The 56,083-nt window shown below is 69.8% G+C and carries 52 protein-coding genes and 2 pseudogenes; 30 read left to right on the top strand and 24 right to left on the bottom strand.

Going from position 1 to position 56,083, the window contains the following annotated elements; all coding sequences use genetic code 11:
• The first annotated feature begins 96 nt into the window (after positions 1 to 96).
• From ACLJT4_RS36415 to ACLJT4_RS36400, 4 genes are all read left to right on the top strand, one after another.
• Complete coding sequence (locus tag ACLJT4_RS36415) at positions 97 to 384, top strand: hypothetical protein (protein WP_411129137.1); 288 nt, start codon at positions 97 to 99, stop codon at positions 382 to 384.
• 495 nt (positions 385 to 879) lie between these two features.
• Entirely contained in the window at positions 880 to 1,491 is a 612-nt protein-coding gene (locus tag ACLJT4_RS36410; protein WP_411129135.1) for a hypothetical protein, read from the top strand.
• Positions 1,492 to 2,207: 716 nt separating this feature from the next.
• Positions 2,208 to 3,326 (top strand): lipid II:glycine glycyltransferase FemX, encoded by a 1,119-nt coding sequence (locus ACLJT4_RS36405; RefSeq protein WP_411129133.1) that lies wholly within the window; start codon positions 2,208 to 2,210, stop codon positions 3,324 to 3,326.
• Positions 3,327 to 3,419: 93 nt separating this feature from the next.
• Positions 3,420 to 3,761, top strand: a complete 342-nt coding sequence (locus ACLJT4_RS36400) for a hypothetical protein (RefSeq protein WP_411129131.1) — start codon at positions 3,420 to 3,422, stop codon at positions 3,759 to 3,761.
• On the opposite strand, the gene ACLJT4_RS36395 is transcribed toward ACLJT4_RS36400, so the two are convergent.
• Positions 3,756 to 5,054, bottom strand: a complete 1,299-nt coding sequence (locus ACLJT4_RS36395; RefSeq protein WP_411129129.1) for a hypothetical protein — start codon at positions 5,052 to 5,054, stop codon at positions 3,756 to 3,758. The genes ACLJT4_RS36400 and ACLJT4_RS36395 overlap by 6 nt on opposite strands.
• Positions 5,055 to 5,413: 359 nt before the next feature.
• On the opposite strand from ACLJT4_RS36395, the gene ACLJT4_RS36390 reads away from it, so the two are divergent.
• The 7 genes from ACLJT4_RS36390 to ACLJT4_RS36360 all read left to right on the top strand — a co-directional run bounded on the left by ACLJT4_RS36390 (position 5,414) and on the right by ACLJT4_RS36360 (position 11,289).
• The gene (locus tag ACLJT4_RS36390; protein WP_411129127.1) at positions 5,414 to 5,653 is read left to right on the top strand and encodes a hypothetical protein; all 240 of its coding nucleotides are present in this window, start codon (positions 5,414 to 5,416) and stop codon (positions 5,651 to 5,653) included.
• Complete coding sequence (locus tag ACLJT4_RS36385) at positions 5,626 to 5,775, top strand: hypothetical protein (RefSeq protein ID WP_411129125.1); 150 nt, start codon at positions 5,626 to 5,628, stop codon at positions 5,773 to 5,775. Before ACLJT4_RS36390 ends, ACLJT4_RS36385 begins: the two co-directional genes overlap by 28 nt.
• A 222-nt stretch (positions 5,776 to 5,997) precedes the next feature.
• Positions 5,998 to 6,693, top strand: a complete 696-nt coding sequence (locus ACLJT4_RS36380; RefSeq protein ID WP_411129123.1) for a TetR/AcrR family transcriptional regulator — start codon at positions 5,998 to 6,000, stop codon at positions 6,691 to 6,693.
• Between the two features lie 244 nt (positions 6,694 to 6,937).
• Positions 6,938 to 8,080, top strand: a complete 1,143-nt coding sequence (locus ACLJT4_RS36375) for an FAD-dependent oxidoreductase (protein WP_411129121.1) — start codon at positions 6,938 to 6,940, stop codon at positions 8,078 to 8,080.
• 64 nt (positions 8,081 to 8,144) lie between these two features.
• Complete coding sequence (locus ACLJT4_RS36370) at positions 8,145 to 8,897, top strand: alpha/beta fold hydrolase (protein WP_411129119.1); 753 nt, start codon at positions 8,145 to 8,147, stop codon at positions 8,895 to 8,897.
• A gap of 459 nt (positions 8,898 to 9,356) precedes the next feature.
• Positions 9,357 to 9,659, top strand: a complete 303-nt coding sequence (locus tag ACLJT4_RS36365; protein ID WP_411129117.1) for a SpoIIE family protein phosphatase — start codon at positions 9,357 to 9,359, stop codon at positions 9,657 to 9,659.
• A 1,393-nt stretch (positions 9,660 to 11,052) separates the two neighbouring features.
• Positions 11,053 to 11,289 carry a hypothetical protein gene (locus ACLJT4_RS36360; protein ID WP_411129115.1) on the top strand — a complete coding sequence of 79 codons (237 nt, stop codon included), beginning with the start codon at positions 11,053 to 11,055 and terminating at the stop codon, positions 11,287 to 11,289.
• 1,210 nt (positions 11,290 to 12,499) lie between these two features.
• Here the strand turns inward: ACLJT4_RS36360 and ACLJT4_RS36355 are convergent.
• Complete coding sequence (locus ACLJT4_RS36355; protein ID WP_411129113.1) at positions 12,500 to 12,850, bottom strand: hypothetical protein; 351 nt, start codon at positions 12,848 to 12,850, stop codon at positions 12,500 to 12,502.
• A gap of 625 nt (positions 12,851 to 13,475) precedes the next feature.
• Between ACLJT4_RS36355 and ACLJT4_RS36350 the strand changes: the two genes are divergently transcribed.
• On the top strand, positions 13,476 to 13,871 hold the full coding sequence (locus tag ACLJT4_RS36350) for a hypothetical protein (RefSeq protein WP_411129111.1): 396 nt from the start codon (positions 13,476 to 13,478) through the stop codon (positions 13,869 to 13,871).
• A gap of 1,024 nt (positions 13,872 to 14,895) precedes the next feature.
• Here ACLJT4_RS36350 and ACLJT4_RS36345 read toward each other — a convergent pair.
• Positions 14,896 to 15,276 carry a DUF6355 family natural product biosynthesis protein gene (locus ACLJT4_RS36345; RefSeq protein WP_411129109.1) on the bottom strand — a complete coding sequence of 127 codons (381 nt, stop codon included), beginning with the start codon at positions 15,274 to 15,276 and terminating at the stop codon, positions 14,896 to 14,898.
• 1,148 nt (positions 15,277 to 16,424) lie between these two features.
• Complete coding sequence (locus ACLJT4_RS36340) at positions 16,425 to 17,114, bottom strand: rhodanese-like domain-containing protein (protein ID WP_411129107.1); 690 nt, start codon at positions 17,112 to 17,114, stop codon at positions 16,425 to 16,427.
• Positions 17,115 to 17,374: 260 nt separating this feature from the next.
• On the opposite strand from ACLJT4_RS36340, the gene ACLJT4_RS36335 reads away from it, so the two are divergent.
• Genes ACLJT4_RS36335 through ACLJT4_RS36325 form a run of 3 tightly spaced genes read left to right on the top strand, consistent with a single transcriptional unit; the run spans position 17,375 to position 18,357 of the window.
• A complete protein-coding gene (locus tag ACLJT4_RS36335) occupies positions 17,375 to 17,575 on the top strand; it encodes a hypothetical protein (RefSeq protein WP_411129105.1) in 201 nt (66 codons plus the stop codon).
• Complete coding sequence (locus ACLJT4_RS36330; RefSeq protein WP_411129103.1) at positions 17,575 to 17,961, top strand: hypothetical protein; 387 nt, start codon at positions 17,575 to 17,577, stop codon at positions 17,959 to 17,961. Before ACLJT4_RS36335 ends, ACLJT4_RS36330 begins: the two co-directional genes overlap by 1 nt.
• Before the next feature lie 54 nt (positions 17,962 to 18,015).
• Positions 18,016 to 18,357, top strand: coding sequence for a hypothetical protein (locus ACLJT4_RS36325; protein WP_411129101.1), 342 nt, complete (start codon positions 18,016 to 18,018; stop codon positions 18,355 to 18,357).
• A gap of 562 nt (positions 18,358 to 18,919) precedes the next feature.
• On the opposite strand, the gene ACLJT4_RS36320 is transcribed toward ACLJT4_RS36325, so the two are convergent.
• Both ACLJT4_RS36320 and ACLJT4_RS36315 read right to left on the bottom strand, forming a co-directional pair.
• On the bottom strand, positions 18,920 to 19,102 hold the full coding sequence (locus tag ACLJT4_RS36320) for a hypothetical protein (protein WP_411129099.1): 183 nt from the start codon (positions 19,100 to 19,102) through the stop codon (positions 18,920 to 18,922).
• Positions 19,103 to 19,244: 142 nt separating this feature from the next.
• The gene (locus ACLJT4_RS36315; RefSeq protein WP_411129097.1) at positions 19,245 to 19,580 is read right to left on the bottom strand and encodes an ArsR/SmtB family transcription factor; all 336 of its coding nucleotides are present in this window, start codon (positions 19,578 to 19,580) and stop codon (positions 19,245 to 19,247) included.
• Positions 19,581 to 19,751: 171 nt separating this feature from the next.
• Here ACLJT4_RS36315 and ACLJT4_RS36310 point away from each other — a divergent pair, with 171 nt between their 5' ends.
• The 3 genes from ACLJT4_RS36310 to ACLJT4_RS36300 all read left to right on the top strand — a co-directional run bounded on the left by ACLJT4_RS36310 (position 19,752) and on the right by ACLJT4_RS36300 (position 22,843).
• Entirely contained in the window at positions 19,752 to 20,894 is a 1,143-nt protein-coding gene (locus ACLJT4_RS36310) for an FAD-dependent monooxygenase (protein ID WP_411129095.1), read from the top strand.
• Positions 20,895 to 21,653: 759 nt separating this feature from the next.
• Positions 21,654 to 21,917, top strand: coding sequence for a hypothetical protein (locus ACLJT4_RS36305; RefSeq protein WP_411129093.1), 264 nt, complete (start codon positions 21,654 to 21,656; stop codon positions 21,915 to 21,917).
• A gap of 164 nt (positions 21,918 to 22,081) precedes the next feature.
• Positions 22,082 to 22,843: an SDR family oxidoreductase gene (locus tag ACLJT4_RS36300; RefSeq protein ID WP_411129091.1), complete on the top strand. Its 762-nt coding sequence runs from the start codon at positions 22,082 to 22,084 to the stop codon at positions 22,841 to 22,843.
• Positions 22,844 to 23,894: 1,051 nt separating this feature from the next.
• Here ACLJT4_RS36300 and ACLJT4_RS36295 read toward each other — a convergent pair.
• A complete protein-coding gene (locus ACLJT4_RS36295; RefSeq protein ID WP_411129089.1) occupies positions 23,895 to 24,047 on the bottom strand; it encodes a hypothetical protein in 153 nt (50 codons plus the stop codon).
• A 1,211-nt stretch (positions 24,048 to 25,258) separates the two neighbouring features.
• Here ACLJT4_RS36295 and ACLJT4_RS36290 point away from each other — a divergent pair.
• On the top strand, positions 25,259 to 26,014 hold the full coding sequence (locus tag ACLJT4_RS36290) for a GNAT family N-acetyltransferase (protein ID WP_411129087.1): 756 nt from the start codon (positions 25,259 to 25,261) through the stop codon (positions 26,012 to 26,014).
• Positions 26,015 to 26,581: 567 nt separating this feature from the next.
• Here ACLJT4_RS36290 and ACLJT4_RS36285 read toward each other — a convergent pair.
• From ACLJT4_RS36285 to ACLJT4_RS36275, 3 genes are all read right to left on the bottom strand, one after another.
• On the bottom strand, positions 26,582 to 27,835 hold the full coding sequence (locus tag ACLJT4_RS36285) for a cytochrome P450 (RefSeq protein WP_411129085.1): 1,254 nt from the start codon (positions 27,833 to 27,835) through the stop codon (positions 26,582 to 26,584).
• Positions 27,836 to 27,892: 57 nt separating this feature from the next.
• Positions 27,893 to 29,185 (bottom strand): NAD(P)/FAD-dependent oxidoreductase, encoded by a 1,293-nt coding sequence (locus tag ACLJT4_RS36280; RefSeq protein WP_411129083.1) that lies wholly within the window; start codon positions 29,183 to 29,185, stop codon positions 27,893 to 27,895.
• A gap of 77 nt (positions 29,186 to 29,262) precedes the next feature.
• The gene (locus ACLJT4_RS36275; protein ID WP_411129081.1) at positions 29,263 to 29,502 is read right to left on the bottom strand and encodes a ferredoxin; all 240 of its coding nucleotides are present in this window, start codon (positions 29,500 to 29,502) and stop codon (positions 29,263 to 29,265) included.
• A 170-nt stretch (positions 29,503 to 29,672) separates the two neighbouring features.
• Between ACLJT4_RS36275 and ACLJT4_RS36270 the strand changes: the two genes are divergently transcribed.
• Positions 29,673 to 30,170: a winged helix-turn-helix transcriptional regulator gene (locus tag ACLJT4_RS36270; RefSeq protein ID WP_411129079.1), complete on the top strand. Its 498-nt coding sequence runs from the start codon at positions 29,673 to 29,675 to the stop codon at positions 30,168 to 30,170.
• Positions 30,171 to 30,282: 112 nt separating this feature from the next.
• On the opposite strand, the gene ACLJT4_RS36265 is transcribed toward ACLJT4_RS36270, so the two are convergent.
• Both ACLJT4_RS36265 and ACLJT4_RS36260 read right to left on the bottom strand, forming a co-directional pair.
• Positions 30,283 to 30,699 carry a hypothetical protein gene (locus ACLJT4_RS36265; RefSeq protein ID WP_411129077.1) on the bottom strand — a complete coding sequence of 139 codons (417 nt, stop codon included), beginning with the start codon at positions 30,697 to 30,699 and terminating at the stop codon, positions 30,283 to 30,285.
• The gene (locus ACLJT4_RS36260; RefSeq protein WP_411129075.1) at positions 30,696 to 30,827 is read right to left on the bottom strand and encodes a hypothetical protein; all 132 of its coding nucleotides are present in this window, start codon (positions 30,825 to 30,827) and stop codon (positions 30,696 to 30,698) included. The genes ACLJT4_RS36265 and ACLJT4_RS36260 overlap by 4 nt, the downstream gene beginning before the upstream one ends.
• A 207-nt stretch (positions 30,828 to 31,034) precedes the next feature.
• Between ACLJT4_RS36260 and ACLJT4_RS36255 the strand changes: the two genes are divergently transcribed.
• Both ACLJT4_RS36255 and ACLJT4_RS36250 read left to right on the top strand, forming a co-directional pair.
• Entirely contained in the window at positions 31,035 to 31,349 is a 315-nt protein-coding gene (locus ACLJT4_RS36255) for a hypothetical protein (protein WP_411129073.1), read from the top strand.
• 8 nt (positions 31,350 to 31,357) lie between these two features.
• Complete coding sequence (locus ACLJT4_RS36250) at positions 31,358 to 32,203, top strand: hypothetical protein (protein ID WP_411129071.1); 846 nt, start codon at positions 31,358 to 31,360, stop codon at positions 32,201 to 32,203.
• Positions 32,204 to 32,490: 287 nt separating this feature from the next.
• On the opposite strand, the gene ACLJT4_RS36245 is transcribed toward ACLJT4_RS36250, so the two are convergent.
• From ACLJT4_RS36245 to ACLJT4_RS36230, 4 genes are all read right to left on the bottom strand, one after another.
• Positions 32,491 to 33,369, bottom strand: a complete 879-nt coding sequence (locus tag ACLJT4_RS36245) for a formyltransferase family protein (protein WP_411129069.1) — start codon at positions 33,367 to 33,369, stop codon at positions 32,491 to 32,493.
• Positions 33,370 to 33,530: 161 nt separating this feature from the next.
• Positions 33,531 to 35,531 (bottom strand): alkyl/aryl-sulfatase, encoded by a 2,001-nt coding sequence (locus tag ACLJT4_RS36240; RefSeq protein WP_411129067.1) that lies wholly within the window; start codon positions 35,529 to 35,531, stop codon positions 33,531 to 33,533.
• 1,093 nt (positions 35,532 to 36,624) lie between these two features.
• Positions 36,625 to 37,950, bottom strand: a complete 1,326-nt coding sequence (locus tag ACLJT4_RS36235; protein ID WP_411129065.1) for a hypothetical protein — start codon at positions 37,948 to 37,950, stop codon at positions 36,625 to 36,627.
• Between the two features lie 70 nt (positions 37,951 to 38,020).
• Positions 38,021 to 39,649, bottom strand: coding sequence for an AMP-binding protein (locus ACLJT4_RS36230; protein ID WP_411129063.1), 1,629 nt, complete (start codon positions 39,647 to 39,649; stop codon positions 38,021 to 38,023).
• 705 nt (positions 39,650 to 40,354) lie between these two features.
• Between ACLJT4_RS36230 and ACLJT4_RS36225 the strand changes: the two genes are divergently transcribed.
• From ACLJT4_RS36225 to ACLJT4_RS36215, 3 genes and pseudogenes are all read left to right on the top strand, one after another.
• Positions 40,355 to 40,789 carry an ankyrin repeat domain-containing protein gene (locus ACLJT4_RS36225; RefSeq protein WP_411129061.1) on the top strand — a complete coding sequence of 145 codons (435 nt, stop codon included), beginning with the start codon at positions 40,355 to 40,357 and terminating at the stop codon, positions 40,787 to 40,789.
• A 19-nt stretch (positions 40,790 to 40,808) separates the two neighbouring features.
• A pseudogene (locus ACLJT4_RS36220) lies at positions 40,809 to 40,996 on the top strand (hypothetical protein); the annotation flags it as partial.
• 307 nt (positions 40,997 to 41,303) lie between these two features.
• Positions 41,304 to 41,819 (top strand): hypothetical protein, encoded by a 516-nt coding sequence (locus ACLJT4_RS36215; RefSeq protein WP_411129195.1) that lies wholly within the window; start codon positions 41,304 to 41,306, stop codon positions 41,817 to 41,819.
• Between the two features lie 236 nt (positions 41,820 to 42,055).
• Here ACLJT4_RS36215 and ACLJT4_RS36210 read toward each other — a convergent pair whose 3' ends face one another.
• Complete coding sequence (locus tag ACLJT4_RS36210; RefSeq protein ID WP_411129059.1) at positions 42,056 to 42,301, bottom strand: hypothetical protein; 246 nt, start codon at positions 42,299 to 42,301, stop codon at positions 42,056 to 42,058.
• Positions 42,302 to 43,318: 1,017 nt separating this feature from the next.
• Here ACLJT4_RS36210 and ACLJT4_RS36205 point away from each other — a divergent pair.
• Together ACLJT4_RS36205 and ACLJT4_RS36200 are read left to right on the top strand one after the other, a co-directional pair.
• Positions 43,319 to 43,672 (top strand): hypothetical protein, encoded by a 354-nt coding sequence (locus tag ACLJT4_RS36205; protein WP_411129057.1) that lies wholly within the window; start codon positions 43,319 to 43,321, stop codon positions 43,670 to 43,672.
• Between the two features lie 119 nt (positions 43,673 to 43,791).
• Positions 43,792 to 44,619, top strand: a pseudogene (locus tag ACLJT4_RS36200) (IS5 family transposase); the annotation flags it as partial.
• A 508-nt stretch (positions 44,620 to 45,127) separates the two neighbouring features.
• On the opposite strand, the gene ACLJT4_RS36195 reads toward ACLJT4_RS36200, so the two are convergent.
• The gene (locus ACLJT4_RS36195) at positions 45,128 to 45,550 is read right to left on the bottom strand and encodes a DoxX family protein (protein WP_411129055.1); all 423 of its coding nucleotides are present in this window, start codon (positions 45,548 to 45,550) and stop codon (positions 45,128 to 45,130) included.
• A 109-nt stretch (positions 45,551 to 45,659) separates the two neighbouring features.
• Here ACLJT4_RS36195 and ACLJT4_RS36190 point away from each other — a divergent pair, with 109 nt between their 5' ends.
• Entirely contained in the window at positions 45,660 to 46,265 is a 606-nt protein-coding gene (locus ACLJT4_RS36190) for a TetR/AcrR family transcriptional regulator (protein WP_411129053.1), read from the top strand.
• A gap of 319 nt (positions 46,266 to 46,584) precedes the next feature.
• Here ACLJT4_RS36190 and ACLJT4_RS36185 read toward each other — a convergent pair whose 3' ends face one another.
• Both ACLJT4_RS36185 and ACLJT4_RS36180 read right to left on the bottom strand, forming a co-directional pair.
• Positions 46,585 to 48,840 (bottom strand): NACHT domain-containing protein, encoded by a 2,256-nt coding sequence (locus ACLJT4_RS36185; RefSeq protein WP_411129051.1) that lies wholly within the window; start codon positions 48,838 to 48,840, stop codon positions 46,585 to 46,587.
• Positions 48,841 to 49,344: 504 nt separating this feature from the next.
• A complete protein-coding gene (locus tag ACLJT4_RS36180; protein ID WP_411129049.1) occupies positions 49,345 to 50,181 on the bottom strand; it encodes a hypothetical protein in 837 nt (278 codons plus the stop codon).
• Positions 50,182 to 50,438: 257 nt separating this feature from the next.
• Here ACLJT4_RS36180 and ACLJT4_RS36175 point away from each other — a divergent pair, with 257 nt between their 5' ends.
• Entirely contained in the window at positions 50,439 to 52,034 is a 1,596-nt protein-coding gene (locus tag ACLJT4_RS36175; RefSeq protein WP_411129047.1) for a helix-turn-helix transcriptional regulator, read from the top strand.
• The gene (locus ACLJT4_RS36170; RefSeq protein WP_411129045.1) at positions 52,034 to 52,621 is read left to right on the top strand and encodes a transcriptional regulator; all 588 of its coding nucleotides are present in this window, start codon (positions 52,034 to 52,036) and stop codon (positions 52,619 to 52,621) included. Before ACLJT4_RS36175 ends, ACLJT4_RS36170 begins: the two co-directional genes overlap by 1 nt.
• 292 nt (positions 52,622 to 52,913) lie before the next feature.
• On the opposite strand, the gene ACLJT4_RS36165 is transcribed toward ACLJT4_RS36170, so the two are convergent.
• The 4 genes from ACLJT4_RS36165 to ACLJT4_RS36150 all read right to left on the bottom strand — a co-directional run.
• Complete coding sequence (locus ACLJT4_RS36165) at positions 52,914 to 53,516, bottom strand: hypothetical protein (RefSeq protein WP_411129043.1); 603 nt, start codon at positions 53,514 to 53,516, stop codon at positions 52,914 to 52,916.
• Between the two features lie 227 nt (positions 53,517 to 53,743).
• Positions 53,744 to 54,942, bottom strand: a protein-coding gene (locus tag ACLJT4_RS36160; protein WP_411129041.1) for an IS3 family transposase whose coding sequence is annotated in 2 segments (ribosomal slippage) — positions 53,744 to 54,666 and positions 54,666 to 54,942 — 1,200 coding nt in all. Because the reading frame shifts where the segments join, the coding sequence is not laid out codon by codon here.
• A gap of 37 nt (positions 54,943 to 54,979) precedes the next feature.
• Positions 54,980 to 55,396, bottom strand: coding sequence for a hypothetical protein (locus ACLJT4_RS36155; RefSeq protein WP_411129039.1), 417 nt, complete (start codon positions 55,394 to 55,396; stop codon positions 54,980 to 54,982).
• 210 nt (positions 55,397 to 55,606) lie between these two features.
• Positions 55,607 to 56,083, bottom strand: a 477-nt coding sequence (locus tag ACLJT4_RS36150) for an IS5 family transposase (protein WP_411129037.1), incomplete at its 5' end; no start/stop codon positions are given.

Here is a 56,083-nt window from a genome sequence, read left to right as displayed (position 1 = left end):
GCCAAGATGACAAGGACCAGCACCAGAACCCCGGCCGTCCTCTACGTCTGCGTAACCCGTAGCGGTCAGCCCCGTGGCTTAGCTGAGCAGCGGGCCGTGGAGGAAGGCCACAGCTTCGCCGAGAAGCACGGCTTGCAGATCAAGGCGGAGATCTCCGACCCGTACGGGGAGCCGAACCCCTGCCTGCGCTCGGGGTGGCGGCTGGTGAGGGAGATGGCGGAGCGCGGTGAGGTCGACGTCGTCCTGACGCGCTGGCCGACCGCGCTGTCGTCAGAGTCGGAGCTGCGGTACCCGGAGCTGGATCACCTGGGACGCCACGGTGCGCAGCTGTTCTTCACCTGGGCGCCGTTGAGCGCGATGGCTGGCAGCGGAGCGGCGCGGTGAGCGGCCGGCATGCGAAGGAGAAGCCGTCCCGTCCTGGGCTCGCCGTGGCTTTGTTGGGGCCCTGGGCCTGACGCCACCCGCCCTCCTGATCGGCGGGGCAGCGTGGGTTGACAGTGCTCCGGCGCCGGTCTCCCGGGCCGATGTCGGCTTCCACACGGCGTCGGCCGTGCAGGAGGGCTCCGCGGTCGTCCGTTCGGTATCCGGGTGGGCCCATGAGTAGGCGCCCGAAGCGCGGCGTGCCGTCCGAGCTTCTGCCCCTCGGGGACGGGCCCACGGACGCTGACGAAGAGGCGGTGAGGAGGTTGGTGGCTCGCTCGGCGCAGGGCCGTGACGACTGCCGGACCCTTCTCGACGTTCTGGGGCTGTTGCGGTCGGCGCCGGTGGACCGGGGGCTGCTTGAGCGCGAGCCCTCCGTACGAGATCGGATCGAGGGGCATCGGGCCTCTGATGTTGAGGAGTTCAAGAGTGCCTGAGTGCGCGGCCCGGAAGCCGTCGGTGGTGCCCTACGTCCTGTCCTGGTCGGACGAACGCGTGGTTCCTGAGAGGGCGTTGACCATCAAGTGGGACGCGGCCGGCCCGAAGCTTGGCTACAAGGACGAACGCCCGTCAGACCGTGTGGGGCGCGACCAGGTGCTCTGGGCGCGGATGACGAACCAGCCCGGCGCGGGACGGCCCGCCTACGACTCCATGCATCCGGGGCGCCAGTGCTACGCGATGCGGTGGATGAAGTGTCAGGTCTGCGGCGAACCGGCTTCCCGGGACAAGGATGGTTGGCTGTTCCTGGATTGGCGCAAGGAGCACGATCCGCCGACCTGGCCTGAGGGCTCCGTGCCGGCCATGCCGCCGCTGTGCGACGTGCACGCCCGAACGTCGATGGCCGAATGCCCGCACCTGAGGAGTACGGAGTTCCTGGTCCTTCGGGTCCGCGCGCCTCGCATCTGGGGCTATTCCGGGGCGCCTTACAGGCTGACTTCCGTCGGCTGGTCGGTGGGCGAGCATGACGCTCTTTGCCCCGCCGGCGATCCAAGCCTGAGTGCGGTGCTCGGATCACGGCTTTACCGCGAACTGTGCAATGTCACGGTTGTCGGGAGGGTGTGCGCCACCTGACCACACGGCCGGATTGCCGGCCTTGGACGAGAAATGAGACAGGACCGCCCTGAGCCTGGCAGCACGGGGGCAGTCCGGACCGGCGGGCGCCCGAGGGACCATCCCTCGGTGAAGGCCCTGAGTTGTCTCCACTGCCGTTCTTCTTCCGCGTTGCGGTTGCGGAGTACGGCCTCGTCGAGGTACGGGTGACGGCGGCGAGGACCAGGCGCTGGAGCTCGACCGGGGCGAGCGCCTCGTCCTCCCACTGCACTGGCTGGCCAGGGTCGAGCCCGTACCGGTGGGCAAACCCTGCCCAACACGCGTCGCCTGCCTTGCCCACGGCCGCGGGCAGCTTGTACTCGCGCAACTGGTCGTGAGTGCGCAGGACGCGCTCCACGCGCCTCCAGCAGGTGGTGCGCACAACCCAGTCCCGTTCAACGTCGGCGCCCGAGGCGTCGAAGCCGCCGACGTTTCTCCGGGGCGCCGCGAGTGTGCGGAAGAAGTCTTCGCAGCTCAGAAGAGCCGGGACGGCCACAGCGCGTGCAACACGTGTGGTGCACAGAGCCCCGCGCAAGGTTCACTCGTCGGGAAGCCGTCCGGGGGCAGTGTCGGACGGCCCGTTGCGTGTTGATGAAGCGATGCGTTCGAGACGTCCGCGATGAACACGTGTGTGTACGAAGCCCTGGAGGTGCCGTATGCCTCAGTAGGCTGGTGCGTCGAGGAAAGGAGCGCTGCGCATGAGCTTTCGCTTGAAGGCGATCAGCCGCGAGGACCATCTGGCCTTCGTCCGGGCCCGGCCCTCGGTGAGTCACATGCAGGTGCCCTCGTGGGGTGATGCGAAGCCGGACTGGCGAGCGGAGAGCCTGGGCTGGTTCGACGAGAGCGACCGCCTCGTCGGAGTGGGGCTGGTGCTGATGCGGCCGTTGCCGAAGCTGAAGCACCTCGCTTATCTGCCGGAGGGGCCGATCATCGACTGGGGCGCGCCGGGTCTGGAGCGGTGGCTTGAGCCGATGCTCGCGTACTTGAAGGGGTGGGGTGCGTTCTCGGTGAAGATGGGGCCGCCCGTGGTGGCCCGACGTTGGAGTGCCGAGGCCGTCAAGGCCGCCATCGCCGATCCGCAGGCCCGCCGGCTGCGCGACGTGGAGGCCACCGTGCACGAGCCGCTGGCCTTCGACCTCGTCGACCGGCTGCGTCGGCTGGGCTGGCAGCAGACAGAGCCCGGCGGCGAGGACGGCTTCGCTGCCGGCCAGCCGCGCTACGTCTTCCAAGTACCCTTCGCAGGGCGATCGTTGGAGGAGATCCAGCGGGGCCTCAATCAGCAGTGGCGGCGCAACGTCAAGAAGGCGGAGAAGGCTGGCGTCAAGGTCGTCCAGGGCGGCTACGAGGACCTGCGCGTTTTCTACGACCTCTACGTGGAGACCGCCGAGCGGGACCGCTTCATGCCGCGCCCGCTGCCCTATTTCCAGCGCATGTGGACCGCGCTGAGGGCCGAGGACCCGGACCGCATGCGCCTTTACCTCGCCCATCACGAGGGCGAGGTGCTCGCGGCGGCCACGATGCTGACCGTCGGGGCGCACGTTTGGTACTCCTACGGTGCCTCCACCAGTCGCAAGCGGGAGGCCCAGCCGAACAACGCGATCCAGTGGCGGATGATGTCCGACGCCCACGCGCTCGGTGCAGGCGTCTACGACTTCCGCGGCATCACCGACACCCTGGAAGAGAGCAACCACCTGCTGGGGCTCCTGCGGTTCAAGGTCGGCACCGGCGGCGAGGCCGTTGAATACCTCGGCGAGTGGGACTTCCCGCTCAACAAGGTGCTGCACAAGGCCCTCGACCTCTACATGTCCCGGCGCTGACACTGCGGCCGCGTCGCTCGACAGGTCAGGGCGCCGGCTCGGGCTCTCGCGGATCGCGCGCCGTTCTGCTTCTTCGTGTGCGAGGGCCCGCTGGTGGACCTCGGGATCGCGGTGGTCCTCGGTGGCCTCGCGCACGACCACGGCCAGGATATCGGGCGGCAGGGCCTCGGCCTGGGTGGTGCCGGCGCCGGAGAACGAGCGCCGGTCGGTCGCCTGTGGTGGAGCGGTCGGCAGGTGGCGCGCGTTCCACGGAACGTACCGCGCGTTCATGTGAAGGACGTTGGCACCAACCCGGAGGTGATCGTCACGGTGATGCGCCGCGCCGTCGAGCTGATGGCACAGTTCCCCGCCGCGAACATCATCATCGGCGAGGGGCGGGAGGTCACCCAGTCGGTCTCTCGGCTTTTCTTGGGGCAGTTCAGATCCGTTTCATGACACGTCGTTCGCGCGATCGGGCCCTGCGGGTTCGCGGTGCGCCTGGAATCCAGGGGCGTTTTGCGAGGTGACCAGTGCGCCGAGGATTAGGGAGGCGTCGCGCCGACGGGAGGCGATGAGGACTGTGCGGTCACGGTCCTGGCATTCGATAACGGCACCATCGATTCCGAAGGTGGATTGCCAGGAAGCGGTCTCGTCGGGCCCGAACGATCGGACACACCGTACGGTCAGCGTCTCGGGAAACGTCCTGCGGGCAAAGCGCCCATCGGGGTCCGGTGTGGCTGCGGGGCGCCCGTCTCCCACCACCAGGTGGTCGAAGCCGGACACGCTGTAGGGCACGTCTCCGTGGACGGTCGCGCGTACGCACTGCTTTTGGTCGGGCGGTACTGGGACGATGTCACTGGTGTCCGCGGCACGGCGCATACGACATGCCGTCCACCATGTGAACAGGGCGGACAGGATCGCGGTAGGCAGAGCGCCGACCGCCACTGTCGTGAACGCGTCCCGGACATCGTTCACGAGGAAGCTCACGGTGAAGCCGAGACAGCCGAGGATGAGAACCGTGACGAGGCCGCTGCTGAGCTGCCAAGAAGCGGTTGGTGTGGCGGAGGCGGAGCGGTAGCGATGCAACCAACTGATCGACAGCATGCAAAGCCCGATGGACAATGCCAGGAAGCCGAAGGCCGCCGGAAGCCGCCCGTCGTCGGCCGGTGACCTCCAGGCGTCCTGGGCGGCGGATCCGAACTTCACCGTGCGGACCTCACCATGCCAGTAGGTCAGGGTCACCTCGTCACCCGCGTGTACAGCGCCGAACACAGATGACAGCCCGTCCATGCGCACACGCCGCACGGTGTCCGAACCGCGTTCGGTGAGTAGGAGCCAGTGACGGACGTTCTTGCCGCTGGGCTCGTCCTCCGTTCCCTTGACGATTGCTGGCACCGTCGTCGTGCACGAGTCGGACCATACGCCGGTCGGGCAGGCAGACGCTGCGGCGAACGCACGATTGCTCGCCTCCGCGCTTGGCACAGTAGCGAACAGCCCTACCGAGGCCAGCACAAGCAGCAAACCGAAGCCGACGAACAGCCTCAACTTCCGTGGGCGGGGCGTTCTCGCAATGCCGTCTTTCATCCCGCTATCCCCTCTTGCAGCGCCCGGCCACTGCCGATTGTCATCCTGCACATTCTCCCCGGAACCTTGCACCCTGATGTCCCGGGGTGCCCCGTACCAGCGCATACGCCCCATTGAGAACGTCTCGCTGCCGCACAACACACCGACGAAATCGTCCTCGCGCACGATGTTGTGCTCCTCGGGGGCGATTCGCTTTCCGGCCGTAGGGTGCGCCGTGAGGTAGACGTTCAGAGAGAGGAATGACCGTGGGAGACGTGCAGTTGGCGTGGCAGCGATTGGTGAACGAATGCACCGGCGACTGTGTCGTCGGTCCTCGCTCCCGCTGCGCCGGTAGCGATCACCGCGGCTGAGGAGCGCATGGGCGTCGGATGGCCGTCGCCGGCCTCGCGGCCGGCGACGCCGATCTGAATCACCCACCGTGATTTGAACCTTCGCCGCGCCGTTCGAGATCCACTTCCGAGACCCGCCCTTAAGGACGGGGGCCTGCCAGGGCCCCGTCTCACACCCGTGAAGGAGCTGGGCTGATGGCCAAGAAGGTCGAGCAGGAGGCGCAGGTCGAAGCGGTTGTGGCGGGGGTGGCGTGCCGTCGTCCGGGCACGGAGTCTCCGTGTGCGGATGGTCAGCATGTTCAGCGGCGCGGGGGCCGGGTGTGCGCCGCGGTGGTCGACGGGGCCGGCCATCACGCCGCGGTCGTCGCCTGCGCTGCCATCGCGCCGGCGGTGATCACGCACACCGCATGGTCATGGGCGGCCTGGCCGGGTTGACCACGGCCGGGCAGATGGCGCACGCCTACGATGTCCCGCCGCACGCCAGCGCCGTCTACGCCTGCATGGAGCCGGGCTGGCCGACCAGCGTGCACTGGATCGGGGACTTCCCTGATGGTTGAGCGAGTTCAAGCGTCAGGGGAGGCGTTGGTTGAACGAGTGGCATGTGGTGTGTGTGCCGGATCCGGAACGCTGGGGGACGCTGCCGCCTGAGGAGGTTCTGGGGGTACCGGACCTGCCGGCGGCGGTCTCCCGGATCGGCCTGCGGCCCGGGGATCCGGTGTTCGTGGCGCCGGACGGCTGGGTCGACCGGGATCTGCGAACACGCTCGTTACGATCGGGTTATGACTGTGGGAAGAGAGCCGATCAGCCGCCGGGAGCGTCCGGCGAAGCCAGCCCTGTCCCGGCGCTGGATTGTGGACACCGCCGTGCGGATCATGCGGGCGGAGGGGCTGGGGAAGGTCACGATGCGTCGCCTGGCGAAGGAGCTGGATACCGGCCCGGCGTCGCTGTACGTCTACGTCGCCAGCACCGCCGAGCTGCACGCAGCGGTGCTGGATTCCCTGCTCGGCGAGGTCGACTTGACCGGGTGGGACGGCGGTGAGGACTGGCGCGAGCAGCTCCGTGCTGTCGTGACGTCGTACACCCAGGTGCTGTTCGAGCATCCGCAGCTCGCGCGGGCCGCGCTCGTCGCCCGCCCGAGCGGCGAGAACTACCTGCGTCTGGTGGAGCGCCTCCTCGACCTCCTTGCGCAGAGCGGGGCCGGCCATGAGCAGGTCGCCTGGGGGGTGGACAAACTCCTCCAGGACGCGACAGCCACCGCTGCCGAGCACGCGACGCGTGAGCACGACCCCGCCTCCGAGGACGACTGGAACGCCACCGTGCGTGCACTGCATGCCGTGGACGCCACCACGTACCCGGCGATCACCGCGCACATGCCCGCCCTGATCGGCGGCTCGGTGCCGGACAGGATCCGCTGGAGCTTCGACGTCCTCGTCAACGGCATCACCCGCACACCCGTCCCGGGCGCAGCGGACTGATCCTGGGGCGGGATGCCCGCCCCGGCGGCGGACGCAGCCCGGGAGTACGGAGGGTTCTCCGCGCCGCCTGCCGCTCCTCGCGACGAACTTGTTCGCAACGAACGTGTTCGGTACGGTGAGGGGCGAGTGGCCGAGGCAACCTCTTGCCGCCCGCTGCGCACGCCGCCCCTGCGAGGAGCCTTGCGGCGTCGGCGGCGATGACTCGGCGCACCGAGGCGTTTCCCCTACTGCTTTCGGAGGCCCCATGAGCACCAGTCATTTCCCGATAGCGATCATCGGCGCAGGGTTGGGCGGCCTGACCGCCGCCCGTGTCCTGCACGTCAACGGCATCGAGTCGGCGATCTTCGAACTGGAGGCGTCCGCGGCGGCCCGCACCCAGGGCGGGATGCTCGACATCCACGAGAACAACGGGCAGAAGGCCCTGCACGCCGCCGGCCTCCACGACGACTTCCTCAAGATCGTCCACGAGGGCGGTCAGGCCATGCGCCTGCTCGGCCCCGACGGCACGGTGCACGTGGCCGAGGAGGACGACGGCACCGGCGGCCGGCCGGAGGTGGACCGCGGCGACCTGCGGGACCTGCTGCTGGGCTCCCTGCCCGACGGCACGATCCACTGGGGCCGCAAGGTCACCGGTGCCCGGGCGCTGGGCGAGGGGCGCCACGAGGTGACGTTCGCCGACGGCTCGGCCATCACCACCGATCTCCTGATCGGCGCGGACGGCGCCTGGTCGCGGATCAGGCCGCTGGTCTCGAGCGCCTCGCCCGCCTACACCGGTATCTCCTTCGTCGAGACCGACCTCTTCGACGCCGACACCCGCCACCCGCGCAGCGCCGCGGTCATCGGCGGCGGGTTCTTCATCGCCCTGGGGCACGAGCGCGGTGTCCTCGCGCACCGGGAGAGCGACGGCAGTCTCCACGTCTATACCGCGCTCAAGGTCGACGAGGGCTGGCTGGACACGGTCGACTTCACCGATCAAGCCGCTGCCAAGGCCGCGGTCCTCGCCCGCTTTGAGGGCTGGGACGAGGGCCTGCGCGGCCTGGTCGCCGACGCGGACACGATCACCCCGCGCCGTATCCACGCCCTGCCCGTCGGCCACCGCTGGGACCGTGTCCCGGGCGTGACGCTGCTCGGTGACGCCGCCCACATGATGTCCCCCTTCGCCGGTGAGGGCGCCAACCTCGCCATGCTCGACGGCGCCGAACTCGCCCTGGCCCTCGCCGCCCACCCCGGCGACATCGAAGCCGCCCTGGCCGCGTACGAGGAGGCCCTCTTCCCGTGCAGCGAGGCGGCCGCCGCCGAGTCCGCCGCCAACCTGGACACGATGTTCGGCGAGCGCGGCCTGGAGCAGACGGTCGAACTCTTCACCTCTGGCCCGGCAGCCCGGTGAGGCCCGCGCTCACGGACGCCGCGCCCTCAGCCACCGAGCCCCCCGCATCCAGGAGGAGGAACTCATGACCGCATCCCCGCAGCGCACCATTCCGGTACGGCCCGGCCTCGACCTCGACGTGCGCGAGGCCGGCACCCGAGGCGGCCAGGTCCTCGTCCTGCACGGCGGCCCCGGCCCCTCCAGCATCTCGCCCCTGATCGGCCACCTCGCACCGGATCACAGGGTGGTCGCGCCCACTCATCCGGGCTGGGAGGGCACCGTACGGCCCGACGACCTGGACTCCGTACCCGCGCTCGCCGCTGCCTACCTGGACCTGCTCGGCCACCTCGGGCTGAACGACGTGACGGTGATCGGCGCGTCCTTCGGTGGCTGGGTGGCCACCCAGACCGTCCTAGACGATCGCGAGGGTCGGATTTCCCGGCTTGTCCTCATGGACGCCATCGGCCCCGTCATACCCGGCCAGCAGGTCACCGTGCCCGCCGGGCCACCGGCTCCGGCGGCCGCAGGATCGGCGCCGCAGGGCGGACCGTTCGCGCAGTCGATGGCTGCCATGCGCGCCTATGCGGGGCCGGGCATGGGAGACGCCGGCATGCTGCCCCGCCTTTCCACTGTCACCTGCCCGGTGCTGGTGATCTGGGGCGCCGACGACGCAGTCGTCACCCCGGACTTCGGCCGCGCCTACGCCGCGGCGTTCCCTCACGCGCGGTTCGAACTCATCCCCGGTGCAGGACACCTGCCCATCCGCGAGAAGCCCGAGACCGTCTTCCCCCATCTCGACTCCTTCCTCACCCCCCGCCCCTCGGCCACCGGCCACTGAACCGCTGCCCTCTGACTCCCCGTCCGCGGGCCGACACCGGCGTTGTCCTCGACACGCGGGTCATCACGCGCTGTCGCCGAACGACCCGCCCCCGGGGCGGGCAGCCAACTGCTCAGCTGCACGAGGGCATTGTGCACAGAGGAGCAGATCAATCGCGTCCGGTGACGCGAGAGGACCAGCGCCGGTGCCGGTCATGCGGTGTGCCGGGGCCCCGCGGCGCGGTGCCATCGGTTGGCGATCCGCCATCTTGATCAAACTCAGGACCGACCACGGTTGCACCCCACCTCTGGCTGTCATTCCCACGCGGGAGTCTGGGGCTTCAGCAATCGAACATAACGACTTGCCAGGGAAGGGGACTGCCGCGCCTACTGCTGGAAGGGGGGCGCGCTCACCCAGTGGACCACCGACCAGACGAGGGGCCAGTGGCTGCGGTGGAACGGTGGCAAGACCGTCGAGCTCGTGCCCGCCGCGGTTGCGGAGCCCCAGGACAATTGGGCACGCCTGGGGCTGGCACAGGCCGGCGCGGCCACGTGCCGCCAGGTGAAGATCCCCGAGGAGATCCGCTTGGTGCTACTCGTCTCGGATGGGGTCTCGGATCAGGTGGACCAGGAGACGGCGGAGGAACTGTGCCGCGCGCACCACGACGATCCGCAAGCGCTGACGGACGCACTGGTTGCCGCTGCCGCTGCCGCTGCCGACGACGACGCGGACGGTTACCGCGACGACGCAACCGTCCTCGCGCTCCTACGCTGCACCAGCTGACGCTCCAACACCGTGTTCATGGCGGCCTCGGCCCCTGACGGGTGACCAACCCAGCCGGCCGCCGAGCGGTACCGCGCCGCGTTCTTCCCGGGCACGACGAGTGCGGTGGGACGCGGTTCCGCTGCGCTCCCTCCGATGGGCCATGAGGAGGACACTCAGTAGTACGGGGTCCATGCCGGTTGCATGCCTCAGCGCTGCGCGGTGGCGTGCGGGTGTGGTGGCGGCTCACTGGCCGGAGACGTCGAGTTCGCGGAGCAGGTGGTAGTCCGCAGAGGTGCCCGGTCGACCGAGTCTGAAGAGCGGAGTTGAGCAGCCGCGCAGTCCGCTGCGCCTGTTGCTGGATCGGGAGTTGTCCGCCGGCCCTTACGCGGTCCGTGCTCCGGTTCCATCGGCGTCGAGCAGCAGCGCCCCCTCGGCGCACATCCACAACAGCGGGATCGTCTCGCGGCTGGCGGCCGTCCGCTTGGCCACCGGCTTCGCCGTCGTTGCGCTGTCCCGTCGGTCCGCGCGGCCGCGTCTCCTGCCCGCCTGCCGCGTCCTGTCGCGGCTCGCTCGCCCGCCAGTCGCGGCCGGCGCGCGGCCCGGGCTGTCGCCAGCCTGCCGTCGCACCGTAGCCCGGGCGCTGCGGTGGGCGAGCCTCGCTGTTTCGGTGCTGCGGCTGGCCCGCCGGCCTCTTGGTCGCACCCACCACTGTTGGAGGCGTACGTGAGCACCACAGACGTGAACACCTCGCCCGACATCGCGGCTCCCACCGCAGCGGAGGCCTTCGCCTTCGCTGACCTGGAGATCGGCGCGACTGCCGTCGAGCAGTGGCCGCACGCTGACCCCGACGTCGGCCCAGCAGGCGTACGTGCAGCGCACGGACGCGCTGATCGAACGGGAAGCGGCCCAACTGCGGTTCCTGGCAGAGGCCAGCCGCCCCGCGTCTGCCCGGAGGCCGGCGTGCGACGAGGCGTGCTGTTCACCGACGCCGTCACCGGCCCGTGCCCAGCTCCTGCTGGAACAGCCGCACAACAGCACCGATCTGCTCACCGGGACCGTTCAGCCGGACCGTGCTCACTCTGGCCGCGTCCCGCGCGGACCCGGAGACCGGCCGTGCTGTTCGTTCGTGGCTCGTGTTGCCGCAGCGGGCTAAGGGGTGTCTTCATATGCCACGCCCACGTCAGGAGCGATGCGGGGATGATCCCTCCAGCAGTGACATCTGTGCAGGTCAGCGGCGGGTGCGACCTTAAAGTGGGTGGCACTTGCCCAGCGCATTAGTCATCCGTTAGTGGAACGTCACCTTGGTCTTCGAAGCTGACTGCCGTCCGGGAACGAGACGGAATCCCGGAGCGTGGATCCACACGCCGTTGAGCGTGCACGCAATGCACCTGCACAAGAGGAGAGAAGATATATGCGCAAGTTCCAGCGCACCGCAGTCGTCGCCGCCGGCCTCCTGGCCCTCTCCGGCATCTTCGCCGGAGCCGCGCAGGCTGCCGATCTCCAGACCATGGAAACGCAGGGCGACTACCAGACGGACTGCCACACTGACCAGACCCAGCAGGAACTGGACAGGGCGGTGGGGCACCACGTCACCATCGACCACTGCGAGGCTGACGGCCCCGGCGGCATGGTCATCTACTACTCCTGAGCCCGGGAGGCCGGTGACGTCGAGCGTCCTTTGCTGACGCCGCCGCCCTATCCGGCTTCCTCTTCTCGGTGCGCTCGGCGAAGAGCTGGACCGTGGAGACGAACTGCGAACGGCGGCCCCTACGCCCGGGGCGGAGGAGCCGCCTTCGTGCTGCGAGGAAGCTTCCCCGTTCGTTGACGTCCCACCCCGCCGCGTGGAACTGCTCCTGTCTGGCGACCGCCAGAAACACCGGATTCGCCGTGGTACATCCCGAAGTCAGCTCTTCGCCGTATCCCCCGGCAGCGCGAACAGGTCGGTAAGTCAGCGTTCTCGGACCAGCGGTGGCTTCTCCTCACTGGCCGACAGCCCTGACGACACGTCCTAGCTAGGCGGTGCCGCCTCGCCGCTCGGCCGCCGGCCGCCCCGCCGCCGGCTGCCCCGCCGTCCACCCGTCCGGCTGGCCGGTGTCGCCCGTCCGCCGCCCGTCCGCCGTCCGGCGGTAGTTGGGCCGCCGCTGCCTGGCCGCTGGCCGACATCGCTGTCCGTCCGCCCGCCCGTCCGTCTGCTCCGCCTGGCCGTCGTCCGGCCGCCCGGCGCCCGGATTCGGCGAGCGGCCGCCGGCGGCCCGCGCCGTCGTTACGCTGTCCCGCCGTTCCACGGTCGCGTCGCCTGCCCGGCCCCGCCGCCTCCCGCTTCCCGGCGCCCGCCCGGCCGCCCGGCCGCCCAACTACCGTCGCCTGGCCTCCCCGCCGTTCGTCGCTCGGCCGCCGCCGTCCGGTCGGCCTGGGGCGGGCGGGCGGCCGTCGGCGGTGTCCGCTGTCGTGGGCCGGCTGCTCGCGCCCAGCTCCGCCCGCCGGTGCGGGCCGCTTTCTCGCGGCGGGCGTCGGTCCGCGCGGCCGAGCTCGCCCCGGCGGCCCGGCCGCCTGCCGTCGTTTCGCTGCTGTGGTGTCGTGGCTTGCCTGCGGCGCCGGACATGACGTATCAGGCCCGCGCCTTCGCTGGGATCCGAGCGCCATGCACATCGTTCGCCGCGGCGAGCCGCCTCGCCATCTCTGACCGGGCCGCCCGTGCCCGCCGCGCCTCGCGCTCGACGAGCTGGCCGGCGACGTTCGAGTCAGCGACCCCCGCAGCGGGAGCTGCTCGGCGAGGCGCCCGGCAGGCCGGGCGCTGGCAGGGCCTGAGGAATCCGCCGCGGGTCGGAGCGCCTCGTGCTCGTCGAGCCGGTGACGGTCTATCTCCGGCCCTCCCGTCGCCGGTCGAGAGAGCCGATGGTGAGCGCTACGCCCACCAAGCTGACAAGCCCGCCGGCGGCGGTGAAGACCTGGCTGCCAACCTGCCAGATCAAAGCCGTCCGAGGGTGGGCCAGGGCCAGCGCCGCGCAGACGATGGCGACCAACGCGAGCAGCAAGCAGACCACTGCCACGCGACGCAGTCGGGAACGCGGCGGGGCCTCCGTCACGGCGTTCGCGGGGGTGGTCGTCGGCGGCGCGGTGGCAGCGAAGACGTTGTGGTCACCGCCGTAGGCGGGGCCATGGTTGGTGAAAAAGTTGACAGTGGTGGGACAGCAGGAGACTCCCGCCACGTGCGGCGGGCCACCTGCGGGCGCCTGGAGGGCCTCCAGGGGATGCGGCGCGGCGGTCGTGAGCGGGCGGGGACGGCGAGGGATACGGCGGCGTACCAGGGGCCGACACGTGAGGCAGGGCCGGGTGGACAGGCGCCTGACGGGTCATCGGGGTGGTCCTCTCTCTGCTCTCTTCGTTGACTGTGTCGAGCCCGGGCGGGCGCGGCGGGGCCACCGTCGCCGTGATCCTCCGGCAAATCCACTCTTCGCGAATGTCGCGCAACTCCTACTTCCCTCAAGGGAGCTGACGGGATTCGCGAGAAGCGGACACAGGCGCCATGAGGTGCTCGCGGTCGGTGACGAAAGCACCATGCGGGAGCGGTGGGTTAGCCGCGCAAGGAGCTCAGGCGGCGCTGATCCCAGCGTCACCATTGGTCCGTGGCATTCGATAGCTGACGGCAGGACTTCGCCGCACCTCATCCAAGCGACCACCCAAGACGTGTAGCACCCCTCACGACCCACCAAAGTCATATGTGGTGCATCACGGTGATTCCGTGGTGGGCCATGTGTGATCGCCACCGCCCCGAGGTGTCGGGGTGTCAGCCGGCCCGCACCACGGCCGGGCCGCGGTCCTGCGGCGGGAGAGTTGCTCGTCGAGCCGGCCGGGCGCCGGCGCGCTGATCGCGCCGGCGTCCTGGTGGATCTCGCGGCTGGCGTCCGGCGGGCGCTGGCCGCCGGCTTGTCGGTGGTGCTGCGGGGAGCCCAGCCCGGGCGCCGGGCCGGCAGCGCTCTGCTGACCAGCGGGGTGGCAGAGCAGCCACGCGACGACGAACAGGTGGGGCTGGCGGCGAAGAGCACGGCGGGCGAACGGCAATGGTGGTGGGCACGGGAGCGGAGCCGCGAGGCGGCGCTGGCGCAGCAGCCAGATCGGCAGGCGGCGCCGATGGTGGCCCGGCCGGCTGCTCTGGCTGCGGCCGGCCGGGCTTTGGAGGCGAAGCCGCACTACTGCGGCTTCCGGGTGGGTAGCGTCGTTCAGCCGTAGATCGATCACAGGGGAGGAACCGGTCCTGAAGTGGAGCCCGACGGGGTGGGGAGCGAAGATCGTGGAAGGGGAGCGGGAGTATTCGCTGCCGGTGGAGAAGTGGGGGCCGAAGGACGAAGCGATGGTCGCGATGCGGGGCAACCCCCGGCTGGTCCCCGTCACGAAGGTGCCGGGGTTCAAGGAACTGGTGCCGTACCACCGGGTGTCTCGGTCCTGCCGGCCGCTCCCGGATGGACGGTGCAGGCCGACCAGTTCGGGCCCTTCGCGCCGTACACCGCGCCCATCACCGCCTGGGTGATGGACGGGGAGGGCATCTTCTGGGCCGTCATCGGCGTCAGCGAGCCCGAGGACGGGGGCCCGCATCGGCCCTCACCGGACGGCGAGTACACGGTCCGTCCGCACCTGAGCAGCGGCAACAAGATCATCGGGCCGGACGCCGCAGCCACCGGCGGTGCCGCAGGAGCGGGGGAGTGGGTCGGGTGGTTGAGGCCGAGTCCCGCTGTTCCGCCGGCCGCCCGGCGGCCGTCCGTCTGCGGAGGGCGTCCGGCTGGTCGCCCTGGTGTTTGCCGCCTGCCCGCCGGAGCGGGCCGCCGGTCTTCAGCAGCGGGCGGGACGGAAGAAGCTGCCACTGCGGCCGTCGCACTGCTGGACGGATCGCTACCGACCAGCACGCACTGGCGACCGCCGGAAGCCGACAACGGCGTCGCCCTGCCCACCGAGCTGGGGCGATGGACAGGCTGCCGCACCCTGTACGACCTGGACCCAACGAGCTACGCCCGCCCAGTCCGGGCAGGAGATGCCGCCTCTACTGCTCCGGCGGCATCTCCTGAGCACGCTCCCCGAGATGGATGACGGATCCGGCCAGCCGATCCGCATGCTGAGTGTGGGTGGACAGCGAGATTCCCCCGTTGGCGGACAGCGGAAGACGTGGTGGCCATGACTGCTCTGCGTGACCGACCTGGCTGCTTGTCCCCTCAGCAGAGGACAAACGGCCAGGCGTCGAAGGTGACGGTCGGCGCCCCGGTCAGGGGCCGGTGTCGCCCGGGTGGGAGCAGAGTCCGCCTCGGTAAGTGCTGTCGTACCAGGCGCCGGTGGCGTCGAGGTCCAGGTTGGTGCGCCCAGGTCCCACGCAGCGGTGGTAGTCGGACCGGGGAAACCGCTTGACCTGGATCCACACATCGGTGTTGGTGGCGCAGTGCTCGTAGTAGGCCCGCTCCCCGTTCCTGCTCTCGTTCCAGCCGCAACCCAAGATGTAGGTCCTCTTGCTGGCCTCGGGAAGCGTCTGGACGACCGGGGCTACCGCGGTTCTCGTGCTGGCCGAGGCCGGCGTCGATGCCAGACCGCCGATGGCCAGCGCCGCTGTGATGGCAGTTGCTGCGCAGTGTCTTGCCCGCAGGAAAGTCATACCGCTATCACTATTGGACACCGTTTGTCCCGGAAAGCGTTGGAGAGCTAAACCCCTCGAACGAAGGATTTCCCTTCGCGGACCGGCACTTCGAAGCCGGTTCGTCGTCAACGACACTCGTGATCTCGGAACCGGTGATCAGCGGCGGCCGAGGGCCGCCCGCCAGGTGAGTGCCTGGGGATTGCGCCGACACGGGTGCGGACGAACCGACACCGATAGCTCCGCTCGATCTCCGGATGCAGAGGTCCCAGGGGCATGTCCCATGGGAGCCGCCCGGGAGCTGCTCGAAGACACCGCGGTTCTGGCGCGGTTGGCGCGCCGGCGGTGCGTTTCTGACCGTCCGTTCGGCGGCCGTTGGGCAGCCGTTGCCGACCGGCCTGGGGCCGGCGGTCCCGGCGCTGTCCGCCGTCCGCCTGCCCGCCGCCGCCCGGCCGTTCCTCCGCCGGCGCCGTCCGCCGGCGGCCGTTCGTCCTCGAGGGCCGGCTGCTCGCAGCGGGCGGTGGCCCGCGCCCAGCTCCGCCCGGCGGCGGACGCCGCCCGGCGCGGTGCCCGTCCGCCCGCCGGCCGGCCAGGGGCGCTGTGGCCTGTCCGGCGGCCGCGGGTTGGGCGGTTCGCGGGGAACCCGCCGGTGCTTCGCCGCGCGGCGGCGGGCGCGCGCCGCCCTCCCTGCAGTGCGCCCGGCTGACGGTAGTTGGGTAGTTGCTGCCTGATCGGCTTGGGCCCGGCGAGCGGCCGTCGGCGGCCCGCGCCGTCCGTCCGCCGCGGCCCGCCCGTTCCGCCCGCGGCCCGGCCGCCGCCGTCCGCCTGCCCGCCGCCCGGCCGTCCGCCGCCCGGCCGTCCGCCGTCCGTCGCCCGGCTGGCCGCCGTCGTCCGCCCGGCGCCCGGTGCCCGCCCGGCCGTCCGCCGGGTGGCCGTGCTGGTGGCCCGTCCGGTGTCTGGTGGGTTGTTGGGTGCTGCTCGGGTGTCGCTCGGAGGCGCTGCGGTTCTGGCGTGGTTGCGTGCCGGGGGCGCGCTCCTGGCCGAGGTTCTGCACGTGGAGCTGTCACGCCGGCCGGAGTTCGCTGTCCTGCACGTCGCGCACAGCCAGGCGGCACTCGCCTGCCTGGCCGGCCCACGTATGCGACGGCTATCCGCCCGTTCTGCTTTCGTCAGTCCTCACGTACCGCAGCTTTGACACGGTCGCCGTTGTTCACCGAGTCCTCGCGGTCGGGGAGGGCGACCGGCAGCCCTGCCGCTTCCCATGCCTCAAGGCCGCCCGTCACGCTATGGACGGAGGACCGGCCCACGCGGATCGCCTGCGCGCCGCCCTGCATGCTGCGCTTGCCCGTGCGGCATACGAAGGCCAGTGGACCGTCAGGCAAATCCGACAGCGAGGCCGGCAATGTGCTGAGCGCGGCGTGGACGGCGCCCGCCGGGTGACCCGCTGCCCATTCATCGTCTTCGCGGACATCGACCAGTGTGAGCTCCCCGTCCACGACGCGGCGACGCGCCTCGACCGGAGACAGGCCAGCCGGAGTGTGAGCGTCGCCGGAGCCCGGGCTCTGCGCGGGCAGGACCGTCCGGATCGCCTCGTAGTTCGAGGCATGGGCGACGGCTATCTGCTGCCCCATCATCGGGCAGACGTTCATCGCCTCTTCCCAGTGAGCAGTCGACTCCCATTCCGCCACGTTGACGAGGGGGAATTTGCTCCCCGGAACGATCGTGCGGAACATGTACGTCCGAATAAAACCGGGTTGAGCTGCCATCACGCCCGCAGCCTCCTGCCAGGCGTCGAGATACGAGCTTTCCTTCCCCTCGTCGATCTCGATCGGAATGATCACAACATGGCGATTTTCCATCTGCAGTCTCCTCTGTCCTGTAAGGCAGTTATGACTTCTGACGTGCCGTTCGAGCCGGAGAGGTTCCCGGCGAAATAAGGGAACACGGCCGAGTCCGAGAGGTACCGGCTCTGGCTTGTGAGCCAGCACCTTCTGGATGCAGCCTGCACGCACATGTCTATGAGCGGCAACTGGTGTTGCTGAGATGGCAAGTTGGTCGGTGCGGTCCGATACGCCGTCGGCGGATCGGATTCACGGTGGGGGCCTTCGACAGGAGGAACGTGGAGCGGGTACGGGACGGGCTCACCGACCCCAAGGTGCTGCGACGGGCCGCGACCTCCGCCCACCCGTTGCTCCGGCGCACCGCCGCCCAGAGCCCCCACCTGCCGCCCGACCTCGTGCTCCTGCTCGCGCGCACCGAGGACCCCCTGGTGGAGGACCTCTTGAGTGTGCACCACCCGACACCCCGGAGGAGGTCCTGATGCATGTGTACGCGCGGCTCGGTGGGACGTTCTCCGCCTGGATGGCTGAGACGCACCCCCGCTTCCCCCGCGAGGGCCTCGCCGCGCGCTACGCGAACCACCCGGACGGGAACTACCGTCGGCTGGCCGTCCGGGACCCGGCCGCCACGCCCGCCTTGATCGAACGGCTCAGCCATGACCCCGTGGTCTGGACGCGCCAGGCGGCGGCCAACGACCCACGCCTGCCGCTCCACCGGCTCTGCGAGGCACTTCATACCCCTGAACTGGCCTCCAGCGCGGGTGCAAACCCGGCGCTCCCCGAGGACGAGATGGCCGCCGTTTTGAACAGGGCCGGCGTTCCACCTGACCGCCGAGCCCCCCGTCCCGTCCCGAGCCCATCAACGTGATGCAGCACCACGTCGATTCCTGCGATTTCCACCCCGAACGAGAGGCGTACCCCCATGACCGACCATCTGTCTGCCGTCTTCGCGATGCTAGGGCCTGGAGGGCGACGCTTCGCCGACTCCGAGAGCTGGGCTCACCTCGAAGCGGAACTCGACACAGAACTCCCAAGCGAATACAAGGAGTTCCTCGACGAGTACGCGCCGATCACGGTCAACAGCCACCTTTACTTCACCCACCCGGCAACCACGCCATGGAACCTCTTGGAAGACATCCGGCAGACCGAGCAAGCTTTCCGAGATACCGACTGGGACGGTCTTCCACCCCCGGACATTGGCGCTGACGGATTCCTGATCCCCGCACTGCCCGGACGACCGCCCAGTTCCCTGGCGCGGCCCTGACCGCGGCATGTGACCACGATCGAGGCAGTCGGAGACTTCCAATAGCCGACTCCACCATCAGCGGTCTTCCAGGAAGTGCAATCGAGGTGAGCGTGCGGGTCGGCGGCGCCCGCCCCACCACCGCCGGCGCTGCTGCGCCAACTCCTGGTCGCCGCCCGCGGTGGTCAGGATGCCCCCCCAGTACGGGCCGCCGTCGGCTGCCCGGCATGGGTAGCTGGTGCGCGATCGCAGCCCGCTCCGGCACCGGCGTCAACGCCAGCAGCGCCCGTAGCAAGCGCGATGCGCGCTCTGCGGACCTGTAGAGCGGGCAGTTGACCGAGACCCACCCCAGCGCCGTCGATATCGATGTCGTCGAGGTCCAGGCCCTCAACTGACCGCCGCTGGGGCATGCCCACCTGCCACCGCGAGACATGCCCAGCTTTGACGGGGGCTTGCCCGGCCCGAGTAAGGGCTTGCCCAGCTCCCACCGGCAGGCTTGCCAAAGGCCCGGCCGGCGAGGGCGACAGCCGGCGCGAGGACGTCGGGCCCGCGCTGTTCTGGTGGCTCGGCGCCGGTTCGGGAGTCAGCCATGGGCCGGCCGGCGCCGGTGGGGCCACCTTTCGGTGAACGCTCTGAGCTGTCGCCGTTGTTGTTCTTCTTCCGCGATGCGGTCGCGGAGTACGGCGTGGTCGAGGTAGGGGGTGACGGCGGCGAGGACCTGGCGCTGGAGCTCGGCCGGGTCGAGTGCCTCGACCTCCCACTGCACCGGCTGGCCAGGGCCGAGTCCGTACCGGCTGACGAACCTTGGCCATCGCGGGTATTGGTCGCCTCGGTCTGCGCGAAGACGGAGCAAGCACACCATCCCGGAGCCGAGGGGCCATCGGGCGAACACTTGTGGTCACCTGTGCTTAGCGAGGAGTGGTATCGCCCGGTGGCTCTGCTCCCAGGAGGGCGAGCAGCCCGGGGAATCTCTTCTCGATGTCCGCGCGTCGTAGACGGATGCCCTTGCGGTTGCCGTAGTCGATCTCGTTGATGAGACCTGCCTCGCGCAGGACGCGGAAGTGGCGGGTCTGGGTCTGCTTCGAGATCGGAAGATCGAAAGAGTTGCAGCCCCGCTCGTTGTCGCTGCGGTCGGCGGCCAACTGCGTCAACACCGAACGACGATGCTTGTCGGCGAGGGCGCGAAACACCGCACCCAGATCGAGCGCATCGGCCTCCGGGCCGACCAGGTTCTTCCCGGTCACGCGGCACCCCCTTCAAGTACGCCTTGAATCGTACCTGAAGGATGTGCTCCACTGAGGTACGCAATTTTGCGTACCTTGGTTCGATGGCGCTGCCCCGTGCCGCCGCGCCCTGAGGCCCTGCCCCGGCACTCGCCGGGGACCTGGTCATCGACACTCCGAGAGGTCATTGTCATGAAGAAGCCCGAGGTGCTGATAGTCGGTGCCGGAATCGCAGGGCCCGCACTCGCGTACTGGCTCTCCCGGAATGGCTACCGCCCGACGGTCATCGAACATGCCCGGCAGCTGCGCTCCGGTGGTAGCGCGATCGTCGTGAAGGGACCCGCGATCCCGGTCGCCGACCGCATGGGCATCCTCCCGCAGCTTCGCGGGCTCGCCACCCGCAATCGGTCACTGACCCTGCTCGACCCCGGCGGCAGGCGAATCCTGCAACTCCCGCTCACCTCGGACGAGGCGCCGACGGTCGAGGTGACCCGAGCCGACCTGTCCGAGGTGCTCCACCGGTCGGCGCAGACCGAGGCCGAGTTCTTGTTCGACGACACGGTCACCGCTCTCGACCAGGACGGAGGTGGGGTCGACGTCACCTTCCGGCGGTCCGCACCACGGCGCTTCGACTTGGTAGTCGGCGCCGACGGGATGCACTCCACCGTACGGCGCCTGGTATTCGGACCCGAGCGGCAGTTCGCGAGCGACCTGGGCCTGTACGGCGCGACCGTGCCGCTGCAACCCGACGCCGTCGAGGACCCGAGCGAGATGACGATGCTGACTGTGCCGAACCGGATGCTGGTCGTCCACCCCTCGCGGACCACTCCGCTCGCGATCTTCACCTTCCGGGCCGCACAGCCGGCGCCCCATGACCGCAAGAACATCGCCCTTCACAAGCAGACCGTGGCCGACGCCTACGCCGACGTGCGGTGGCGGGCACCGGAACTCGTGGCGGCGTTCCTCGACCACCCGGCTCCGTTCTTCGACCCCCTGACCACCATCCGGGTGCCCTCGTGGTCCCGCGGACGGGTCGTACTGCTCGGGGACGCGGCAGCGGCGACAGCCCTGCTGGGTGACGGGTCCAGCATGGCGATGGCGGGCGCGTACGCCCTCGCAGAAGAGCTCGCCGCCCATCCCGGTGATCACGCCCGCGCCTTCGCCGCCTACGAGTCGCGGCTCCGCCGTGAGGTAAGTCCGCGGCAGCGACGCGTCGGTCTGCTCTCCAGGCTCATGGTGCCCCGCACCCGGCCGGGCCTCGCGGTGCGCAACGCGGTGGGCCGCGCGGTCGGTCGCACGAACCGGATCGCCCCTCGCGAAGCCGTGAACCGGTAGACCGAGTCCGCACCGACCGGTCACCGGTCGGTGCGCAGCTCCGCGGTAGCTCTCAGCCGGGTCGGCGCCGCCATGTCCGACGAGCCCGGCTCGGCGTGGTAAGTCATCGCCGAGCGGCAGGTCGGCTGCTGTCGGCCTCACCCACCCTTCCCGGCGCTCGGCACGACAAGGGGGCTGCCGGTGACTGTGTTATCGCGGGGCGAACACGGCCTGCCGGGCGGACCATGCCAGGGCGCTCTGGGTTCGGTGGGATAGACCGAGTCGGTTCCAGTGGAAGATGACGTGGAGGGCGAGGACGTGGCGGAGGCCGCGTTCGAGTCGTCCGGCATGGGCTGCGGCGCCGAGTGCTGCGCCTGTGTCGTGGAAGGCCGCTACCCAGGTGGTGACTGACGGCCGCTGTCCCGCCGTCCGTCGCCGGGCCGTCCGTTGCCTGCCTCGCCGTCGACCGGCTGGCCGGCCGCCGCCCGTTCGTCCGCCGTCGTCCGCCCGCCGTCCGTCGTCGTCCGCCCGCCGTCCGTCGTCGTCCGCCCGCCGTCCGTCGTCGTCCGCCCGCCGTCCGTCGTCCGCCCGTTCCGGACGCTGCTGCCGTACGCTCCGCCGCCTCGCCGCTCGGCTGCGGCCGCCATCCACCTAACCGCCTTGCCGTCCGTCCGGCTGGTGGTGGCTGGGTAGCCGCTGCCCACTGGCCTGGGTCCGGCGGTCCCGGCGTCCGCTCGGCGCCCGTCCGCCCCGCCGCCTGCCCGCCCCGCCGTTTGCTGCTTGACCGCCGCCGTGCGTCCGGCTGCCGTCTGCCTGCCCTCCGCCGTCTGTTCCTCCGCCTCGCTGCCCGCCGTCCGTCGCCTGGCCGCCCGTTCCGGACGCCGCCGTCGGACGCTCCCCCCGTCCGCCCGTTCCGTCCGCCGCCGTCGCCCGGCTGCTCCGCGCCCACCTCGCCGCCCGGCGGCCGAACCCGGCTTCCTCAAGGTGCTGTCCGAGGACGACCGGAAGTTCCTCATCCTCACCGACCACGAGGTCACCGCGTGAGAGGAAATCGCAGCTCAGTGAGCACGAAGCCGCCCTGTGGCGGGGGCTGTTCCGGAGGAGGTATGGACAACCTTGGGACGCGAGTTCGGGAGAAAAGTCAACTTTGATTAGTTGCTCCGCGGGGGCCTAGATTCGCAAGCTGGCCCACCCCCACAGGAGGAACCATGGCGCGTCCTGATCGTCCGATAGCCCTCGTCACCGACGGCAGCCGCGGCATCGGCGCCGCCACCTCGCTGCGGCTCGCTTCCGCAGGGTTCCGCGTGGCGGTGAACTACTTCTCGAACCGCTCCGCGGCCGACGAGGTCGTCGCGAGGATCGAGGCGGACGGCGGCAGCGCCTTCGCCCTCCGGGGAGACGTGCGCGATGAACAACAGGCCGCCCGGATGATCGAGCAGGCGGCAGTCGACGGTCGCCTCGATGTCCTGGTGTGCAACGCGGCCGCGGCCGCCTTCACGCCCACACCGGTGAGCGCGTTGTCCTGGTCCGACTTCCGTACGAAGGTGACAGACGAACTGGCCGGCGCCTACATCCTGGCACAGCGCGCGCTGGCCCTGATGGAGAAGCAGGGGCAGGGAAACATCGTCTTTGTCTCCAGCACGGCGGCCGACGGGCCGCCCTCCCACGGGATGACCGCCCACGGAACTGCCAAGGCCGCCCTGAACACCTTCGCCCGGTTCCTGGCGTGCGAGGCCGGCCCCCTGGGTGTCCGTGTCAACGTGGTCGCCCCGGGCTTCGTACGCACCGAGGCCAGCGCCCACATGCCGCAGGCTGTCCAGCAGCAGCTGGCGGACCGGGCGCCGCTCGGGCGCGTCGCGGAGGCGGATGACGTCGCGAGGGCCATCACGATGCTGGTGGGCGACGACGCCCGGTTCGTGACCGGGGCGGTGGTGCCGATCGACGGCGGGACGAGCGTGTCCCGCATGTAGACCGTGCTCCGGGTGCCCGCGGCGGTGGCTCTCCCGTGGAGTCCTGGAGCACCTTCACGCCCGCACTCCCCGCCCGATACCGTCTGGAGCGGCGGTTTCGGGCGCGAGCCGAACGGGAGCTGAGTCAAGGGGAGTTCAGGTCACTGAGGCGTTGGTCGGCCGTATGGCTGTTCGCTGGGTGCGTCGCGGTTCCGCTCGCCGGGGGTCGTCTTGTGGTTGTGTTGCCGGGTGGTGCTGGCCACCGGCCCCGACGGCGCTGCCCCGGCCCGCCGCCGGCCGTCCCGGGCTCGTCGCCCGGTCCCGGCCGCCGGCTGCCCGGCCGCCCGGCGTCCGACCGCCCGGGTCGTCTGCCGTGCTGGTGGCCTGTCCGGTGTCTGCCGCCGTGCTCGAAGTCACTGTGGTCCTGGCGTGCGGGTGCCCGGGCGGTTGGCCACTCTGGCCCGTTCGGCCGTTCGGCCGTTCGGCCGCCCGGCGGCTGAACGGCGGCCCGCCCGTGGCCGCTCTGCCGCTCCCGGTGGCTTCGCCGGCCGCCCGGCCGCTCCGGCCGCTGTGCTGTGCCGGGCTGCCCGCCCCGGCGGCGGCGCTGCTTCGAATCTCCCGCCGGGCAACGAAGTACGCCCGGCGATCTACGGGTTGTTCTGGTTTTCCAGAACAACCCGGTTCACCTGGTGCTACCGGCGGCCCGCTCTCGCGACCGGTGCCGAGTCCCGAGGCAGACCGTCGGTTGTTCTGCTGCTCCAGAACAACCCGGTTTAGCTAGTGCTACCGGCCCGATCTCGGATAGGGACGAAGAAGGCGCCGCACCCGGAGGTGCAGCGCCTTGGCGGGTGGCTTCGCGGGAGCCGCTCGCGGGCCGGTCCCCCTGCCGCTCTGGCCGCGGTGGCTGCGGTTCGCCGCCCGGTGTCGGTCCGTCGTGGTCCGCTGTCCGTCCGGACCTCAAACCGCTCCAGGGTGTCGGCGAGCGGGCGAGGGCCTCGCTGCGCGCCCGACGACGCTGAGGACCTTCCCCAGCGCCTCCCCGTCCTCCCACGGTTCCTGGGCGTCGGGATGATCAGCCGACCAGCCGGCGGTCCTGTCCCGTAACACGGGCTTCGGCCAGGGGCCGGTCCAGGATGCTGTGGGTGCCGATCCGGTGCCATGTGATGTGCCGGGCGCCGCAGATCCGTTCGCGGCCGTAGGACCACGTCGCGCGCCCGTCCGGCACCCAGGTGAGTTCGTAGAGGCCGGGGGTGCAGCGGACGCGTTTGACGCGCAGGCCGGGCCGGAAGATTCCGGTGCGCAGGTCGGGGACGAAGGCTTCCTGTACGACGCTGGCGCTGGGCGGGGGTGAGGTGCTGGAGGTCGGTGGTGAAGCGGGGGAGTGTCTCGTATGTGGGCACGGTGTCCTCCGGGCAGCACGGCGAAGCCCCCGGCGGGTGCCGGGGGCTGATGGGCGGTCGTCCTTTGGCGGTGCTTGTCGACTGGTGCGTGTTCCGTGGTGCTCGGTGGTGTCGGTCGGTGGTTCTCGGGGCTGCCGGAGAGCGATGACACTGGCTGGCCGGGCAGATCCGCTGTCCGCCGTCCGTCCGGCTGGTGGTAGTTGGGTAGCCGCTGCCGGGCGGCGAGGCGGGCGGGCGTCCGTCGGCGGTGTGCGCTGTCGCGGTCCGCTTGGTCGCGGCGGGCGGTGGTTCGCGCCCACGCCTGCCGGCCGGCCGCCCGCCCGCCCGCCGAACGGCGGCCCGTCCGTGGCCGCCCTGCAGCGCCCGGTGGCCCCGCCGTCCGTCCGCTGTCCGTTCCTCCGCCTCGTCCTCGCCTCGCCCGTCCGGACGGCCGCCGTCGTCCGGACGCCTCGCTGCCCGCCGCCCGGCCGCCCGTTCCGGACGCCGTCCGCCCGCTCCGTCCGGCGCTCGGCCGCCGAGGCCCGCCTCGCCGCCCGCTCCGCCCGCTGCCCGTGCGCTCGGCCGGCGGTAGTGCGGAAGCGCTGGCGCTGGGTGGGGGTGAGGTGGTGGAGGTCGGTGGTGAAGCGGGGCAGGGCCTCGTACGTCGGCACGACGGTGTCCTCAAGGAAGCACAAAGCCCCCGGCGGAGGCCGAGGGCGGTGGGTGTCGGACTGGGGTGAAGGGAGCCGGTGACGTGGTGCGGTCAGCTGTTGTGGGTCGCCGGGGTAGTGGCGAGTTGGTGCGTGCTGGTTGACGGTGGAGTCGGTTGCAGTGCGATTCCGGGGCGGGTGTGGCTCGTGTGGTCGCGGCGCGGCATTCGCACGACCCGGTCAGGTCTCGTAGAGGGTGCGCATCACCTCGGACCAGTCCTGGCTGTCAGCGGCCACTTCGGATTCCCCACGTACGGCCAGATGTGCGATCACGGTCCGTGACTGGCGAGGGAGGGGTGCAGCGAGGCCCGGAGGGCATCTGATAAGCACTCCGCGTGGAAGAATTGGTGCGATTCGGTGATGTCGAGCAGGTCGCGGCAGGCGACGGGCAGTTGCTCTGGGCGGCCCAGGGGCGGGGGGACGGCGGTCTGGGGCCGGGGGTGCGCGCGTGGCGCCATGGCGGGGCGTTGGCGGTGGCGAGTCCGGGACTTTCCCGGCGGGACCGGCTAGCGGTGACGGGCGGCAGTGCCGATGCGGTCGTCCTGGTGCGGCAGGTCCTGCAGGAGGTCGGTCCGTCGTATCGGCCCTTCGGGGAGGCGTCCTTGGTCGATGCGCTGGTGCGGCAGACGCCCGGTCTTGTGTTGGTACCGTCGTTCTTCTGGATGGAGAGTGCGGTCCCGCCCGGCTCCGTCACCGGAGACGTGCAGTGGCTGAACCCGTGTCTGGAACCGGAGTTGGAGTCGCTGTTCGAGCGGTTCTTCCCTGACTCCCACGCACAGCCGGGGCGCGAGGGTGTGCGCCGCTGGGCCGGAGTCTGTGGTGAGGCCGACGGCAACGCGGGCGAGAAGGGGCCACTGGCGGTTGCGGCGGACGCGTGGTCAGCGGCCGGGTGCGGGTTCCTAGCAGGAGCGGTCACCCATCCGGTCGCCCGGGGACGCGGGCTGGCGCAGGCGGTGTGCGGTTTCGTCGTGGATGCCCTCGTCCAGCGGCACGGACGTGCCGCACTCATGGTGGACGCCTGCAACGCGCCGGCCGTCGCCGCATACGAGCGCCTCGGGATGGCCAAGCGCCTTTTCGCAGGCGCACACGTCCCGGGCCGGTGAGCGGGGATCCGCCACGGCAAGCATCTGTGGGAGCTCGTTCCTACGCAGAGTGACCACTGGCGGCCAGATAGATCCCCCTAACTGGCCGCCTACGGGGAATTCCAACCCGTCGGCGGCCTCGTCGGGGTTGGCGGGGCCGCTGGGCTGCCGGCCGTCCGTCGCCGTGCTCGAAGTCGCCGCGGTGTTGGCGGGGTTGGGCGCCTTGGGGCCCGGTGTCGGGCCGGGCGCGCCGGGTGCCCGTGGTGTGCTCCGGGCTGAGGTTCTGCATGTGGAGCTGTCATACCGGACGGAGTTCGCTGCCTAGTCCCGGCCGTGCTGGGCCCGGACAGCCTGGGCTCACTGGGGGCCGCAGCCTGCATCACTGTCATCTCCGGGCCCTCGGTGTCGGCGCTCGGTCCTGACCGTCCGCTGTGTCCTCTTGTGGTCGCGTATGAGGCGGCGGTGGGTCATCCGCCAGGATGACCCACCGTAATGCAGAGGCAGGCCGGCGGCGTGCTCCACGCGGTGGTGGCTGTTGCCGCCGGTCGCCCGCACTCTGAGGAACGAAGGTGCTCAACAGGTCTGCGTTCAGGGGCGGATGCCGTCGATCTCGAGCAGGAGGTGTTTCGGGCCGCGCAGTGCGGCGGTGGGCCGGTAGGGCGGCGGGTCGGCCGTCAGGCGTGGGGCCCGCAGGCGGCGGACCAGTTCGGGCAGCACGATCTGCGCCTCCATTCGGGCGAGGGGTGCGCCGATGCAGTAGTGGATTCCGCCGCCGAAGCCGAAGTGCTCGTTGGGGATCCGGTCCGGGACGAAGCGCTCGGGCTCGGTGAAGTGCTTCGGATCGCGGCTGCCGGCTGCGAGCAGCAGGACGACGCTGGAGCCGCGCGGGATGGTGGTGCCGCCGATCTCGATGTCGGCGAGTGCGGCGCGGTAGCGGAACTGGACCGACGGCTCGTAGCGCACGAGTTCCTCGACCATGGGGATCACGAGTTCGGGCTCGGCGCGGAAACGCGCGAGGATGCCGGGCCGGCGCAGCAGCGTGAGCATGCCGTTGGTGATGAGGTTGACCGTTGTCTCGTGTCCGGCGATCAACAGCAGGCGGGTGGTGATCACCAGCTCGTCGCCGCGCAGAGGGTCGGTGTGCGAGCCGTCGCCCAGCAGTGCGGAGATCAGGTCGTTACCCGGACGCTCGGCGCGCCGCGTGATCAACTCCTTGAGATAGGCGTGTAGTTCGGTGAAGGCGCGGTCGACGGCGGCAGCCTCCTCCTGCGTCATGGTCGGGTCGAGATCGAGGGAGCGGGCGAGTGTGTCGGCCCATCCGTGGAAGCGTGTCTCGTCCTCGGGCGGCACGCCGAGAAGTGTGCAGATCACGCTGACCGGGAGCGGGTAGGCGATCTCCTCGACCAGGTCGAACCGGGTCCGGGAGCCGATGGCGTCGATCAACCTGTCGGTCAGTGCGCGCACCTGCGCGCGCAGCGACTCGACGACGGCGGGGGTGAACTGGGCCATGACGGCCGAGCGCAGGTGGTCATGGCTGGGCGGGTCCCGCAGGATTAGCGACTTGTCCGCATCCCGTACGGTCGTCTGACCGGCGTTGGCCATGTCGGAGCTTAAGCGCGGGTCGTGCAGCAGTGCGGCGATCTCGTCATATCCGCTCACGACCCAGGTCCCGTCGGCCTGGCGGGAGACCGGGCGCCTGCGCAGCGCGGCGTAGAGCGGGTACGGGTCGGGGCGGCTGACCGGGTCGAGGATGCGGGCGAACAGTTCGTCGTGCGGCGTCGAGGCGGCGAGGTCGGCGGCGTGTGGGAGGGCAGAGAAATCAGCGCGGGCGTTGTGTGGCATGAGGAGGACTCCGTCGGAACGGGGATGAGTGGGTGCGGCGGCAGGTGTTGACTGTGTTCAGGTACCGGCGGCCGCGGGACGGTGCGTGACCTGCCCGGGGGTGGGCACCCCGGTGTCGAGGACCTGGACGGGATCGGGGGCGTCGGTCGCGTTGAGTTCGGGCGGAAACGCGGCCCGGACGTTGATCAGTGCGGCGTACGCGTCGAGCGAGCGCGGCGCGTTCACCGCCAGCGCGGCGATGACCCGTCCCCGGCGGCCGTACACGGCGACGAAGCCGGGCTTGGCCGCCGCACCCTGGACGACCGCGACCTGGTCCGCGTGGCTGGGCACGCCGACCACCTTGATGTTCACTCCGAACTGGTTGGACCAGAACGTCGGCAGCGTGGTGTGCGCGCACACCGGTCCTCGGTGCATGGTCAGCGCGGCGACGCGGGCCTGGCGCACCGCGTTGTCCCAGTGCTCGACGGCGAGCGGGCCGTCCTCGTAGAGCGGGTGGGGCCAGCAGGCCACGTCCCCGGCGACCAGCAGGTCGTCGGCGGGCCGGCCGTCCGCGCCGATCGCGCGGCAGTACGGATCGCAGTGCACGCCGCGGGCGTCGAGGGTGAGCCCGGCCCCGTCGAGCCATTCGGTGTTGCGCTCGGCGCCGAGCGCGACCACGGCCAGCTCCACGTCGAGCACCTCGCCGCCGGAGAGCCGGGCCCGCCGCAGCCGGCCGGCCGCATCGCCTTCGAGGGCCTGGACGGAGGTGCGGGTGCGCAGGTCCACGCCGTGACGGCGCTGGAGACGCCCGGCCGCCAGCGCGGCCGGCCCGCCCAGCGCGGCGAGCATGGGGGCGGGCCCGCGCTCGACCACGGTGACGTCGAGGCCGAGTTCCCGGCACACCGACGCCACCTCCGAGCCCATGAAGCCGGCCCCGATCACCAGCACCCGCTTCGGGCGTGCGGCCAGCCTGGCCTGCAATGCCCGGGCGTCGTCGCGGGTACGGATGCTGAACACACCGTCGATCGCTGCCTGTTCGGCGTGCGGCCAGCGGCGCGCCCGGGTACCGGTGGCGATCAGGAGCTTGTCGTAGCCGATCACCTCGCCGTCGGAGAGGGTCACCGTCCCGGCCGCTCGGTCGAGGCCGACCGCCGCGTTGCCCAGACGCCAGGACGCGTCGAGGTCCGTGTGCCGGGGCAGGCCGGTGGCGTCGGCCGACAGGCGCCCGGTCAGTACCCGCTTGGACAGCGGCGGCCGGTCGTACGGCGGATACGGCTCGTCGCCGACCAGCGTGATCCGTCCGCCGAATCCGTTCTCCCGCAGGGTCTGCGCCGCGGACAGGCCCGCCAGCGACGCGCCGACGATCACCACTCGCCCGGCACCCCGTGAACCGGCATCGGGTCGCTCCACCGCCCTGTTGCTCCCGCTCGGGGCTGCTCCTTTCCCGATCACCTGGCCCTCCGATCCTCGTCGAGCGCTGCGTCGGGCTCCGGCCCGGCGGCGGGCCCGACTGTGATGGCCTGCACCGGGCACGCGGCTCGCGCACGCTCCACGTGCACGCGCCACGCGTCCGAGGGCGCGGTGTCGTACTCCAGGACCTCTTGACTCCTCAGCTCGAAGACCTGCGGGGCGGCGAACACGCACTGCCCGTAGCTCTGACACCGTGCCAGGTCGACGACGACGTTCATCCCTGCATGCTCCCTTCTAGGTGTGTGGGTGGCTGCGTGGGGTGCTGCGGGCCATGGCGGCGCCGACTGCGGGCCCGGGCTTCAGCACCTTGCCAAATCACTATCGACTACCAACTACTATGTGTCCAGTAGTAGTTGGAGTTTCGTAGGAGACGGGTACACTCGTCGGTATGCCGACCAGCGACAGCTGCGCCGACCAGGCGCCCCAAGCCCACACTCCGCGCGCCCCCGACCTGCCGGTAGCCCGGGAACTGTTCGCCCTGCTCGCCGAGCAGTGGAACTACGCGATCCTGCGCGAGGTGTTCTACGGCGTGGAGCGCTTCGGGAGACTGCAGCGCAACCTCGGTATAGCGCCCACCACGCTCACCGCCCGCCTGACGGGACTCGTCGAACTCGGGCTGCTCGAGCGCCATCGGTACCGGCCCGACAAGGAATGGTTCGACTACCGCCTCAGCGCGGGCGCCCGCGACCTCGTCCCCGCCTGGATCGCATTGGCCCAGTGGGCCCAGACCCACCTGAACACCGAAGACGTCACGCGGCGCCTGCGTCACATCGGGTGCGGCCAGCTCACCGAGCCGCAACTGATGTGCAACCACTGCGGAACCGTCCTGACCGGCAGCGACCTCGCCCCCGTTGAACTGCCCGCCGAGAACGACAGCGCACCGTGACGCCGGATCCAGCCCGCAGGCGCGGTCGAGCCGATGCCTGACAGAAGTCGTCCGGAGCCCTACGAAAGCGTTGAGTGGGCGGTTCGTGAGTTGAAGTCCGTTCCGGACTTGGTTACTGCTTCTTGTTGAAGGTGCCGGGCACGGCCTCGGTGAGGATTCCTATGGTGACCAGGCGTTTCATCTTGGCGCGGGTGCGTTCGACGTGTTTCGGCAGGAGCTCGAAGTCGAGGGCCTGACAGATGTCTCGGGCCCTGAGCGGACCGGTGGTGTCGTTGAAGACGGCGAGGATGCGCGGGTAGTCCGGGTGCTCAGGCAACTCCAGAGTTCCTGCTGGGTCGACCGTCTGGGCCGGGATTCGGTCGGCGAGGCCGGTGATGGTTGTGCGGGTGATGGCGAGGTATTCCAGAAGTAGTTCGGCCTCACGCAGTCGGGACTGGAGGATGTCGATCTGGGTGCGGAGATCGTCGGCCAGGGCTCGGGCGGCGTCTTCCTGAAGGTCGAGTGCCTGGAGGAGAGGATTCAGGTTCACGCGCCGGCCACCAGCGGATCGCGGCAGGTGAGCGTGCTCGTGTCGGTGAGCCGACGGGCTATGACGTGGGTCATGGCCCAGTAGACGCGTGAGCCGGAGGAGCCGCCACCGAAGGCCGTTCCCTTCACCTGACCTGCGGACTGAAGCCCACCACCGGTGCCGACCTGCTCTCCTGGCTGGCGGACCAGCTACGTGCCTCGGCAATCGTCCGCGCCAATCTGCCCTACCTGGCTTCAGCGGAAGAGCAGGCGGCGCACCTGGAAGCACTGCGGAAGGAGGTCACCGCAGCCCTGCACGACGGGCTGATCGAGGAGTTCGTCCGTGCGCGGGCGACGATGGACCCGGGCCGGCCGATACCCTCCCTGCCGTTCGTCAGCGGCATACCCGCCGACGAATACCTCCACGTCCGCCTCACCGCATCGGGTGCCTGGCACGAAGTGGACAGCGAGGGGCGCGTGGTGATGAGCACAGGCGGCCAACAGTGGACCTTCGCTGCTCCTGCACTCGCCATCGTCGAACACCTCACCGGCGGAAAGACCGCATCCATAGGCAAGTTGGCGGTCGTCTCGTCGCTCGCCGTCGGCCAAGTCGCCACTCTGGTATCCGAACTGGTCACAGCCGATGTCGCCGCCGTCAGCCGTCGAAGGTAGCAATCCTGATGTTCACTGCCCCTGAGCCAGCCGTCAGGGACCGCGTGCTCTCCGCCCGCCGCCATGCCTGCGTTCTGCTGGACGTCGTCGACGCCGCGGGCGGAGAGACCTGGGGATACGAGGGTCGGACGCTGTCCGGGGCTGTGACGGCCCCGGATGGCCTCGCCTGGCTCCGGCTGGTCAGCGAGCCCGAGGGCAAAGCAGGCGGGAAGCTGTGGGAGGGCCCCAAGGAAGCGGAACGATCCGTACCCCCCGCGGTGCCGCGGCCACGTCTGCTCGGATTGCGGGACTGGTCGGCCGACGGCTGGGCCTACCGGGCCGAGCTCTATCAGCACGTCGACACACCACCGGTGTCCCGCAGCCCGGTCCTCCACCACGGCGTGGACCTGCCGGACGCCTGGTGGCACGACCTCCACCAGGCGCTGGACCACCTCACGCACGTCGACACCGGCCGCCAGGCGGTCCGCGAGCAGTACATCCGCCGCCGCGTCCCCGAATACACCGGCATCACCCCCGGCGAGATCACCTGGACCACAGCACACGGTGACCTCCACTGGGCCAACCTCACCGGACCTCGGCTATGCCTCATGGACTGGGAGGGCTGGGGCACCGCCCCCCCCACCGGCTACGACGCCGCGACCCTCTACCTGCACTCCCTTCCCGTACCTGACCTTGCAGAACGGGTCCGCAAGGAGTTCTGCAACGTCCTGGGCACCCCGGCCGGCCGGGTCGGCGAGCTGACCGCCTGCACCGAAATCCTGCAGGCAGCCAACCGTGTGCCGTTCTACGCCGACCTCGCCGACAGCGTGCGGCAGCATCCCGATCACCTGCGCGCCCCGGCTCCCAGGCCGTGATCGGTCAAGGCTGCTCCCGCAGCGGGCTCATCGGCAAGACAACTGGCTGGCAGGTCAACGCCGACGGCGGAATCCACCGCTACACCTGAGACCAGCAGAGCTGACCTCAGGGAGCGACGACGAGAGGCCCCGCCAAGAGTGCACGGGCCTCTCACCCTATTCCGCCGGGCAAAGTCACAACGCACCGATCCAATGCGAGATCTCCCGCAGGTGCACCCGATCCGCTGCACCCGGTCCGACGCCACGGCCCGGGGCCACACCTCGCCTCGCCTCGCCCCCAGCAACCCTCAATCGCTGAGGGACGGTCCGCGGGGCCTCGTCCACGCTGCTGCGGGGTGGCGGGCTCCCAATTCCGGGACCGTTGGCGGTCCGGTAAAGCGGGTGGTGAGTTCGTTGATGTCACGCTGGTCTGTGAAGCGGAAACCGCGACGTTGCAGGGTGAGAATCTCCTCCGAGGTGAGTTCCTTGCGGTACCGGCGCGCGGTGCGGTCCTGTGGTCGGGCCATGGGCTGGCGGCCTGCCGCCAAGTCCGGGAGCGTTTCGAGGAACATCTGAGCGCCCAGCGTGTAGAGGGCGGGGAGATGCCACAGGACGGAGCGTTCCGGGTCGAAGGTGAGGCTACGGCTGGCGAGGACCGGGCCGCTGTCGATGCCGGCGTCGACCACGTGCAAAGTACAGGTCAGTTCCCGCTCGCCGGCCAACAGGGCGTGCGCGTACGCGGACAGTCCCGGATAGGTGGGCAGGGAGCCGGAGTGGGTATTGAAGATGCCCAGTGGCGGCAGGGACAGCAGCGGTTCACGGAAAAGTCGCCCGAACCGCAAAGAGAGCATCACATCGGGCTGGAAGGCCGCAGCCAATCGGTCTACCGCTCCTTTGGCGTCAGCGCCGACCGTGTGGAACGGGACGGCGTGGCGACGGCTCAGGTGCCCAAAGGACAGTAGTTCACCTGGCGGGGCGGGGAGTCGGTCCAGCGGCGCGAAGACCTGCTGGGGGAACATCTCCCGCTCGACCCAGTCGCTGCGCCGCAAAGGCGAACCCGACGCCAGATCCACTGGACCCAGATCCAGCAACACCACTGAGACGGTGTGCCCGTCCAGGCCCGGCAAGAGCCGGTTCAACGCCACACAGGTCACGACATCCTTCTCGGCACACACGAAAACCCGCATCCGGTGTCCTCTTCCGTTTCCACCGACGTGCTTCCCGCCTACCCGGCCGGCTATCGCCGACGGGGGTCAGACCCGGACGGTAGTGCGCACGTAGCCCGGTTGCGGAGCGGGCCGGCGTCCGCGGGTGTGTGGTGGCGGGCGCCGGCCCTGTTGCCCTGCGGTCAGGGGGTGGTGAGGCCGAACCAGTACTCGAAGGTGTCCAGCAGTCGGGTAAGGGTGTTGAGGGGGGCGAGGGTGCCGGTGGTGAGGGTGAGGTCGCCGCTGGCCTGGAGCTCCTCTGGGGTGGCGGCGCCGATGGAGAGGCTGTTCAGGCCGTCGCGGCTGATCGTGTAGACGGCATCGGCGGTGTCCGGGGCGGGTTGGGGTGTGTAGATGAGGACACCGTTGCGGAGCTTGACGGTGCACTGGCCGGGGTCGTCGTCCAGCCCGTCGGTGACGGTGAAGCCGAGCACCAGCGAATGGCTGGCGGCCTCGGGTCCGTTGAGGCGGATGCCGAGGTAGTCGAAGAGCATCTCCAGCGGCATGGCGGCCAGGACGGAGGAGGTGATGATCTGCGGGGAGGCCAGTCCGGGTGGTGTGCCGTCGGCGGGCCGGGTGCGTAGTTCATGGGCGGCGGCGAGGTAGAAGTTGCGCCACGGTCCGCTCTCGGCCTGGTAGCCGAGCTGTTCGAGGACGTCGGCTTCCAGGGTTCGGGCGTCGTGGTCGGTGGGGTCGGCGAAGACGGCGTGGCTGAGGAGCTCGGCGGCCCACCGGTAGTCCTCGGCGCTCTTGGCGTTCTCGTACGACTGCCGGGCCAGCTCCACCACCTTGGCGGCGCCGCCCATCGCCTCGACGTACCGGGGTCCGGCCTGCTCCGGGGGCAGAGTGTGCAGGTGGGCGGCGTTGCCGTCGTACCAGCCGAGGTAGCGCTGGTAGACGGCCTTGATGTCGTGGTTGGCGGTGCCGTAGTAGCCGCGGTTGAACCACTGCCCCGCCAGGCTCTGCGGCACGTTGGTGTCGAGGTCCTCGGCGATCTCGGTCATGGTCAGGCCGTGGTTGGCCAGCCGCAGTGACTGGTCGTGGAGGTAGCGGTACAGGTCGGCCTGGCTGGTGAGGAAGGAGACGATCGCATCCGGCGTCTCGTCGGTGTTCCAACGGGGCCAGAAGTGGCTGGCGAACAACGTGTCCGAGCGGTCCCCGAACCACTCGACAGACTGATTGAGATACTCCGACCACGCCTTGGCGTCGCGCACCTGGGCCCCACGCAGGCTGTAGAGGTTGTGCAGGGTGGGGGTGGCGTTCTCGGCCATGCACAGCGCGCGGATGTCAGGGAGGTAGAAGTTCAGCTCCGCCGGGGCCTCCGTACCGGGCGTGAGCTGGAACTCCAGGTTCACCGGACCGAAGGAGTGGACACGCCCCTGCACGGCGATGCGGGAGGTGACGGTGAATGTCGGGGTCGCCAGACCCGAGGCGCCGGCGGAATTGCTCTTGCCCAGCCCGGCGTCGACCTGCCCCTGAGTCGAACGCTCCAGCAGCGTCCCGTACATGAACAACGCCCGGCGCTGCATCGCGTTCCCGGCGTAGACGTTCTCGCTCACCGCGTGCTCCAAGAACCCCTCCGGAGCGATGACGTCCACCCGCTCGGGGACCTTCCGGTCAGGGAAGAGCCCCAGCACACCGCCGTAGTGGTCGAGGTGGGAGTGGGTGAAGAGCACCGCGCGGATGCTCCGCGTCCGGCCGCGGTGCTTACGGTAGAGCTGCAGCGCCGCCGCCGCGCACTCCTCGCTGATCAGGGGATCGACCACCACGATCTCCTGGGAGGCACCGGTGGGGTCCTCCAGGAAGGTGATGTTGGACAGGTCCATGCCGCGCACCTGGTAGACGGCGTTCTCGACGACCTCGAACAGGCCGGTGTTCATGTTCAGCAGCGCGTTCCGCCACAGACTGGGGTTGACGGTGTCGGGCGCGTCGCCGGTCAGGAACGCGTACGGGCCCAGGCGCCACGCGGGGACTTCGGATTCGGCCCGGTCCACGGTGAAGTCCGCGGACAGCGCCTCGATCAACCCCCGCGCTGCGAACGCCGCCTCGGCGTCCTGATCCGGCGGCGGGACGGCGACGGCGGCGTTCAGATCCCTGGTCAGGGAGGTGGCGGGCTGGGGCTTGCTGCGGGCGGAACCAGTCAACAATCTCTTCCCTTCACTCGGCCGGCACCGAGCCCGAGACCGGACCCGGCACGGACTGGGCACGCTGGTGTCGCTGAACGGCCCGACCCGCTCGCAAACGGAGGTAGACCCTGCAGGATCCGGCGACCCAACACCACTGATCGTGGCAGCCCGTGATCCGTGCCACCAGGACGCCTGCCGGCCGACAGCCCGTTCCGGCCCGCCAGACCGAAAACGGCCGGACCAGCGGCATCACCGACTCCGCCACCCGGAACGCGGTGGGCGACCTCGCGTGCTCTCGCCTTCTGCCCGACGGAATGCGGAAAGGCCCGTCTAGGGCGGGCCGGGTGCCCTCTTGACCGAACACGGCTCTCAGCGCCGACTCTGCCAGGGGCCACCGGGCATAACCGGAGTTTTCGCAGGTCGGCCTCTTGCTCCCACTCCTGTTCGTGCTGCTGGGGGCGACACAGAGCGGCCTCGCCGCTTCGTACTCCGCGAGGGCGAGGTGCCAACAGTCCGGCTGAGAGCCGACGTCAAGCATCCTCCTCAGCCAGAAGGCCAGTGCCGCGAACGCCAAAGGCATCCTCGAACTGAGTCATAGTCACCGAGCTCGACCAAGGACGCGGGCACCCACCACAAGGGCGTCGCTCACGACTTCCCGGCCCGGCTCCTGGGCGGAGTGTGCGGCCTCGTGGGCGCGTTTACCGTCCTCGACGACCTCGTCAGGTTCCTGCGCTACGTGTTGAACCCAGCGACCGCACCAGGCCGAGCCGGATTCGGCCCCGCCCGGACCGCAGAATCACTGACCATCCAGACCGGCGAACTGGAACCCGTACGCGGTCTGTTCTGGCACCCATCCCGTGGCAGTGACCTCGCCGACGGCATCTGGGTCCACTACGGCTTCACCGGCACAGGCACGTGGACCTCACCCCGACTGGGCAGGTCCCCATCCGGAGGGAAGGGAGCCTGATGGCACTCTCCGGTGGAGAGTTGCCGGTGCGGCCTTTCCGCCGCTGGCCCGCGCCGGGGATCGCGTGGAGATGGCTGCGGTCGGCACGCAGTCCGAGGCCGCCATTTGAGGTCGGGACGGAACTGGTCTGGGAGGCGGCCGCGTTCACCAGATTTCGCGTTTGCGTGCCATGAAGAGGGTGCGGGCGGCGTAGCGGCGGGCCCACAGGCGGGCTGTGGGCAGGCGGGGAGGGCGGTGGGCTGAGGGGGTGCCGTGGTGGGTGATGGTGGCGGGCAGGCCGAAGTAGAAGGTGCGTTCGTGGCGCAGGCGGGGGTGGGGGGTAATGCGGATGCCGCGTTGGTGGAGGTCGTGGAGCATGCGGGTAGCGATGATCTCGGAGACTTTGAAGCTGGGGCAGGTGCGAGGCCCGGCTGAGTAGACGGCCAGGGCTCGGCGTGGGGTGTGGCGCCAGCGTGTGGGGCAAAAGCGGTCGGGTTCGGGCCAGTTGTGGCGGTGGACCATGACCAGGGAGGCCAGCCACGGATTGCCCTGGTCGGGGGTACGGAAGAGGGAGTCGCTGAGGGGATGCAGGCGCAGGGTCTCCAGGATGGCGGCGTCGATGTCGTGGTCGAAGGCGGCGGGGTGTTCGTGGCGCAGGAGGAGCATGTGGCCAAAGAGGTCGGCGGTTTGGACGGTGATGCTCTGGAGCAGGTCGGCGCCGGCCACGTCGATGCGCGCACCGTGGTCGAGCGCGGCGAAATGTGGATCCGCGTGGAAGAGGAACCGCGGGTCGTCGAGGTGGGCGTCGATGAGGCGGCTGGTTTCGTGCCAGGTGCGCTGTCGCAGATCGTCGCGGGGGCGGAGGGACCGGTTCTTGACCATGTCGTTGATGTCGTCGATGCCGGGCCGGAGCCGGTGGAGTTCCTCGGTGGTGGGCGGCCGGCCGAAGACGATGCGGAAGGCGGAGCCCAGAGTGTGGGCGGTGAGGTCCCGGTACAGGTCGCGGTGGCCGGGTGGGGGCACGAAGGCGGTGGTGTCGGCGTGGGCGCGTGCGGTCATGGCGGGGGTGGCCGAGGAGATGGCCGTGCGGCGGGGTTTCCACTGAGCGGGGTCGTCGAGGGAGAACAGGAAGGTGAAGGTGCCCTGTGACATCCGGGGGTCGGGGTCGGTGGAGTGTCCGGCCGGGTGTTCCAGTTCCTTGCGCAGTTCGCGCGCGGTGCACACGAGATCGCGGCGCAGGAGCGGTACGCGGTCGCGGCGGCAGCCACGGTAGAGCAGGTCGATGACCTCGGCCGGGCTGCGCGGCAGCAGGACGATGGCCGTGTAGGTGATCACGGTGCGGGCCAGGCGCACCAGCCGGTCCCGTACCGCGGGCAACAGGAGGGCCGCGACCGACGGGATGGCCAGTGCCCCGGGAGGCCAGGGGCCGCTGAGGTCCGCCAGGGCCAGGGCGGGAGCTGCGAGCAGTGCGGCGAGTTTGTCGACGAGCATGACGGACCGCTGTGTCGTCGGGCTGCTTCCGAAGGGGGCATCGCGGTCCTGTCGTGCGGGGCAGGTCTCTTCAGAGGGGGAGGTCACCGGTCGCGATCCGCTCTCGCAAGAGGGTCTTGTTGATCTTTCCCATCGGGTTTCTGGGCAGGTGCGATGCGATCTCCAGACGGGTGGGCTGATAGTTCTCGGTCATGCCCGTGGAGGTCAGGTACGCGCGCAGCTGGTCGAGGGTGGGAGGGTGCTGCTCGGGTACGACGACGGCGCAGGGGCGTTCGCCGCCGTGCGGGCCGATGTAGCCGACCACCGCCACGTCGCGGACCGAGGGATGACTTCGGAGTTCGTTCTCGACGTCGGCGGCGGGGATCATCATGGGTCCGGCGGAGACGCGTTCGGCCACCCGGCCGACGTAGCGGTAGCCGCCCCGTCCGTCGGCGCGCACCAGATCGCCGGTCTCCAGCCAGCCGTCGGTGGCGGCCGGATCCCAGGTGAGGGTGCCGGTGTCGCGGGCGAAGGTGCCCAGGCACACCGAAGGGCCGCGGACCCGCAGGCCGCAGGTGCCGTCCGGCAGGTCCTCCGCACGGGTCAAGCCGACTTCGAGGCCCGGCCTGGGGCGGCCCAGACTCCGGGCGGCCCAGTCGGGGGGATAGCCGGCCGTGGTGCACCCCGAGCCCATGGCCTCGGTCATTCCCCAGGCGTTGGTCACGCTGTCGCACAACTCCTGGCGCGTCAGTGCCAAGTCGTCACGCATCAACGGGGACCCCGCACTCAACACGCTGCTCAGAGCCAGGGGCCTGGGCTGAGCCTTCTGCTGTTCCGCCAGTTCCCTCAAGTGCGGTGGGCAGGAGAGCAACCGGTCGGTACGACGGCGGGCCATGAGGTCCAGGAGGAGGCCGGGATCGTAGCGGGGCGCCACGATCGCGGTGTTTCCGTGCACGAGGGGGCCCAGTACGAGGTGGTGTACCCCCGCGGCCCCGGCAATCGGCGCGGTCGTGGTCAGCCGTACGGGGCGCGACGGGCCGCGGGACGCACGGATCGCGGTGCTGAGGGTGTTGAAGCTGTGCAGTACCCCTTTTGCCGTTCCGGTGGTGCCGGAGGTGAACAGGGCCACCGCCACCCGGTCCGGGTCCAGAGTGCGGGCGGGGAGCCCCGGGCCGGTGGAGGTGAAGATCTCGTCGAAGTCCACGGCGCCCGTGGACTTCGAGTCCCCCAGCACCACCCGCCGTAGAGATGGTCGGCGGCGGGCGAGGTCGGCAAGCATCCGGGCGTGGGAGTGTCCCTGCCATGCGTCGACCGTGACGCACACCGGCGCGTCGGTCGCGGACAGGACTCTCTCCAGCTCCCGGCCGCGCAGGACGGTCGACAGCGGCACGGCGACCGCTCCCAGCCACATACACGCCGTGGTCAGCACCGCCGCTTCCCACCAGGAGGGCAGCTGGTACACGACCGGCTGCCCCATACGCACGCCGAGCTCCTTCAGCCCGGCAGCGAACCGTGCCGTCTGGGTCGCCCAGTCCTCGAAGGTGAAGACGTCCTCGCTCTCGCTGCCGTGCCGCCAGCCGACGAAAGCCGGGCGGTGAGGTGCCTCCTTCGCGCGACGGCGCAGGTCATCGACGAACGTCTCCTCACGCCACCAGCCCTGACGCCGATAGGCGGCAGCGGTGTCGGGCGAGGGAACCACCTTGTTCAGAAACTCGTGCATCTTCGCTCTCGGTACAGGAATCGGCCGACGACAGCGGGAGGCCCTCGGCTGGGGCGCACGGGAAACGGGGGCCTCCGGCACTTGGAAGTCCGTCCGCACACTCTCGCGGCTACGCGCATTCAGAACAGGGGCAGCGCGAAGAGTGAGTAGACGATCACAACTAGTAAAGAATCTTGAGTGTTCGGCGGCGCACACAAGGTGAATTCAGGCCAAGACTCCGAAGCGGGTGAAGTGCGGGGTAATCGTCGCGCCGGCCTGCCCACCCCGACCGGGCCCGTCAGCCAAGGGACCCGCACCTCATGCTCGCGGCGCCCCCAGAGGGTGGGGCGCCGCAGGTGCACCGAGGCAACGCCAGTTCCGCCGCAGGCCAGAACACCCCGCACGCGTGAGCGATGCGTGAGCGGACGGCACATCACAGAGCATCTCGCACAGGATCGGCGACCCTGCCTCGTGGCGCTGACCAGGAGGAACAGCACCACGCAGCAGGAACGAACAGCGGCGCACACGTATTCGACCCCACTCGCATTGCGAGGGCGCTACGTTGAGAGCACGCGCCGCCGTAGCGGAAGGACGGTTCAGTGAGTGAAGTCCCCGCCGACGACGCCCAGGGTATTGACCACCTCCAGGACGACCGCGCTGGTCGCGGCCGTCAACGAATGGATATGACTGGCTTCGCCACGTACCCGGCAGTTAACCTCGGCCTCCATGAACCAGCGGCAGCAGAAGAAGCTCTCCCGTCATCTCTTCGTCGCGATCCTGATGGGGGACACCGCCCGTGTGAAAATGGTTCTGAGGGCAGGGATCGACCCCAACAAACCAGACAGCGAGGGCACTACCCCTCTGTATCTGGCATCCGTCACCGGAGAAGCAGACATCGCCCGCCGGCTCCTCAAGGCTGGCGCCTCCCCTGACACAGAGAGCAGCGGATTCGGCTCGGAGGGAACTCCGCTGTGCGCAGCCGCGTGCTGGGGACACACCGAAACAGTGCGCGAACTGTTGGCGCACGGCGCCGATCCCAACCGGATCGAAGACCACGGAACGGGTCGCTCCCCGCTGGACTGGTCCAACGAAGGCCCCCACCCCGAAACCGCCGAACTTCTCACCGCAGCGGGAGCAACCCCCCACGGGGCAACCACGTAGCATCGCCGCTCTCCATCGTGGCATCACCGTCCTCGACCTGGACCTGCTGGCTGTGCTCGCGGTGGCCCGACAGTCCTCATGGGCAGCGGCCCGCTGCCAACACGCCGCCCAGCCAACGCCGACTGGCCCGACGGCGCCATCATCGCCACCCCTGCCCCCGCACGGTGGCAGGGGCAACCCGTCCGAGTCATCGGCCTCAATCCCTGAACCACCGCAGGTCAATGGTCAACGCCTCGGTAGGGGGCGCAGCCAGTTCAGGGGCGGAGCGCGAGCGCCAGGCCGCGGCGCCCGCCGATGCGGTCCGTCAGGCGCTGGCGTGCGAGGACTGCGGGCAGCAGCCGGCCGGTGGGCTGTGCGAGGCGTGCGGCTACCAGCGCCGGCCCGGGGCCCTGACCGTGGAGGCCGGGAGGGGCCCGAGGGAGCGGCTCCTACGGTCGGATCAAGTGCCCGGTTCGGTGAGCCGCTGGGGGAGTGGATGTCCGCCTCGACGTCGTGTCCGAGGTCCATGGGCAAGATGAAGCATCATCCGCGTCTTGAAGGGGGTCGGGTGGCCGACGACAGCACGAGTTTCGAGGTGGTGAGCGGGGCCGGCCGTGCACCGGTCGAGCCCGTCCAGGAGAGAAGGGCAGCAGTCCAGGCCGCGTTCGACGGGCTGCTGCAGATCCGGCGATTGATGAACACCACCGTGGCCGACCCTCTCGCGGTGCCGGCCGAGTGGGAGCGGCATCAGGCCGTACGCGCTGTCGCCCTTGTCCTGGAGGCGTCCGAGATCGCGCCGTCGGCTGTCGACTGCGGGGGTCACCGGGTGGCGACGGGATACTGCGTGCGCGAGACCGAAGCAGCTGAAGTGACGCGAGTCGAGTGGCTGGGGCCTGCCGGAAGCGGTGCCGCGTACGAGGAACAGGACGCGCTGCGGCGCTGCGCGGACGCACTGCGCCAGATGGGGTGGGAGGTGCTGGAGTACCGGGGGCCGCGCCGTCGCCGCTACCTCGAAGTGGAACCGCCGGGGCGCTGCGGCTACGAAAGGTAGGCCGCTCGATGCCGGCGCGGCTCGGTGTGGCGCTCGGCGGGCGCGGGGGAAACAGCCAGCGCCCGCCGGGGAATAACGAGGATCCGCATACGCCCGAGCCGCTTCAGCGCTGCGGGTTGGCCGCCGCAGGGCTCGCCGCGCTGCGCAAGGAGCATCCCGGGCCGTCCTGGCACTCCCTCGGCGGCCACTTCTGCGATTCCTGGGGCTGACGGCACGTCAGTGGGCCTACGACCTCCTCACTCCGGCCAGCACCATGCCTGTTGGGGGAAGCCGTCGATCAGGGTCACCAGAGTTTCGGCGAGGGGCAGGAGGTCCTCGTACGTCTTGCGTCCGGATGTCCACCCGATCATGCGGTTTCCCTCGATGCGCCAGCCCATCCGGGCATCGTGCATGAGCCGTTCCATGACGTACGTGCTGATGAGAGCCGCGAAGTCGGGATCGTCGGCGCAGTAGCGGACCAGGTGGCTGCCGAGATTGGGCAAGTCCCTGCCACGGCCCGTTACGCGGTTGAGCGCGGGAATTTTCCGCTGCCATGAGGACGATGCCAGTCGTCGGTCGGTGACAGCGGTGGCGGGGAGCGCCCGGGGCAGTCGGAGTACGGCCGCGGAGTATGTGTGTCCGCCTGGTGCGCTGTTGCCGCCTCCCCGTGTTGGCGCCGTTGAATTCGCCGTAGACGATGCCGTCGATCGCGATCTCCTGAAAGGCAGGGAGGGAGGCAGGCCCGCCCTTGCGGTGCTTGCCGCTGATGGCCTCGTAGAGTTTGTCTCCCCCGTGGTTGGCGGCCCCGGCAGCGGCTCCCCCCGCGCCGCTGAAGGCCACGTCCCGCAAGATGTCCTTCTTCTGGTGGTCGATCACTACGTCCGCCTCGTCCGCCGCGGCCTGCCCGCCCGCACAGAGCCGGCTGAGACAAGGCGCGATACTCGACCGGTGGACTCGATCTACCGCAGTATGACGGGCAAGGAACGCATCCGGAGCTGGTGTTCCGACCAGGCTGAGAATGCCCCGGCCGCCGCGGCGACCGCCCTGCCCCCCACTCGGGAGGGCATGCTCCAGCCTCGCGGGGCGCCTCCGATCCGCAGTACGTGGGCAACGGCGATGAGTTCGATGACCCTCCACTGCGGGAGCCACCGTCATGGTGGGGGCGGGGCCAGGCCCTGGTCGCCGCCACCCGGCGAAGCCGAAGCGCACCAGCCAGGTCGTACGACGGGACGGCCACGGACCGCTCGGGCTCGGTCCCGCGATCGGCCTGATGATGACCGAGCGCGGCATGGCCGGCCCGGCCGCCGGCGGCACCGTCCTCGCAGCGGAAGACCATCTCGCCGGGGCCGCGCCGGAGCTCGCCAGGCACGTCCAGGCCGCTGACTTGTGACGTGCGGTGACAGGTGGCAGAGTCGCTCGGTTGGGTGCCTGTACCGGCAAACGGTGGCGCAATGGAGCGCGGCCCGGCGGAGAACCGTCTTCGACTCCGACAGAGCTCCACCCGAACGGAAGGAACCCCCGTGCCCGTCATACGCGTTCCCCGGCGGCCGACCGCGCCGCGGCTCATGGCCGTGACCGTCGTGGTCCTGCTCGGACTTGTCAGCTGGTACCTGTTCTCGGGCCGAGGCGCAGGGCTGCTGCCGCAGGACAGCTGGGGACCGTGGCGCGAGAAGCGGGTGCACCACTGGTCAGTGTGGGTGCGGGTCAACTCCTGGAGCGACGCCGCCGAAGCGAACGGGCACTACGGGAAGGCGGACGGCTTCACACTGAACGCCTACGGCACCTCGGCCGCCGTCACGACGGTGATGGACGGCGCCCGGTTCACCCTGGCACCCGACGGCAAGCTCGCCGTCGACGGGCCGCACGCGAGCTGAGGCACGAGGCGCCGACGCCGATGAGTGGGTGTTCCGTGAGTGCTCGGCGGACTCGTAATGCTTGAAGGCGGGTTGTCCGGTTCCGGGGCTTCACGGCCGGCCGGGAGCGCGGTGTGCTGGTGGGCACGGGCGAGCGCGAGCCGTACCCGGGCGACCTGTCGGATGAAGCCTGGGAGCTGATCCGGCCGGTCATCACCGCGTGGAAAGGCCGGCACCCCTCGGTCAGTGGTCACGCGGGCAACTACGGCATGCGGGAGATCGTGAACGCCCTGCTGTACCAGGCCCGTACCGGCTGTCAGTGGCGCTACCTGCCCCACGACCTGCCGCCCAAGAGCGCGGTGTACTACTACTTCGGCGCGTGGCGGGACGACGGGACCGCGGAGACCGTCCACGAGCTGCTGCGCTGCCAGGCCCGCGAGATGCGGCGACGGCACGAGGACCCCACCGCGATCGTGATGGACTCGCAGACCGTGCGGGCCTCGACGAACGCGCCGAAGGAGACGACCGGGCTGGATCCGGGCACGAAGAGCCCGGGCCGGAAAAGAGGCATCGCCACCGACGTCCTCGGACTGCTCATCGTCGTCGTCGTGGTCGCCGCCGGCGTGCACGGCAACGCCATCGGCACCGCCCTGCTCGACAAGGTGACCGCGAGCGCGCCCACCGTGACCAAGGCGTGGGTGGACGCCGGCTTCAAGGAGGCCGTCGTGGAACACGGCAGCCGCCTCGGCATCGACGTCGAGATCGTGCAGCGCGAGCCGGGGGCGAAAGGGTTCACCCCGCAGCCGAAGCGGTGGGTGGTCGAGCAGACTCTCGGCACCCTCATGCCGCACAGACGTCTCGCGCGTGACTACGAGACCAGGCCGGCCAGTTCGGTGGCCTGGATCCACTGGCCCATGAGCGACAACATGCTCCGCCGCCTCACCCGCACCACCACTCCGACCTGGCGCGACCCGCCCGCCCAGCACCCCGCACCCCCGATGTGCAGGAGCCCCGTGAAGCATCTCCTGGACAAGATCGAGGCCCGGCAGCAGCTGGTACGCGAGACGGCCGGACACCTGCGTGAGCGGATCGGGCTCCTCACCGAACAACTCGCCGCCGCCGAACGCACTCTGGAACGCCTGGACATCACCCGCGAGACGATGCTGGAACTGGCCGCCGAGGACGGCACCGAGCCACCGGAGCCGCTGCCGCCCGGCTACCGCGAGGTCCTCGCCGCCTTCGAGCGGGCCGGGCGCGGGCTCCGTGCGAAAGAGGTCTGCGAGATTCTGGGCATGGGCACCGAGCCTCGGCACACCGAAAGCGTCCGCGCCAAGCTGAAACGCCTGGTCGACCGCGACATCCTCACCGAGCCCGAACCCGGCCTGTTCACCCTCACCCAGCCGACGCCGGCCACCCCGGACACCAACTCAACCTGAAATTCGGCGAACCAACACAGAACACCAATGCAGAGGTCGCTCAGGAGAGTGTGACCGCGAGGCAGGCCGCCAGGAAGTCGATCTGCAGTACGGTGCGCGGAGCGAGCCGGCTGAGGGGGCTGAGCAGGACGCCGCTTCGGGCCGCGCGAATGTTGGCCGGGAACATCACCACCATCAACACCCCCAGACCCCCGGCCGCCAGACGGCTGGTGAGAGGGACGAGCAGCCCGACCGCCCCGGCGAGCTCCAGCACGCCGGTGATCGTGACGAGCAGTTCGGGCCTGGGCAGGCGCGCGGGAACGATGCGGATCAAAGCCGCGCGCCGTCGGGTGAAGTGCGCCGTGCCGGTCAGCGCGAACATCGCGGCCAGACCGACTCGCAGCGCCGTCTGCCACCCTTCCAGCGCGTTCACACCTGCCAGCCCCAGCAGCCACGCCAGAGCGGATCCGACGAGCAGGGTCACCAACGGCGCCATACGCACCCTCAATCATTCCGTCTCAATCTTTCCAATGACAAGATCGAAATCTATGTACGGCATCTTGTCGATGTCAAGACTTGGTTAGACTGCCGCGATGAACGCCCCCCTCAACGGACGGACACAGCAGTACCACCACGGAGATCTACGGCGCGCACTGCTCGACCACGCGGCCGCCGCCATCTCCGAATCCGGCGTGGCAAAGGTCAGCCTCCGCGAACTCGCTCGGCGCGCAGGTGTCTCGCACGCCGCACCGACGCACCACTTCGGCAGCCGTGAGGGCTTGCTGACGGCGCTGGCGGCCCAGGGCTTCCACGTACTGGCCGACCTGATGCACAGCGCACAGGAACAGACCGCCGACTTCGCGGAGATGGGCGTGGCCTACGTACAGTTCGCACTCAGCCACCCCGCACATTTCGAGGTCATGTTCCAGCCCCACCTCCACCAGGTCGACGACCCGGCACTGCGCGCCGCTCAGCAGCGCGCCGGCGAACTCCTCTACGGCACCCCCACTCTGCCCGGCACCGGAACCCGTGACGCAGGCATCGCCGCCTGGTCGCTCGTGCACGGCTTCGCCACCCTCTGGCTGAGCAACGCCCTCCCCGCCGAACAGGACACCCCACCGGAACAGCAGGCCCGCCAGGCCATCCGCGCCTTCCTCGACGGCCGCAACAACGGGAGCCTGACTGCAAACGACGGCTGAGCGGTGCCGGGACGGCCCTCGGGCGTCACTCGGGCTGCCCGTGCGCCCTCACCCAGCCGGCACCGGCCAGCCCAGACGTCAACTCAAGCTGAAACCCAATGAATCCTCGCAGAACACCCACTGAGAGGAAGCCTTCGTCGAGGCGTCTCTGGGGGATCGGTGCCACGCGGGGCGAGTGGCGAAGACTTTGTGCAGCTCAGCGCAAGCGCGTCCCGGGGGCCGAGTGCAACAGGAGCTGCGTGTGGGCTGGATCGGGTGAATTGGGTGCGACCTCCAGTACGCCGATGTTCATGCAACGTCACTGTGTTCAAGAAGAAGGTCAATGCCCTGGTGGAGGAGGGCGGTTGGCCAGGCGGCGTTGCAGGTCGATGTGGCGGAACTGGTAGGCGGGACCGATCTGGCGCAGGACGCCGCGGTGTTCGTGCGCGTCAGCGAGAAAAGCCATCAGGTCGCGAGGCAGACGGAGGCCGTTTCGGCGGCGGGCCAGGTAGCGTCGGGTGAGGGCGGTCTCGCCCCACGCCGTGCGGCTGAAGGCGACGACCAAGGCGAGGGCCGGGGCGAAAAGCAGGCCCACACCCAGACCGATCCCGGCGCCAAACATCAAGTGGCCACTGTCCAGTGTGTTGGCGGGCGGCGGGTAGGTGAGCGCCCGGAGGAACGCCGGAACCATGCCCAGGAGAGTGCCCAGAGCTGCGCCCGCAGCGGAAATGACCTGTACGAAGCGCCAGAAGACTCGGCGGTCCTGTTCCAGCAGGGCGGTGGCATGGACTGCAGCCGACAAGTCTGCGCGCACAACGCCCCAACCTGACAGGGACCAGAGTACGATGCCGGTGCCAAAACCCCAGATGACGCCGCCGAACCACCCGTACACGTTGCCGATGGGGATGCCGACGGCGAGCCCCAAGCCGATACCGAATGCCACTGCCCGCCAGCGCCAGGCCCATGCCATGGCAGTCACCGGGGCTTGGCGGGGGCGGAACCTGATCGTGGCGGCAAGAAGTCGCGCGACGGCCGTCTCGATGGCCAGGGTCAGGAGGGCGGACTGGAGCAGGGACAGCCCTAGGCCCTGATGGGTGGCTCTCACAAAAAAGACGAAGGGCAAGAGGATAGTGACGATCATCCCGGTGGCGAAGGGGAGGTCTTCTAAATTGCGGTGGTGGTACGAGTAGGCCGCGCACGCCAGCGTGAGCAGTGCGAACCATAGCCACATCACCGCTGCGGCCCTCCGTCGCAGCGCTGCCTTGGGCGCCAGGGCGCTCAGCCGCCACCACTCGATGTCCACGGCGCCGCCCAGGCCGTGTTCCAGGTGCTCGGCCAGGAGCGTGAGGGCATCCTCGGCCTGGGCGGCATCCTCCGGGGCCACGTCCCGGTAGGCGGCTGGAACGAAGGCGTCGAAGAGGTGCGTGCGCAGGGCGGCCGGGTCCTCGAAGCCCAGCAGGCCGGCTGGGTCGGGAAGGCTGGGGATAGGCCCAGGGGCCAGGGGCCCAGCGCCGGGGCGTGGGTTGTAGATCGTACGGGCCAGGAAAAGCATCAGCGGGGTACGCAGGACCTGACCCACCGACGAGTCCTCGTCGGCCAGTTGGGCCAGGACCGGCTGCCATCGGGCAGCGGACGGGCTGCCGCGACCGCCCGCGTCGCGGACAAGGTAGGCAGCGGCGTCGGGCGGGGTGACGGGGCGCAGCGTGATGGCGGTGGCGCCGTTGAGATGGGTGGGGACACCGGAGGCGGGGGTGAGCACGGCCTCGTACTCGGCCAGGCGGCTCGTCAGGACGAGCGGGTGGCCGGGCGGCAGAGCCTGGTTGATGGCGTCCAGGGCTGCTGCCCGGAGGTGGCGCGGGAGTTCGTCGAAGCCGTCGAGAAGGGGGAGGACGAGGCGGCGATCGAGCAGGGCACGAGCGCGGCTGACCGGGGGCGCGCCCTGTTCCTGGCCGGGGGCTGGGAGTGCGAGGGCGGGGTAGTCGGTGGCGAGGCGGTCGGCGAGCCAGTCGGCCAGGTCCTGGCGGGAGGGGTCCCAGGAGGCGAGCGGGAAGATGACGGGTACCGGGAGGCCGGGGGCACGGCGTTCGACGAGGGCGAGCAGGAGGCGTACGAGGAGCATCGTCTTGCCGGCGCCCGGCTCGCCGAGGATGACCAGGCGGCCGCCGGGGACGCGGGCGAAGACGTCGGCGATGTCGGCGTCGGAGCCCGAGAGTGCCGAGGCGTCGGCATCAGGGCGGTAGGCCGGGTCTGCCGGGGCCCAGGAGACCGGGAGCGGGTACGGATCGTTCAGCCGTCTGGTTCGGGCCTCGGCTTCCCACTGGGCGCGGACGGCGATGGCGAATTCGTCCACGATGCCGGTGAGCGGGAGGCCGCTGGCGTGCTGGCGGCGGTTGGCGCGATAGCCGAGCCACGAGACGGCAAACGAGGCGAGTCCGACGACGAGACCGACAGCGGCCGAGACGACTTTAACGGCATCCTCGACACCCTGCGAGCCGCTCCCGGTGTTGCGTAACGCCCAGCCGGCCCAGGTCAGGGCCGCCGTACCAATGATGGCGGCCGCTGCCGCGATGCCCTTCCGGTGCTCCCCCATTCGCATGCATTCAGAATGACAGCTGGGCTCACTGTGTGGCAGGTGTCATGGCCAAGCTGGCATGTGCGCGGAAGAGGCGGGCGCCGCGGTCTTCGGGGGTGAGGGCCAGGTGACCACAGTGTCCAGGCGGCCGCCTTCTGCTCCGACTCGCTGATGGCCGCTTCTGCCGTCTTCGATGAGACAAGCCAATCCGGATGAGACCGACGCCAGACCAGCGAGCGAACGACAAGCAGCCCAGGCACACAACTGTCTGAGAATCCGCCAGGGCTGCTGTGGCACGAGCTCCGCTGAAAATAGGCACCCGAACGCCAACGGACCAGCTCGCTTGAGACGAAGAGAAAAGCGAACCAGGTCACCTGAGACTCGGACCAGACGGACTGAGACGGGACACGAGCCTCAGCTGGCGCCTGCGCGGACCAACGGTAGGAACGCGCGCTGTGCTGTGACATCGAACCTTGAGTGCGTGCCATCAAAGTTTGAGCAGTTGCTCTTCAGGGCTCGTATGTCGCCTCACGTGCGAGGCTGAGCGCCCAAGAACCGGTGGAGGGATTCCGTCAGGCTCGCCACGAAGGAGTCACGGGACTGGTCGGAGATCAGTCCTAGGGACAGGTACGGGTTGAGGTCCTCCAACTCGACGAGGAGCAGCTCGCCTTCCCGGGTGCGGCAGGCATCCACGCGCTGTATGCCGTGGTCAAGGGTGTTCCAGTCGATGAAGCGCCGGGCAAAGGCCAGGTCAGCGCTGGTGGGCTCGTAGGGCTCAAGGACCCAGCGCCGCTCAGGATCGGGGGCGTGAAGGGCGTATTGGAAGGTGTCGTCGACGTAGTAGAAGGACACCTCGTAGCGGAAGTCGATGCGCGGCTGGACCAGGATGTCACCGTAGGCGAGGCTGCCCAGTTGCTCTCGGGGCACGAAGACCAGACCGATGGAGTCAGCGCCCGCTTTCGGCTTGACCGCGTACTGGCCGACCTCAGGCAGCAGGTGCAGGTCCTCGGGCCTGTCGATGGTGGGGATGACCGGGTATTGGGCGGCGGTCAGATCCAGCAGGTACTGCTTGCCGGCCATATCGCCCCGACCAGACAGCGGGTTGTAGACCCGGGTGCTGCTGGCCGCGGCCCGCTCCCGGAAGGCGTCGTACTCCTTCTGGTAATGCAGCACGGGCCCGCTGTTGCGGACCACGACCACGTCAAAGGCGTCCATCAGCGCGGCGGCGTTCAGCGGATGGCACAGGGCGATATCGAAGTCGTCGCGCAGTCGGGAGGTCAGGAAGATGTCCTCGTCGCAGTAGCGCCGCCCCCGGGCCTGGTAGGCGAGGTCGGTCACGAACAGAACTCTACGGCGGCCGGGCATCGTGCAACTCCTTTAGACGGTGCCACAAACCTACCTGCCCCGTGGAACACGGCGTCGAGCAGCCGCATGGTCGTGGGATGTCAGCGCGCTCACACCCCCAGCAGCCGCTCGATGCCGTCTACCTCGCAAATTTCGGTGTCACAGGCTCGCGCCGGTCAAGGTTCGGAGGCACATGCGCAAGAACCGATGTCACAGGACACGCGCGGCAGACCGACGGCACGGCGCGACGAGCCCAATGGCGAGCCTCCGTGAAATTGATGACTAATCGGCTGGATGATGTTGAGGCTTTGCTGGAAGAGGCGCGGCTGCTGGCGTGGATGCCGGCTCCCGCTGAGCGTCTGCGCCTTCGTGAGGCGGCGGGCCTGTCGCGGGCTCAGGTGGCGGCCGCGGTCGGGGTGGGCCGGCAGACCGTCGCCAACTGGGAGTCGGGGGAGACTGATCCGCAGCCGCCCGGGCGGGGGAAATACCTGAAGCTGCTGAAGGGCCTCGCTGAGATCCACCCGGCCCCCGCCCCTGCCCCCGCGATCGCTGCCCCGCCCGCCCCGCAGGCGCCAACCACCGCGACGGAGTTTCCCACGACCGCGTTCCGTGCGGACGGCCTCGTGGTGCAGGGGGAGCCGGAGCCGCGCATTCGCTGCGGTGTGGTGACCCCGTTCAAGGCGACCGACGGCCGATCCCTGCACGCCGGTGGCCTGTGCCAGCCGGCGGCCACCCCGCCTGCCAGCACCCTGCAGGAGGCCGCCGCCGCGCCCCCGGCAGCAGCTGACACGCCCGCGGTCCCGCAGACTCCGACCTCGGCCGCGCCGGCACGGCCGTCGCCGACTCCCGCGCGGGTGCCGTCGCGGCCGCAACGTCGCGCCCAGTCCTCGGCCCGTGCGCAGGCCGAGACCAACACGCTGATCGCCGGCGCCGTGCATGAGGAGCTGGAGCGTGCCGAGGGCGATGCGGACGCCGCACTCCAGGCGCTCGTCAAGCGGGCGATTCCGGATGTGATGCGGTTGTTCGAGGAGACGCGGGCGACCGCGCGGTACCAGTACACCGCCTACCCCTCCCTGCCGGACATCTTGCACAAGCCCTCGAAGCGGGAGCCGGACCAGATCTGGGAGGCCCGCCCCAACTTCCACCACCCCCACTACTCCCTCAAGGCCCCCGGCGACGTCCACGTCACCGCCCTGGACGCCAACGCCGCCTACCTGTCCGCCCTCAAGTGCTGGCTTCCGATCGGCAAGTTGGAGCACCACGCCGGCGCCGACGGCGTCGATCCCAAGCGCGCGGGCGTCCACCTCGTCACCCCCGCCCCATGGGACCACCCGCACCTGCCCGACCCGCTCGGCGACCGTGAAGAGCCCGGCGCCCTGTGGATCACCGATGCGACGTTGCGTCTGCTGCTGCGCCTGTCGGGCCCGAAGTACGCTCTGATCGAGGCGCCGGTGGTGCACGAGTCGTGGACGTCGGGTGCGACGGAGAACTTCCTCGACGCCCTGCGCAAGGTCCTGGCCGCCGCCCGGGAGACGGCCCTGGCCGAGGACGACTGGATCACCGAGGGGTACGTGAAGGCGATGTACTCGAAGTTCATCTCGACGATGGGGGAGTCGGTCCACAACCGCGAGATCCAGCGCCCGGACTGGATGCACATCATCCACAGTCAGGCGTACGCCAACCTGTGGGGCAAGGCGTACAAGGCCCACCAGGCGGGGCTGGAGGTCATCGCGATGATGGGTACCGACGAACTCCATCTCGCCGGTGACTGGCGGCAGGTCTTCACCGAGGGGCGCGGCCTGGCCCAGATGAAGATCAAGCACAGCGACGCCAAAGCCTCCGGTGAGTACACCGTCGGCCGGGTGGCCCGCTGATGGCGCTGGATGCGCGGTGGCGCCGGATCGGTCACTACGGCGCACGGGCCCTGCCCGGCTGGGTCTGCACCGCCGAAGGCATCGACCGCATGGTCACCGGCATCGAATCCCCGGTCACCTCCGAGCGTGGCCTGTCCGCCCGCCTGCGGTACCTGACCGCCTCCGACGCGGGCTACGAGGCGATGGATCGGGCCGGCATCCACGTCCGCCCCCGCACCCTCATGGCGTGGTTGGCCGAGGAACGCATGCCCAGCGAGGCGAACCTCGCGCGCTTGGACGTGGCGTATTGGGACTTGCGGCGTCGCAACGTGGTCGCCGACCTCAAACGTCGTCTTACCAACCGCGGCCGCGGTACCCGCGTCGAGATTGATCCCGCCGACCAGTCGCAGGTGGATCCGCGTCACCGGCGCGAGGTGGAGAGGCGTTCGATCAATGTCCGTGGGCTGATCTGGGATCGGGCCGTCGACGCGTGGATCGCGCACGACGCGCGTGAACTCGAAGCGATCTGGGACGAGATCATCCAAGGCGGCCTCGGCACCGACTGGGACGCCTACACCTACGTCTCCTCCGTCGGCTGGGCCGCCTAACTGTTCCTGATGCGAGCGGTGGCGGGACGGCGACCACGGCCTGCCGGGCGCGCACGGTCGGACCGCTGCGCGTGGTGACGCTGACGCCCGGGGGCCCAAGGGTTGCCAGTTGATGCCGGTGACGAGGACTTCGAGGAGGACCCGGTCGCCGAGTTCCTCCGCCAGTTCGAGTTCAGGGTGACATTCATCAGCTGCGTGGACGCTCCCATGGCCCGGGGCAGCGAGCCGCTGACCAAGCAGGCCGGCACTCCTACCCGACCCGACCTTGCGGCGTTCGTCTGTCGCCTGCTCGTTAGTCCCCCAGGTTTTCCGGCGGCACGGTCGCTGTAACCGCGGCGGGTAGACGACCGTTGAGGATTTCCTGGCGTGGCAGTGACAGCCTGAAGTGCTGCTGCAAGGCGGTCAGGGTCGCATGCAACGTGTCGAACTCCTCGCTCACGTCATCGTCGAGGAGTCCGGCTTCCTCGAACGCCGGGAGCAGGAATTCCATGCCCTCGTCTGGGGTGTCGCCGAAGTCGAAACGACCGACCGTTTGGCCGTCGCGGTAGTACCAGCACTCCTTGGGCGGGTCGTCCGTCTTGGGTGTCAGGTGTAAGACTTCGACCCCGCCGGTGGAGACGTCGGGGTGAGCCCACCACGCCTTGGAGGGCCATCCTTGCTCCACCGCGAATGACCAGCCCGCACATTCACCGAAGCGGGCCACGCGGGCTGATTCGCGGTCGTTGTACGTCAGCCGCTCGGCCTCGGCGAAGGTGATCGGGTCGAGCACTTCTCCGGACTGGGCGCCGAGCCGGACGACGAGGTCGGTTGGGCTGATGCCGCGTGCGAAGGTGACGAACAGGAGGGGGGCGCCTCCGTGCCAGGCGTCAGGCAGCCACGTGATGCCGTCGCTCAATGTCTTCTCCTCGTTATCGGGTTGCGACTGGGGCGGGAGGGCACGGCTGGCCCGCCCCGCCCCGCCCCGGTTTGCATCGATTCCTACCAGCCGGTCACGGCTTCGGAACGACGCACGACACAGTCATCCTGGAAGCGTCGCAGTGCGCGAACTCAGGGAAGGCCACCCAGTATTCGTCCTTGTCCAGCAGACGGTACGGGCCTTGACCCTGCGTCCTGGACACGGGCTTATGCGGCTTCGGCCAGCGTAGTTGATGTTGTTGCGGTGGCTTTCTCGTAGTCGATGGGACTGCGGTGTCCGAGGCGGGAGTGCCGCCGTCGGGTGTTGTATCGGTGGAGCCAGCGGAATGCGTCGAGTCGGGCTTCACGCTCGCTTGACCAGCCCTTTCGGCCCTGCAATGTCTCCCTTTTGAAGGTTGCGTTGAAGCTTTTCGCGGCGGTGTTGTCCGCCGAGCTGCCCACGGCGCTCATGCTCTGGAGTACGCCCGCACGGTGGCAGGTGTCGACGAAGGCCCTGCTCGTGTATTGAGCTCCGTGATCGGTGTGCATGATGGCGCCCTTGAGGCTGTCCCGGGTCCGCTCGGCAGCGGCCAGGGCGTCGATGACCAGCTCGGTGCGCATGTGGTCGGCGAGTGCCCAGCCCGCCAGGCGCCGTGACGCGAGGTCGATCACGGTCGCGAGATAGCAGAACCTTCCGCCGCCGACGCTCAAGTACGTGATGTCGCCGACGTACTTCGTGTTCACCTCCTCGGCGGTGAAGTCGCGGCCGATCCGGTCCGGGGCCTTGGCGGCGGCCGGGTCCGGGACGGTGGTGCGGTGCCGACGGCGCAGGCGGACGCCGGCCAAGCCGATCGTGCGCATGACGCGCGCGACGCGCTTGTGGTTGATCTGCTCGCCGTCCTCACGGAGTTCGGCGGTGATCCTCGGGACGCTGTAGGTGCCGTCCGATTCACGGTGAACGGCGCGTATCCTCGCGGCGAGCCTGGCGTCGACCGCCTGGCAGGCAGCTCGGTAGGCGGCGGTCTTGCGCCAGTAGTAGAAGCTCGAGCGGGCGATGCCCAAGACGGTGCACAGCCGCTTCACGCCGTGGCGGCGCTGGTGGTCTTCAACGAACTGGAAGCGGTTCACCAGCGCGTCTCCGTTGCGAAATGCCGGGCCGCTTTGCGCAGGATGTCCCGCTCTCCTTCGAGTTCACGGACCCGCTTACGCAAGGCGGTCACTTCCGCCGAGTCCGCTGCCGACGTGGCCGGCTGGGCCGCCGAGTGCGAGCCCGGACGCCGCCCGTCGGCGGCCCGTATCCAGTTCCTGAGCGTCTCGGTGTTGACCCCCAGATCAGCCGCGACCGACTTGATCGTCGCTCCCGGCCGTGAGCGGTACAGCGCGACCGCGTCCGCCTTGAACTCCGGCGGATAGTGCTTCATCCCCACAGGGACTCCGTTCTCCCAGATCCTCAAGATCCAGTGTCTACGGTGTCCAGGACGCGGGGTGAGGGCCCGTACCGCCGGAGGTGACGAAGCTGGACACCACGACACCGTAGGCGGCGGGCTTACCCGTGTCGGGGTCGGTGAACTTGACCTGGTCCTTAGGGTTGCCGGCAGCGTCGGTGGTGTAGACCTCGAACGTCAGGTTCGCCGTGTCGCCGTCCCCATCGGTGACGGTGTTGGACAAGGTAGGAGTGGTGCTGCCGGCCTGCCACACCCCGGCCGCGTCCTTGGCACCCGGTGCAACCTTGAGGTTGTTCCCGGACTCCGGCCGGTGGTTGTTCGCCATGGCCAGGGTCTCTGGGCCTGCCGCAGGACGGGAAGCCGGCGAGTACTCCCACTTGACCTGTTCGCCGCCGCTGCTGTCGGCGGCGGCGTTACTGCCTGCCCCGATGAGCATGACGCCCGCCGTGGCCACAGCGATTTTGGACAGGATGCGTCTTCTTCTCGATAAACCAGACAAGGTGTGCGTTCCCCTTCTGGCCGCCGGGCCCACCTGTCGTCTCTAGGGCCAGGGCAGCGGTGATCGGTTGTCGCGCCGATCAATGTCTATGGTGAATGCCTGCTCTACTCAAGGCTCTGAACTGGGGTAATACGGCTGTAAGAGGTCCTAACAAAGGCGTTGGACGTGTCTGTAGGTGATGAGACATGTAGCGAGCCCGAGGAAGGCTTCGTGGATGTCGTCCCGTCGCTCCCACCGGATGCGCAGGCGTCGGAAGCCGTGCAGCCAAGCGATGGTTCGTTCGACCACATATCGGAAGATGCCCAAGCCGGAGCCGTGTGGCTCGCCTCGCCGCGCGATCATGGGACAGATGCCGCGTTGCCTCAGCAGACGCCGGTACTTGTCGTGGTCGTAGCCACGGTCAGCGAGCAGTGCGTCGGGCCGGTGCCGGGGCCGGCCGACAACCCCGGCGACAGCGGGGATCTTGTCGAGCAGGGGCAGAAGCTGGGTGACATCGTTACGGTTGCCGCCGGTCAGCGACACCGCGAGCGGGATGCCCCGGGCGTCGGTGATGACGTGGTGCTTGCTGCCCGGCCGTGCGCGATCGACCGGACTGGGACCGCTTTTGGGCCCCTTCGGGCCGCC

The sequence above is a fragment of the Streptomyces sp. x-19 genome, from assembly GCF_046549115.1.
Taxonomy (GTDB): Bacteria; Actinomycetota; Actinomycetes; order Streptomycetales; family Streptomycetaceae; genus Streptomyces; species Streptomyces albulus_C.
The sequence above is the reverse complement of the archived record's forward strand: the minus strand, read 5'-3'. Positions and strand labels throughout refer to the sequence as shown.

What these genes read in the sequence shown, in the direction of transcription:
- ACLJT4_RS36250 (WP_411129071.1), top strand. Translation starts at nt 31,358, where the DNA reads ATGTTCACTGCCCCTGAGCCAGCCGTCAGGGACCGCGTGCTCTCCGCC.
- ACLJT4_RS36330 (WP_411129103.1), top strand. Translation starts at nt 17,575, where the DNA reads ATGCATGTGTACGCGCGGCTCGGTGGGACGTTCTCCGCCTGGATGGCT.
- ACLJT4_RS36155 (WP_411129039.1), bottom strand. Translation starts at nt 55,396, where the DNA reads ATGCTCATCGGGGCAGGCAGTAACGCCGCCGCCGACAGCAGCGGCGGC.
- ACLJT4_RS36375 (WP_411129121.1), top strand. Translation starts at nt 6,938, where the DNA reads ATGAGCACCAGTCATTTCCCGATAGCGATCATCGGCGCAGGGTTGGGC.
- ACLJT4_RS36245 (WP_411129069.1), bottom strand. Translation starts at nt 33,369, where the DNA reads ATGCGGGTTTTCGTGTGTGCCGAGAAGGATGTCGTGACCTGTGTGGCG.
- ACLJT4_RS36370 (WP_411129119.1), top strand. Translation starts at nt 8,145, where the DNA reads ATGACCGCATCCCCGCAGCGCACCATTCCGGTACGGCCCGGCCTCGAC.
- ACLJT4_RS36215 (WP_411129195.1), top strand. Translation starts at nt 41,304, where the DNA reads ATGAAGCATCATCCGCGTCTTGAAGGGGGTCGGGTGGCCGACGACAGC.
- ACLJT4_RS36360 (WP_411129115.1), top strand. Translation starts at nt 11,053, where the DNA reads ATGCGCAAGTTCCAGCGCACCGCAGTCGTCGCCGCCGGCCTCCTGGCC.
- ACLJT4_RS36230 (WP_411129063.1), bottom strand. Translation starts at nt 39,649, where the DNA reads ATGCACGAGTTTCTGAACAAGGTGGTTCCCTCGCCCGACACCGCTGCC.
- ACLJT4_RS36275 (WP_411129081.1), bottom strand. Translation starts at nt 29,502, where the DNA reads ATGAACGTCGTCGTCGACCTGGCACGGTGTCAGAGCTACGGGCAGTGC.
- ACLJT4_RS36285 (WP_411129085.1), bottom strand. Translation starts at nt 27,835, where the DNA reads ATGCCACACAACGCCCGCGCTGATTTCTCTGCCCTCCCACACGCCGCC.
- ACLJT4_RS36175 (WP_411129047.1), top strand. Translation starts at nt 50,439, where the DNA reads ATGACTAATCGGCTGGATGATGTTGAGGCTTTGCTGGAAGAGGCGCGG.
- ACLJT4_RS36310 (WP_411129095.1), top strand. Translation starts at nt 19,752, where the DNA reads ATGAAGAAGCCCGAGGTGCTGATAGTCGGTGCCGGAATCGCAGGGCCC.
- ACLJT4_RS36270 (WP_411129079.1), top strand. Translation starts at nt 29,673, where the DNA reads ATGCCGACCAGCGACAGCTGCGCCGACCAGGCGCCCCAAGCCCACACT.
- ACLJT4_RS36390 (WP_411129127.1), top strand. Translation starts at nt 5,414, where the DNA reads ATGGCCAAGAAGGTCGAGCAGGAGGCGCAGGTCGAAGCGGTTGTGGCG.
- ACLJT4_RS36300 (WP_411129091.1), top strand. Translation starts at nt 22,082, where the DNA reads ATGGCGCGTCCTGATCGTCCGATAGCCCTCGTCACCGACGGCAGCCGC.
- ACLJT4_RS36405 (WP_411129133.1), top strand. Translation starts at nt 2,208, where the DNA reads ATGAGCTTTCGCTTGAAGGCGATCAGCCGCGAGGACCATCTGGCCTTC.
- ACLJT4_RS36185 (WP_411129051.1), bottom strand. Translation starts at nt 48,840, where the DNA reads ATGCGAATGGGGGAGCACCGGAAGGGCATCGCGGCAGCGGCCGCCATC.
- ACLJT4_RS36325 (WP_411129101.1), top strand. Translation starts at nt 18,016, where the DNA reads ATGACCGACCATCTGTCTGCCGTCTTCGCGATGCTAGGGCCTGGAGGG.
- ACLJT4_RS36180 (WP_411129049.1), bottom strand. Translation starts at nt 50,181, where the DNA reads ATGCCCGGCCGCCGTAGAGTTCTGTTCGTGACCGACCTCGCCTACCAG.
- ACLJT4_RS36345 (WP_411129109.1), bottom strand. Translation starts at nt 15,276, where the DNA reads ATGACTTTCCTGCGGGCAAGACACTGCGCAGCAACTGCCATCACAGCG.
- ACLJT4_RS36255 (WP_411129073.1), top strand. Translation starts at nt 31,035, where the DNA reads ATGGACCCGGGCCGGCCGATACCCTCCCTGCCGTTCGTCAGCGGCATA.
- ACLJT4_RS36340 (WP_411129107.1), bottom strand. Translation starts at nt 17,114, where the DNA reads ATGGAAAATCGCCATGTTGTGATCATTCCGATCGAGATCGACGAGGGG.
- ACLJT4_RS36190 (WP_411129053.1), top strand. Translation starts at nt 45,660, where the DNA reads ATGAACGCCCCCCTCAACGGACGGACACAGCAGTACCACCACGGAGAT.
- ACLJT4_RS36380 (WP_411129123.1), top strand. Translation starts at nt 5,998, where the DNA reads ATGACTGTGGGAAGAGAGCCGATCAGCCGCCGGGAGCGTCCGGCGAAG.
- ACLJT4_RS36170 (WP_411129045.1), top strand. Translation starts at nt 52,034, where the DNA reads ATGGCGCTGGATGCGCGGTGGCGCCGGATCGGTCACTACGGCGCACGG.
- ACLJT4_RS36385 (WP_411129125.1), top strand. Translation starts at nt 5,626, where the DNA reads ATGGTCATGGGCGGCCTGGCCGGGTTGACCACGGCCGGGCAGATGGCG.
- ACLJT4_RS36225 (WP_411129061.1), top strand. Translation starts at nt 40,355, where the DNA reads ATGAACCAGCGGCAGCAGAAGAAGCTCTCCCGTCATCTCTTCGTCGCG.
- ACLJT4_RS36235 (WP_411129065.1), bottom strand. Translation starts at nt 37,950, where the DNA reads ATGCTCGTCGACAAACTCGCCGCACTGCTCGCAGCTCCCGCCCTGGCC.